Here is a 56612-nt window from a genome sequence, read left to right as displayed (position 1 = left end):
CGGCCGAAAACCGATCACACTTTTCGGCATCATGCTCTAGAAGACGGGACACATTCATGATCACAGTTTTCGGGTCCATCAACATGGATCTCATCGCCACGACCGAGCGCCTGCCGAAGCCCGGTGAGACGGTGGCCGGCAACGGCTTTGCGACGGCCGCCGGCGGCAAGGGCGCCAACCAGGCGCTGGCAGCGCGGCGCGCCGGCCGCTACGTGCATATGGCCGGCGCCGTCGGCAAGGATGCTTTCGCTGCGGAGGCGCTGGCCCTGCTCGATGATGCAGGCACCGACCTTTCCCTCATCAACCATGTCGACGGTCCGACAGGCACGGCGCTGATCCTTGTCGGCGGCGACGGCGAGAACATGATTGCCGTCGTTCCCGGCGCCAATGGCCAGGTCACGCCTGCCGATGCCGAGACGGCGATCGGCCGCATGAACGAAGGCGATATCCTGATGCTGCAGCTCGAAGTGCCAGCTGCTGCCGTCGAACGTGCGCTGTCGGCCGCCCGCGCCAAGGGCGTCACCAGCATCCTCAACCTCGCGCCGCTGATCCCCGATGCGCCGCGTCTCGGCCGACTTGCCGATATCGTCATTGCCAACGAAACCGAGTTCGAGCGGCTTGCCGGACAGGAGGGCATGGACGCCCAAGCACGCGAGGCAGCCCTTGCGCGCCTGCATGCGGAGACGGGCCAGACGCTGATCGTGACGCTCGGTGCCGACGGGGTCATCGCCATCCGCGACGGGGCGATTTCACGAGCGCAGGGTCTCAAGATCGAACCTGTCGATACGGTCGGCGCCGGAGACACATTCTGCGGCTATTTCGCTGCCAGCCTCGACGAAGGCCTCGATTTTGTCTCGGCGCTGCGTCGTGCGGCGGTTGCCGGTTCGCTCGCATGCCTCAAGGCCGGGGCGCAACCTTCGATCCCCTTGAGCGAGGAAGTCGCAGACAGGATATAGGGGCGTCTCTTTGCGAAACCGCCGGCGAAACGCCCTGTAATTCAGGGCGTTCCGGCGGTTTTCCTTGTCTCGACCGATCGAGTTTCATTCAAATTTAAGAGATTTCCGGCGATGTTCCTCGTGGCCGCCGGTTCCCTGCGCTTTTGGAATCCAGCTGTCGACTGCATAATTCCTTAAATCGGAATCGATTTAAGGATGAAATTATGCAGCCATTCAAAGTGCTACAGCGTCCTTTGCGCGTCTCGAAAAGACGCACGGCGCTGTAGGCGGCTGCCCCATGATGGGGCGAGCCTTCGCTCCTGCGCCGGAGAATGCCCGTTCGGCGCATCCTTGCCCGAGGACCCCATGTTCATTTTTCGCATGAAATCGCTTGCCGCGAAACTCATCGTCATCACCGGCATCGCCATCGCGCTTGTTCTCATCGTTTCGAATTTTTTCCTCATCGGCCAGACCCGGGATCGCGTCCAGACGCTGACGATGGATCAGGCCAACCTCGAAGCGAAATCGATCGCCAATGAAATCGCCGCCAATGTCGGCGAACTCGCCAGCGCCGCTCGCACCATGTCGGGCGTCATCGGCCGCGGCCATGAAGGCAAGTCGCTCGACCGCAAGGGCATGATCAACGTACTGAAAGCCAATCTCGAGCAGAACACCTTCGCCTTCGGCAGCTGGTTCTGCGAACAACTCGGCGCGCTTGACGGCAAGACCACTGAGGTCGCCAACAACAATGACGAAGGCACCAACAAGAACGGCGCCTTCACGCCATACTGGTCGAAGACCAAGGACGGCGGCATCCAATATTCGACCTTCGACAATGATTATACCGCCGCATGGTGGAAGCTCGCCGCCGACAGCGGCAAGGGCGCGATCACGACGCCCTATATGGCCGAGGGAACGGACGTGCCGACGCTGCTGACCTCGATTGCCTATCCGGTCATGTCTGGCGGCAAGATGATCGGCGTCGGCGGTGTCGATATTTCGCTGAAGTCGCTGACCGACAAGCTGCAGGCGCTGCATCCTTTCGGTTCGGGCCGCGTCACGCTGCTGTCGCAGGCCGGCAACTGGATCGTCGCGCCGATCCCCGACCTGATGACCAAGGAATACGACGGCGAGGGCACCGACATCGTCAAGACGGCGCTGTCGAGCAAGCAGCCCGGTCTCGTCAGGAACCTCACCTATGACGGCCTCGATCCCTTCGATCGTGTCGTCTATCCGTTCGCGGTCCCCGGCGTCAACGCCACCTGGGTCGTGCTCGTCGACGTGCCGCACACGGCAATCAACGCGCCGGTGCGAGACCAGACCTACGTGATGATCATCAACGGGCTGATCGTGCTTGGCGCCGTCATGCTGGCGCTCTATTTCGCGGTCCGCTCTTTCGTGCAGCGGCCGCTCGGCGGCCTTGTCGCCAGCGTCAAGGCACTGAGCGACGGCCAATATGGCGAACCAATCGCCGCCCAAGACCGCAGCGACGAAGTCGGTTCGGTCGCCAAGGCGCTGGAAGGCTTCCGCTTCACGCTCGCCGACAGCCGCCGCCTCGAAAACGAGGCCGCCGACCAGCGGCAGGCCGCCGAGACCGAGCGCAGCCGCTCGGAATCGGAACGCCAGGAATCGGTGTCGCTGCAGCGCCATATCGTCTCGATCGTTGGCGCCGGCCTTTCCGCGCTGTCGCAGGGCAATCTCAGTCACCGCATCACCGACGAATTCCCCGGCGAATACGGCAAGCTGAAACAGGATTTCAACGCCGCCCTTGCGAGCCTCGAAGAGACGATCAACAGGATGAACCTCAGCGTCGCCAACATCGGCTCCGGCACCGGCGAAATCAGTAACAGCGCTTCCGACCTCGCCAAGCGCACCGAGCAGCAGGCAGCAAGTCTGGAGGAGACGGCGGCGGCGCTCAACGAGCTCACCGCGCAGGTCGATTCCAGCGCCGAGAATGCGCGTACGGCAGCCGACAACGTCAACCTCGCCTGCCAGGATGCGGAAAAGTCCGGCGAAGTGGTGCAGAAGGCGATTGCCTCGATGCGAGGGATCGAACAATCTTCGACGGAGGTTTCGCGGATCATCGGCGTCATCGACGAGATCGCCTTCCAGACCAATCTGCTCGCCCTGAATGCGGGTGTCGAGGCGGCGCGTGCCGGGGAAGCCGGCAAGGGTTTTGCCGTCGTCGCCCAGGAGGTGCGTGAACTCGCGCAGCGTTCGGCCAATGCCGCCAAGGAAATCAAGACGCTGATCAACACCTCGGCCGTCCAGGTCAAGGAAGGCGTCGATCTCGTCGGGCGCGCCGGCGGCACGCTGCACAAGATCGCCGAACAGGTGATGGGCATCAACGACCTCATCCGGCAGATCTCGGCATCGGCCAGCGAACAGGCTGTCGGCTTGAAGGAAATCAACCAGGCCATGAACCAGATGGACCAGGTAACGCAGCAGAACGCGGCGATGGTGGAGGAAGCGACTGCTGCGAGCGTCGCACTCAACGACGAGGCACAGACGCTGAAGCAGCTCGCCACCCGCTTCAATGTCTCAGGTTCGAGGAACGCCGCAGCGCTTGCCTCGGTCGCACAAAAGATGCGGGCGCCGGCAGCCGCGGCCCCTTCGCCTCGCTCCCCGGCGGTCCGTCGCTCCGTTGTTCCGTCGCGCGGGTCCGCGGCCGTGGCGCAAGACAGCTGGGAAGAGTTCTGACCGTCCAACCCCTCATAATGTAAAAAGCGCCTGAGAGATCAGGCGCTTTTTACATTCGAGAATAGATGCGTTATCGCGCGGCGTGCGTCAGGCAGCGTTCGACGCCTGCTCTTCGTTGAGGAAGGCATAGATCGCCTGGGAGGAATCGGTGGCGCGCAGCTTGGCGACCAGATCGTGATCGCGCAGCACGCGGGCGATCCGCGACAGAGCCTTGAGATGATCGGCACCCGCGCCCTCCGGCGCAAGCAGCAGGAACACGAGATCGACCGGCTGGTCATCCAGCGCCTCGAAATCGACCGGCTGCTCCAGTCGGGCGAAGATACCGACGATCGAATGGATGTTTCCCAGCTTGCCGTGGGGAATGGCGATGCCGTTGCCGACGCCGGTCGAGCCCAGGCGTTCGCGCTGCAGGATAACGTCGAAGATCTCCCGTTCGGAAAGCCCGGTGATCCTGGCGGCTCTTGCAGCCAATTCCTGAAGCAACTGTTTCTTGGAATTTACTCTGAGGGCGGGAATGATCGCATCCTGATGGAGCAAATCTGCCAATGCCATTTCTTTTTCCTTCTGTCGCCGGAATCAAATGCAAGGAGCGGCGGCAACACCGCCGCTCACCACGCCGATCTCAGCCTTTGATACTGGCTGAATCGATCCAGCCAATATTTCCGTCGTGCCGACGGTAAACGATGTTCAGATGTTCCTTGCCGGGGCTGCGGAACAGGAGAAGCGGCTCGTCGGTCATGTCGAGCGCCATCACGGCGGTGGCGACCGACATGGTCTTCAGCTGCTTCGTACTTTCAGCGACGATCGCCGGAGCGAAATCGTCGGCGATTTCATCATCGTGATCAGGAACGGAATCCATAACCGTGTAGGAGACCTCTGCAAAACCATTCAGATGGTTTCCGGCGTGATGGTCCTTCAGTTTGCGCTTGTAACGCCGCAGCCGTTTTTCGATCCGCTGGGAGGCGGCGTCGAAAGCCAACTGCGGGTCGGTCGCCTCGCCGGCCGCATGCAGTACCACCCCGCTGTCGAGATGCAGCTTGCAGTCCGCCGAGTAACGAGAACTCGCCTTTTCCACGGTCACCTGGCCGGAATATCCCCCGTCGAAGTATTTCGTGATGGCCATACCAATTTGGTCCTCGATCTTTTGACGGAAGGATTCACCAATTTCCATATGTTTCCCGGATACACGCACACTCATGGAGTTTCCCTTCTTATGGTCGTTTGCGGGTATCAGTTTACGCCAAGCCTCAGGTTCATCCAAGCACTTCGCACAATCTCAAGCAAGATCGGCTTAGGCCCGCGGGTCCTTGGTACCCTTCTGATGCTGGGGATAACTCCAGATGCCGTTCGCGGCATCGATTGCGGCGGGCTTCTAGCCAGAGGCTACCAAAAAGTCAATAGGGCGGAGAATCACCATCGCCGACGCCCGGGTAACGTGTAGTCGATACCTTGCTTGGCAAAGTTATGCCGCCGATTGCCACCCCATCCACTTTATGCGCCTCGCGCTTGCGTTGCGCTCGTCCTCGCGGGGATCGTCATGGCTGCGACACCTGATATGACGCAGACGAGTCCGATCCAGGCCGTCTGGCTCAGCCTTTCGCCGAGGAAAACGATGCCGATTGCAACACCGATCGGCACTCTGAGATAGGCTTGCGAGGTGGTTCCGACCGAACCCAGCGTCTGGACGAGACGGAAATAGATCGTGAAGGCAAGGGCCGTCGAAAAGGCGGAGAGGGCAAGCAGCGCCAGCATCGATGCCGCCGACGGGTCGAGTTCCCATGGCCGATCGGCGACGAGGCTCACAGGCAGGAGAATGACCGCGCCTGAAATCAACGAGCCGGCCGCCGGCACCGCGGGATCGAGCCCCTTGAAGTTCTTGCTGAAAATCGCGGCACCTGCATAACAGATGGTCGCCAGGATGATGGCAAGCTGCGCCATCAGGCTATCGCCGAGACCGTCGAGCGCTTCGACGCCGATGACGAGGCAGATGCCGACAAGCCCGGCGATGACGCCGAAAAGCCTTCGCAGCGTCACCTGCTCATGGCGGGTGATCAGCACGGCCAGCAGGAAGGTGAAGATCGGCGTTGCCGAATTCAGGATCACCGCCAATCCAGCGTCGACGGACTGTTCCGCCCAGGCGATCAGCGTGAAGGGGACGACGCTGTTCAGACAGGCCTGAACGAAAAACCGCCGCCAGGTGGCACGATCGCGCGGCAGACGGACACGCCGGTGGCGCAGGACGGCCAGCAGAATACCGCCGGCAATCAGCGTGCGGGCGGCGATCAGCGTTATCGGCGGGATCGTCTCGACGCCGATCTTGATGAAGCTATAGGAGGAACCCCAGAGGCTCGCCAGCACCAGCAGCAGGAAAAGCTCCCTGGCAAGGTTCGGATTTTGCGGCGTCATGGTCGGCATTTCGATTTCGTTGAAGACAATTCAAAGGGTTGCAGCGCCGTTGCGCGTCTGAAAAGACGCTGGGGCGCCGGAGAGGAATAGCGGGATTTGCGGGCCGGATGCTTCGATCGAGGTCGAAGCATTGCTGCGTCAGAAGCCTGCGACCTTGGCGAGCGCCCGCTTCTCGCGGCGGCGCTGGACCGAAGAGGCGATGTTCATTGCCTCCCTGTATTTCGCAACGGTGCGGCGGGCGAGATCGACGCCGCCCTTCTTCAGCATGTCGACGATATCGTCGTCGGAAAGCACCGCCTCCGGGCTCTCCTGCAGGATCAGCGCGCGGATCTTGTGACGCACGGCCTCGGCCGAATGGCTGTCGCCGCCGGCGACGGCGCTGATCGAGACGGTGAAGAAATATTTGAGTTCGAAGAGGCCGCGCGGCGTCAGCATATATTTGTTCGACGTGACGCGGCTGACGGTGGATTCATGCATCTTGATCGCTTCGGCGACCGTTTTCAGGTTGAGCGGGCGCAGGTGATCGACGCCGTGCAGCAGGAAGGCGTCCTGCTGGCGGACGATTTCGCTTGCCACCTTCATGATGGTTTTTGCCCGCTGGTCGAGGCTGCGGGTCAGCCAGTTGGCGCTCTGCAGGCAATCGGAGAGGAAGGCGTGGTCCTCGCCGTTCTTCGTCACACGGGAAAAATAGGACTGGTTGACCAGCACGCGCGGCAGCGTATCCGGATTGAGCTCGACCAGCCAGCCGCCGTCCGAGGCGGATCTGACGACTACATCCGGCGTGATCGCTTCGAAAACACCCGCTTCGAAGCCGCTGCCGGGCTTGGGATTGAGCTGACGGATCTCGCCGAGCATGTCGAGAAGATCCTCCTCGTCGACGCCGCAAAGCCGCTTCAGCGTGGCAAAATCACGCCGGGCGAGCAGTTCGAGGTTTTCGACCAGAGCCTGCATGGCCGGGTCGTATCGGTCCTTCTGCCTGAGCTGGATCGCCAGGCATTCGGCGAGGCTGCGGGCGAAAACACCTGGCGGATCAAGGCTCTGGAGGGTGGCGAGCACGCGCTCGGCCTGTGCGAGGCTCGTGCCCAGCCTCTCGCCCGCCTCGACGATATCGGCCTGCAGATAACCGCAGTCGTCGAGCTGATCGACGAAATTCTGCGCGATCAGACGGTCGGCCATGTCAGGCAGGACGAAGGGGATCTGCTGGGCGAGATGATCGCGCAGCGACACCTGGCCGGCGACGAAATCGTCGAGATCGTAGTCGGCGCCCTCGCCGCTGCCCGACATCGACTTCCACTGGCTGACGAGCTCCGGCGCATCGAGGCGCTGCGGGGCACCGTCATCAGGAAAGACATTGGTGTAATTGGCGTCGAGTTCGTCGTTCAGCCGGCTCGTGCTGGCGCTGCCGCCATTGTCATACCAGTCGCTGGAAAGCGCCTCGGTCCGGTTGTCGTAACCGTCATCCGACCCGGCATCCTCCGGCTGATGAGCGTACTCTCCATCTTCGGATTCGCCGCGTTCGCCGGCCCCCTCGCCGTCATTCGACGGAAATTCGAGCAGCGGGTTCTTCTCGACTTCCTGGGCGATGAACTGGGTGAGTTCAAAATGCGTCATCTGCAGCAACTGGATGGATTGCATCAGTTGCGGTGTCATCACCAGGGATTGGGTCTGGCGCAGGAAAAGATTGGCGGACAGTGCCATGACGGACGCGAAACTCCCCTCAATTCCTCCGAGAATCCGCGTCCGATCAAGGCTTCAGGCCACGGAAATCCAAGTTGGCCCAAAAATTGCTTTTTTATTGGATTTGGTCAAGCGGAACTATGCCGACAAGGTGAATTTCTGCGGGCGGCCCGGTATCAGAGGCTGAAATTGTCACCGAGGTAGAGCCGGCGCACTTCCGGATTGTTGACGATGTCGTTCGCCCGGCCATGGGTCAGCACCTCACCGGCATGGATGATGTAGGCGCGGTCGATGAGACCCAGCGTCTCGCGCACATTGTGGTCGGTGATGAGAACGCCGATGCCGCGCGCCGTCAGGTGGTGAACGAGATTCTGGATGTCGGCGACCGAGATCGGGTCGACGCCGGCGAAGGGCTCGTCGAGCAGCATGAAAGTCGGGTCGGTCGCAAGCGCACGCGCGATTTCGAGGCGGCGGCGCTCACCGCCGGAAAGGGCGACGGCGGCACTCTTGCGCAGCTTCTGGATATGGAATTCCTCCAGCAGCTCGTTCAGCTTCTGCTCGCGCTCGGCCTTGTCCTTCACATGCACTTCGAGGACGGCGCGGATATTCTGTTCCACCGTCAGCCCGCGGAAGATCGAGGCTTCCTGCGGCAGGTAGCCGACGCCAAGGCGCGACCGGCGGTACATAGGCATGGTCGTGACGTCGTTGCCGTCGATCTCGATCGTGCCTTCATCCACCGGCACAAGGCCGGTGATCATATAAAAACAGGTGGTCTTGCCGGCGCCGTTCGGGCCGAGCAGGCCAACGGCCTCGCCACGGCGCACCACCAGCGAAACGCCGTTGACGACGCGCCGCGTCGCATAGGTCTTCGTCAGACCGCGTGCGATCAGCGTTCCCTGATAGCGGCTCTTGTCGGCGGCACCCGCAGCTTGTGGCCCGGGCTTGCCGAACATGGTGGATAGCGATGATAATTTCACGTGGGAGGCCGGCTTCTCAGTTCTGCTTCTGCTGCGGTGTATTCGGCTTCGATTTCGGATCGAGCTGAATCTGGACACGCTCGCCGCAGCTTTCAAGCTCCGCCTGGCCAGTCTGCATGTGAACCGTCAGTTTGCAGCCGGTGAAGACGTTCGGCCCGTCCGACAGAATAACCTTGTTCCCCTCATCTGCCGTGAGGATGAATGTCTGCGAGGCCATGTCGAAATTGCCGTCATCGGCGGTCGCCGTCTGCGTGCCAGAGGTCAAGAAGACCTTGTCCGTCACCGTGATCTTGTCGATATCAGCACTTCCCGATGCAAGCGAGGCCGACTGCTCCGGCTGGGCGGCGGGTTGCGCGCCATCAGCAGCCGGCTTTGCTGCCTTGTCCTTGTAATAGACGGTCATCTTGCCGGACTGCATCGTCGTCGTGCCCTGGACGACCTTGACCTTGCCGGTGAAAAGCGCGGTGTGTTCCTGGTCATGGATCTCAAGCTTGTCGCTTTCGATCTGGATCGGCTGGTCGTTGGAAAGCTTCATGCCCGACATCGTGGTCGACTGCGCACCCGCGCCCGAGGCCGTCAGAATAAGGGCAAATGCGCCGGCAACGAATGCCATGCCTGTCTTGCAAGTGGAAATGCGACAATCTTTTGTCATGGATGACCCGGCTGGTTAAGTGCCCTGTTTATGGATGGTGGATGGATCGACATTCATTCGAACATTCCCCTCGAATGTGATCACCCGCCCCTTATCGGATATCTGAAGCGTCTTCGCAACAATGGAGGCATTGTCCTTGGTGATGGTGACGGGGTCGTCGCTCCGCATGTTGCCGCCCTTGATGTCGAGCTGCGCGGACTGGAAATTCGCATTGAGGCCGCTGCTCAGCACCAGGGTGAAGGGGGCCGTCATATGCAGGTTGTCGGTGGTGCGGTTGTAATCAGCGGTCGAGGCGACGACGCGGGCGATCAGGCCGTCATTCATCGGCACGGCGGCCTTGATCGTCTCGAGCGTGATGAGATTGGGATTGCGGATATCCTGCAGGGCCCTTTCGGCCAGCATCGAATAGTTGATGCCGTCGGAATTGCGTCCTGATATCGCCGGCTTTTCCATCACGACCTTGCCGTTCTCGATCTTGGCGCCTTCCATCTTGACATTCTCGGGCAGATAGATGCTGACCAACGCCACCGCCGTGAGGCTCGCCGCGATGGTGAGGGCCGCCACCGGCAGCAATATCTTCAGCCGCCGCACGCGGGCGGAATGGAACAACGCGTCGCCATAGGCGCTCCTGCCGGACCCTGAATAGGCGGCATGTCCGTTGTTCTTCAGGGTATCGAGCATAGGCCTCGTCCATGTGCGGTGATCGCCGCGCCTCAATAACAAAGCGGGCCGCCAATCACAGTTCGTTTCGCATTATTACATTGGCTTGCCAATATGGAATTTTTTCTGCAACAAGCAACACAACGGAAAAACATTCAAAAGTGGCATTCGTACGGGCCGCTGCTACCTTATTCCACCGGATTGATCGGCGGCATGCCGAAGCCGGTGCCAGCGCTGGAGGTTTCCATGGACAGTTCGATCATCGCGGATCGCCGGCGGCTGCGCCGCAAGCTCGGCTTCTGGCGCCTCTTCGCGGTGGCCCTCATCGTGGCACTTGGTTTCGCCTTCTACCACTTTGCCCTCGGCGATGCCGGGACGCAGCGCCCGCATATCGCCCATGTGACGATATCCGGGCTGATCGTCGATGACGACGAGCTTCTGGAGCGGCTGAAGAAGGTCGAGACCAGCGATCAGGTGAAGGCGGCGGTGATTTCGATCTCCTCGCCCGGCGGTACGACCTATGGCGGCGAAAAAATCTTCAAGGCGATCCGTGCGATATCGGCCAAGAAGCCTGTCGTCTCCGACGTGCGCACGCTTGCCGCCTCCGCCGGATACATGATCGCCACCGCCGGCGATACGATCATTGCCGGCGACAGCTCGATCACCGGCTCGATCGGCGTCATCTTCCAGTATCCGCAGATCCAGCCGCTGCTCGACAAGATCGGCGTCTCGCTGCAGGAGATCAAGTCTTCGCCGCTGAAGGCCGAGCCCTCGCCCTTCCACGAGGCGAGCGAAGAGGCCAAGGCGATGATCCGCAGCATGGTGGTCGACAGCTATAACTGGTTCGTCGACCTGGTTGCCGACCGGCGCAAGCTGCCGCGCGACGAGGTGCTGAAACTGGCCGACGGAACGATCTATACCGGCCGCCAGGCGCTGAAGGTGAAACTCGTCGATGCAATTGGCGGCGAGGCTGAGATTCGCGCCTATCTGAAGTCGCGCGGCGTCGACAGCGAACTGCCGATGGTGGACTGGGACAAGAAGAGCAATACGCCCTTTCTGCTCGCTGGGGCTGTTTCGCGGTTGATTACGATCTTCGGTTATGATGATGTCATGAAAACCCAGGATATCAATGGAATCCTGCCCCCAAAGTTGCTTCTTGACGGGCTGCTTTCAGTTTGGCAGGTTGGCCACGATTGATAAGAAATCAATAATTTAAGGGGGCGAATGTGATCAAGTCCGAATTGGTGCAGATTGTTGCGGCACGCAACCCGCATCTCTATCATCGCGACGTCGAGAATATCGTCAACGCGGTTCTCGACGAGATCACGGATGCACTGGCTGCGGGCAACCGTGTCGAATTGCGCGGCTTTGGCGCCTTTTCGGTCAAGAACCGCCCTTCCCGCTCCGGCCGCAACCCGCGGACCGGCGATACCGTCTTCGTCGAGGAGAAGTGGGTTCCCTTCTTCAAGACCGGCAAGGAACTGCGCGAGCGGCTCAATCCCGGCCAGGCCGACGAAGAGGATTGAGCAGTTGCTCAAGCATGTCGCGCAAAAGTGTGCAGCGGATTTGCGATAACGACATGCATCGACATAAAGACCTAAAGCGTGCGGAGCAAATCTGAAAGATTGCGACGCGCTTTAGCCGCCTGCGGCAAAACCGCACTTGAACTCGAGGGCCGTTTTCCTATTCTGGCGACGCATCGTATTTTACGCCTCTCACAAAGATGCGCGGCGCAGTAAGGACGAAACGCGCCCTGCAAAAAGACCGGCGCAATCTGCCGCGTGGAGACCTCAAATGGCCAAGAAGATCGTCAACCTGTTGATTCTGCTGCCGCTCGGCGTCATCCTCATCGTCTTTTGCGTCGCCAACCGGCAGAGCGTCACGCTCGCCTTCAATCCGTTCCGGCCCGAAGACCAAGTGCTTGCAGTTTCCGCGCCCTTCTTCGTCTTCCTGTTCATCGCGCTGATCACAGGCATGCTGATCGGTGCGGCCGCCACCTGGTTCAGCCAGGGCAAACACCGCAAACGCGCCCGCACCGAGGCCAAGGAAGCCATTCGCTGGCAAGGCGAGGCCGACCGCCACAAAAACCGTGCCGAGGAAATCGCCGGGCAGCTGCCGGCGCGGTAAAGCCGGATTGGCATGTCGACGGCCAGTTTTGGCGGCGTCTCAAACCGGAAAAAAACTCAATTCCTCATAGTCACCCTCCGGCGAGGCGCCGTTGCCGGTCACCTGGAACCCGTGGGAAAGGTAGAACGCCTTTGCCCGCCGGTTCTTCACCAGGCATTTCAGCCTGTACCGGTGTTGCGGCCATTCCGGCAGGGCGTGCAGCAGCGCCGTGCCAGCGCCCTGCCCCTGGAATTCAGGGCTGATATAGAGCATGTGGATGAAATCGTCCTCCGGCCAGAGCGACAGGAAGCCGGCGACGCTGCCGCTTTCATGCGCGCAGACAAAGACCGTCTCGCCGTTCGTATGGGCGGCGAAATCCTCGCGGTAGAACTTGCCGGGGTCGACCCAGACGAATGTTTCGCGGCGCACGGAAAGATAAATCTCCGCGAGCATTTCCTGATCTTCCGCCCGCGGCGGCCTGATGGTCCACGTCATGACGTCGATTTAAACAAACCCTCAGCCCGCGCCAAGCCTAACCGGCCGCCATCTTCGCGACGACAGCGGCATTGAAATCCGAAAAGAACCCTTCGGCGAGCTTCTTCGAGGTCGAATCGAGCAGGCGGGCACCGAGCTGGGCGAGCCTGCCACCGAGTTCGGCCTTCGACCGGTACTGCAGTATGGTCTCGGCACCCCTTTCCTCGAGCACGACATCGGCGCTGCCCCTGGCGAAGCCGGCAAGACCGCCTTTGCCTTCGGCCGACAACGTGTAGCTCTTCGGCGCATCCACATTGGAAAGCGTCAGCAGCCCATGAAAGGTGGCAGACAGCAGGCTGAACTTGACCTTGATCGTCGCCTCGAACGCGCTCGGCGACAGCCGCTCGATGCTCTGACAACCTGGGATGCAACCGCGCATGATCTCGGGATCGTTGAGCGCTGCCCAGACGACGTCCCGCGGCGCGGCGATGCGTTCTTCGCCGGTGAAATCCATTCGATAGCCCCATCTCCGATCGGTTCATCTTATCCCAGCGGGAAAGCGCTTTGCCAAGGCGGGACGGAATGTTATCTGCCGGGCTCCGACCTGGCACATATTTGACACACATAGGGGATGGGCCGATGAACGACGAACTGAAGCCGTGGAGTGTGACGGCAAGCCGCATCACCTATGAAGATCGCTGGATCCGGGTCCGGAGCGACGATTGCGTCACTGCCGATGGAACCGTCATCGCGCCATTCCATGTGCTCGATTATCCTGACTGGATCAACGTCATTCCGCTGATGCCTGACGGGCGCGTGCTGCTGACGCGGGAATACCGGCACGGCCGCGGCGAGATCGTGGCCGGTCTCGTCGCCGGCGGCGTCGAACCCGGCGATAGCAAGACCGGCGATGCGGCAATGGCGGCGGCACGGCGCGAGCTGCGGGAAGAGACCGGCTATGAAGCCTCCACCTTCGTCAAGCTGCTCACCTCCTATCCGAATGCCGCCAACCACAGCAATGTGGTGACGAGCTGGCTGGCGCTCGGCCTGAGCAAGGTCGGCGAACCGGCATTCGACCCCGGCGAGAAGGTCGACCTGCTGTTTGCGGATCTCGCTGCCATCCTGAGCGACCTGCAGTCCGGCGCCGTCATCATGCAATCGATGCATGTCGCAGCCCTCTATGCGGCGGAAAGCTGGCTTCGCACACAGACCTCCGAGGGCTTGAAATAGGCGCCGCGCCAGGTGACCCTGTCGTTTGCCCGGGCCAGGTCGGCTGCGCAGTTGATCCGGCACGGTTTTCTGCGCTACTGCATAATTCAAGTGCTGCAGCGTCCTTTGCGCGTCTCAAAAGACGCACGGCGCTGTGGGACGCAAAGCCGATAAGCCACCCGACAGAGATGCGGAAGAGCACGTTGAAACAAAGAGAAGGCCGGCCGGGCCAGAAGAAAACATCAGGTCCTTCCGGTGAAGGCCGCAGGGACGATCGGGCAGGCCGGCCGCCAAAGCCGGTCGCGCGGCCCGCGGCAACCCGTGAGGCGGCGCGCGAGGCTGCCTTGCCTGCCGCCGTCGTGCGTCCGCTGATGACACGCAGCGGCGAGCGTCCGACGGAGCGCGTGCCCGTCATCCTCGAATCGCTCGGGGCCGGCGACTTCCACCTGATCGACAGCGGCAACGGCGAAAAGCTCGAGCAATACGGCCCCTACCGCATCATCCGCCCCGAGGCCCAAGCGCTGTGGCGGCCTTCGCTGGCGCCCCAAGTCTGGGAAAAGGTCGATGCCGTCTTCACCGGCGACACCGACGAGGAAGGCACGGGCCGCTGGCGCTTCCCGAAAGAGGCGCTCGGCGAGACCTGGCCGCTCAATCTGCTCGGCGTCGATTTCCTCGGTCGCTTCACCTCCTTCCGTCATGTCGGCGTCTTTCCCGAGCAGATCGTCCACTGGAGCTGGATGAAGGAGCAGGCCGAAAAGGCCGGCCGGCCGCTGAAGGTGCTGAATCTCTTCGGTTATACCGGCGTCGCCTCGCTTGTCGCCGCCGCAGCCGGCGCCGAGGTCACCCATGTCGACGCCTCGAAGAAGGCGATCGGCTGGGCAAGGGAAAACCAGGCGCTCGGGCGCATGGAGAAACTGCCGATCCGCTGGATCTGCGAGGATGCGATGAAATTCATCCTGCGCGAAGAACGCCGCGGCAGCCAGTACGATATCATTCTCACCGACCCGCCGAAATTCGGCCGCGGCCCCAATGGCGAAGTCTGGCACCTCTTCGAGCATCTGCCATTGATGCTCGATGTCTGCCGCGAGATCCTGTCGCCAAAGGCAGTGGGCCTGGTGCTGACGGCCTATTCGATCCGCGCCAGCTTCTATTCGATCCACGAGTTGATGCGCGAGACGATGCGCGGCGCCGGCGGCGTGGTCGAATCCGGCGAGCTGGTGATTCGCGAAGCCGGCACCGACGGCAGGACGCAAGGCCGCGCGCTTTCCACCTCCCTCTTTTCCCGCTGGGTGCCGAAATGAGCAAGGACTTCCACGATCAGGGGCCGCGCAGGGTCGGACAGGTGAAGGAAGTCACCTCGCTTGCCAATCCGATCATCAAGGACATCAAGGCGCTGACGAACAAGAAGTCGCGCGAGGAAAGCGGCACTTTCCTCGCCGAAGGGCTGAAGCTCGTCATCGATGCGATCGAACTCGGCTGGGCGATCCGCACGCTGGTCTATGCCAAGGCCGCCAAAGGCAAGCCGCTGGTTGAGCAGATGGCGGCAAGGACCGTCGCCTCGGGTGGGCTGGTGCTCGAAGTCAGCGAAAAAGTGATCGCCTCGATCACCCGCCGCGACAATCCGCAAATGGTCGTCGGCATCTTCGAGCAGCGCTGGACACCGCTCAAGGGTATCCGGCCAAGGGAGGGCGAGACATGGGTGGCGCTCGACCGGGTGCGTGACCCCGGCAATCTCGGCACCATCATCCGCACGGCCGATGCGGCCGGCGCTTCCGGCATCATTCTTCTAGGAGAAACGACCGACCCCTTTTCGCTCGAAACCGTGCGGGCCACCATGGGCTCGGTCTTTGCCGTTCCGGTCGCGCGGGCGACACCGGAGGAATTCATCGCCTGGCGGAAATCGGCCGGCGTTTCCGTCGTCGCGACGCATCTTGCCGGCGCGGTCGATTACCGGACGATCGACTACCGGAAAAAGCCGGTCGTGCTGTTGATGGGCAACGAACAATCCGGCCTGCCCGAGCAGTTGGCCAGGGAGGCCGACGCGCTTGCCCGCATTCCGCAGCAGGGCCGCGCCGATTCGCTGAACCTCGCCGTCGCTACCGCCGTCATGCTTTTCGAGGCGCGCCGCCATCTCCTCTCACTTGCCGAGGGCAAATGACCGAACAGACGCATGCACACCCCGCGCTGTTTTCGCGGCCGGCACCGATCCTCTTCTTCATCGTCGTCGCCGTTCTCATCGACCAGGTCGTCAAGATCACCGTTGATCATTACCTGCCGCTGCAGGAGGCGGTGCCGGTTATTCCCATGCTGGCGCTCTACCGCACCTACAATCTCGGCGTCGCCTTTTCGATGCTGTCTGGCATGGACGGCTGGTTCATCGTCGGCATGCGGCTCGTCATCGTCGCCTTCGTCATCTGGCTGTGGCACCGCACGGCGAAGGACCGCTGGATCGCTCATCTCGGTTATGCGCTGATCATCGCAGGCGCGATCGGCAACCTCGTCGACCGCTTCGCCTATGGACATGTGATCGATTACATTCTTTTCTACACCGAGAGCTGGTCCTTCGCGGTTTTCAATCTCGCCGACAGTTTCATCACCATCGGCGCCGGTTGCGTCATTCTCGACGAGCTGCTGCTGCCAAAAAAGGCCGGCCGCTAAAATCTTATCGAAATCCTGAAGGCATTCGGAACGGGCCTCATGTTATCCAGATAGCATGCAGAACCTGGGACAGTTGCAGGAAAGATTGTCCGCCGCCTTCGGTGGACCCGCCGCCAAGCCGCATGAGAAGCGGATGGAGGCCCCTTCCTCACGACCCGGCGCATCGACACCTCAGGGAGCCGATGATCGTCAGAGGGGAACCGCACCGACAAGGCGGCTGCTGTTCTACTGGCTGGGCGGCGCCGGCCTTCTTGCCGCAACGATCCTGATGCTGCTTGCCCATGCCGGCGATCCGTTGCTTCTTTCGGGCGGCCTTGTCGTTCTTGGCCTTGCCGTCATTGCCGGTTATGCCCTGCTGATGGTTCGGCCGCGCAAGGCCGGGCAGGGCCCCGGCAAATCCCTGCAGGATTGGAACGCTGGCGCAAAGCTGTTTGCCGACGTGCACGACGTGCTCGGCGACATCACGGTCAGCCGGACCATGGACCGGTGCATCATCTCCGCCAACGATACTTTTCGCCGCCTGAGCGGGCGGCTGCGTCCGGAAGGAAAAACCTGCGAGGAGATCGGGCTTGCCTTCCGCCCCGGCCCGATACCGCACTGCTACGATGTCGAGATCTCGACACCGGAGGGCCAGCGCATCTTCCTCTGGCGCGACGTCGTCACCCGCGACCCGGCAAATGGCCGCCTGCTGTTGCAGAGCGTTGCCCGCGACGTGACCGACGAGCGGCTCATCGCGCAGGGTCGCGAAGAGGCCCGGCAAAAAGCCGAATATAACAGCGCCGCCAAATCGAGGTTGCTTGCCACTGTCAGCCACGAGGTGCGCACGCCGCTTTCCGGCATCCTCGGCATGACGCATCTGATCGCCGAGACGCGGCTGACGCAGGAACAGCAGAACTATCTCGCGAACATCCGCCAGTCCGGCCATGCGCTGACGCAACTCGTCGAGGACCTGCTCGACTTCTCCACCATCGAGGTCGGCCGTTTCGCGCTGCACCCGCGCTCGGAATCGTTGCGCAAGCTTCTGGAAAGCGTCGTCGAGATGCTCGCCCACCGGGCGCATGAAAAGGGTATCGAGATCGGCGCCACAGTGTCGTCCGACGTGCCCGAAAATATGAGCTTCGACCCGGCGCGGCTGCGTCAGGTCCTCTTCAACGTCATCGGCAATGCGGTGAAATTCACCCAGGTCGGCGGCGTCTTCATCCGCGTATCGCTCGACCCCGGCGATATTTTGATCACCGTCACCGATAGCGGTCCCGGCATGACGACGGAGGAGCAGGCGCGCGTCTTCGGCGAGTTCGAGCAGGGCGGGAGCGTAGCCGACAAGAGCAGCGGGACCGGGCTCGGCCTTGCCATCTCCGCCCGCATCATGCGCGAATTCAACGGCGCGCTGACGGTTGCCAGCGAAAAGGGCAAAGGCAGCGAATTCACCATCCGCTTCCCTGTCGATATCGGCAATGAGCGCCCCGACCGGCGAAACACGCTGCTTGCCGGCAACAGTGTCGTGCTGCTGGCCCCAGCCGGTGCGGCGCGCACAGCCATTGCCGAGACGATCACCACGCTCGGCGGCCTCTGCCATCTCGTCGGCGACGGCGAGACGGCGCGGGCAACGCTGCTCGGCTTGGCAAAGGGCGGACGGCGGCCAACCGATATCATCATCGACCACCGGATGTCGGCGGAATTTTCCGCCCATCTTGCCGATCGCGCCGAAATCGCCGCGCTTGGCCTGCGCAAGGTGCTGCTCGTCAATCCGGAAGAGCGTAGCGCCCATCCGCTCGACCTTTTCGACGCCTGGCTCATCCGCCCCCTGCGCGAGCAGTCGCTGATCGACGTGCTGCGCGGGCGCATGCGCGGCATGGAGAAACGCGACGCGCTGAACGACAACCAGCCCGGCTTCGGCCTTTCGGTGGCGGAGACATTTGTTGCCGCCAGCGGGCTCAGCATCCTGCTCGGCGAGGACGACCCGATCAATGCCATGCTGGTGCGCGTCGTCCTGGAAAAGGGCGGGCATAAGGTGCGCCATGTCGAAGATTTCGAGGCGCTGCTCGACTACGCGCTCTGCGAGGCGAATGCCCGGCCCGATATCATCATCAGCGACCTCTCGATGCCTGGTGGTAACGGCATCGAAATGCTGGGACGCCTGCGCGGCCATGAACGGCGGCTCGATCTTGCCTCGGTGCCGGTGATCGTGCTGACCGCCGACAAGAGCGACGAATCGCGCCGCCAGGTCTTGCTCAACGGCGCCAACCGCGTCATGGTAAAGCCGGTCGATCCGGTGCGGCTGCTGACCGAAGTTCAAGCGGTTGCCGCCCTTTCCGCCCGCCGGGCAGAGGCGCGGTGAGCGCCTCAAAAACCGGCACGCTTCTTGCGCCTGGAAATTCAAAATGTCACTTTCCTGTCGCAGAGAAGTGTTTTATGGCGTCGATAAGCCGGCAACGGGAGAATCGTCATGTCCGCCATCGACATCCTGAATCGTGACACCACCGCGGAGCCCGCACGGCCCTCGACGGCTGTACAGAAGGACGGCGATATCCTCGGCCGCATCGGCAATCTGGAGACCCGCCTTGCCCGCACGGCACGCGAGATCGATGCCGCCCAGGCCGTGCGCTACCGCGTCTTCGTTGACGAAATGAAGGCGCAGCTGCCGCTGGATGCCATGCGCCGCCAGCGCGACGTCGATGCCTATGACGCCGTCTGCGATCATCTTCTCGTTCTCGACCGCTCGATCGAGGGCGACCCGGAAGACCAGATCGTCGGCACCTACAGGCTGTTGCGTCAAGATGTCGCCATCGCCAATGGCGGTTTTTACTCGGCTTCCGAATTCGAAATCGACGGCCTCATCGCCAAACATCCGGACAAGCGCTTCATGGAGCTCGGCCGCTCCTGCGTGCTGCCGGAATACCGCACCAAGCGCACTGTCGAGCTGCTGTGGCAGGGGAACTGGGCCTATGCGCTGAAGCATGGCGTCAGCGCCATGTTCGGCTGCGCCTCTTTCCCCGGCGTCTATCTCGAAAGCCACGCGCTGGCGCTGTCCTTCCTCCATCACAATGTGCTGGCGAAGAACGAATGGGCCGTCGGCGCCCTGCCGCATCTGGCCCGCAACATGGACCTGATGCCGGTCGAGGCCATCAACCCGAAGCGGGCGCTGATGGCCCTGCCGCCGCTGATCAAGGGCTATCTGCGCCTCGGTGCGATGGTGGGCTCCAGCGCGGTCGTCGATCATGCCTTCAACACGACCGACGTGCTGATCGTGCTGCCGATCACCAGCATTTCGGACCGTTACCTGAATTATTACGGCGCCGACGCCGGTCGCTTCGCGAGCTAAAAGAAGGTCCTGAGCATCAAAGGGGCTTCGTGTCGTTTATTGACGATCATGAAGGGTGCTATGGACGGGGTTCTTTTCGCGGAGTTTCTTTTGTCTGGTAGTCGCGACGTTCGCTGCCATCTGGCAATAAGCGAGTAATGGCTCCAATCACCAATAGTGCGGCGGATCCCCAAAACAGTTTTGGGTCATACGCAGATGCGCCAACCGCATTGGCTACGCCTGCCACCATGCCGCATGGGCCGCCCATCGTATAGATGCACTCCATAGGCAAAGGCCCGGTCGCTCCCAAAAACTGGGCCACATGCGAGTAAAACGTATGCCACCACAGAACAGAAACAGCTAACCCAACGCCGCCGGCAACGATAAGAAGATTCATAAGACCTTTAGACACTGCCGCCCTCTCTGCTGGGAGCACCCACACCCCTTGGAAGATATAGCGTGATGCCGCTCTACTGCATAGCATAAGCGGGATAGTTTGAGGTCAGCATCCTTGCGTAGCGCAAACGCGAGAAAATCGATAACCTTGGCATCAAGCGAGGAAAGGCTGTCCAGCACACTTATGAAGGGCCGCTCGGCTGAGGTCGTCAAGCCAGGTCGAGCGCCTGCACAAAAGCCAGCCCATAAGTTCCATCGATGCCGGAAAACCCTGCCCGGCTGACGCGCTGAGCTGGGAAAATGCCGTCTCATAATGTGGGCCGGATGAGTTTACGAACCCCCGTAGGCGGCGATCGCCGCCATATTGACGATGTCGCTGTCCTTGGCGCCCATCGAGGTGATCTGCACCGGTTTGTCGAGGCCGACGAGGATCGGGCCGATGACCGTGGAGCCCCCGAGCTCCTGCAGCATCTTGGTCGAGATCGAGGCCGAGTGGAAAGCCGGCATGACGAGGACGTTGGCCGGCCCGGAGAGGCGGCAGAAGGGATATTGCTCCATCACCTTGCGGTTCAGGGCGACGTCGGCCGCCATCTCGCCGTCATATTCGAAATCGACGCGGCGCTTGTCGAGGATCTTCACCGCCTCGCGCACCCGCTCGGAGCGTTCGCCTGAGGGATGGCCGAAGGTGGAATAGGCAAGCATCGCGACACGCGGCGGATAGCCCATCCGCCGCGCCAGACCTGCGGCCTCTTCGGCGATATCGGCAAGCTCTACGGCCGTCGGCATGTCGTGCACCGCGGTATCGGCAACGAAGACCGTGCGGCCGCGGCAAAGCGCCAGCGACACGCCGATGACGCGGTGGCCTGGCTTCTCGTCAATGCAGCGGCGCACATCTTCGAGCGCCGTCGAATAGTTTCGGGTGATGCCCGTCACCATGCCGTCGGCATCGCCGAGCGCCACCATGGTGGCGGCGAAGTGGTTGCGGTCGTTATGGATCAGCCGCTGGGCGTCGCGGTGGAGATAACCCTGCCGCTGCAGCCTGGCATAGAGATAGTCGATATAGGCCTCGACCCGGGTCGATAGCCGGGCATTGACGATTTCGAGGCCCGGCCGGTTGAGATCTATGCCGGCGCGTTCCGCCGTCGCCCGGATCAGATCCTCGCGGCCGAGCAGGATGGCGGTGCCGAGCTGCTGGTTGGCGTAGGACATGGCGGCGCGCAGGACCTGTTCTTCCTCGGCCTCGGCAAAGACGATGCGCTTCGGACGACGGCGGACGCGCTCGTAAAGGCTGGCAAGTGTCGAGGCGATCGGATCGCGGCGCGCCGAAAGCTCGCGGGCATAACCCTCCATGTCGGTGATGACCTTGCGGGCGACGCCGCTTTCGATCGCGGCTTGCGCGACCGCGACCGGGATCGCCGAGATCAGGCGCGGATCGAAGGGAACGGGGATGATGTATTGCGAGCCGAAACGCGGCCGGTTGCCCTGATAGGCGGCAACCACGTCATCCGGCACATCCTCGCGGGCTAGGTTTGCCAGCGCGTTGACCGCGGCGATCTTCATCGCATCGTTGATTGTCGAGGCGCGGACATCGAGAGCGCCGCGGAAGATATAGGGAAAGCCGAGGACGTTGTTGACCTGGTTCGGATAGTCCGAACGGCCGGTCGCCATGATGGCGTCGTCGCGGATGCGAGCCACCTCTTCCGGCGTGATCTCGGGATCGGGATTGGCCATGGCGAAGATGATCGGCCGCTCCGCCATCGAGCGGATCATCTTGGCCGAAAACGCACCCTTCTGCGACAGGCCGAGAATGACATCCGCGCCTTTCATCGCCTCTTCGAGCGTGCGCGCGTCGGTCTTTGCCGCATGCGCCGATTTCCACTGGTTCATGCCCTCGGTGCGGCCCTGGTAGATGACGCCCTTGGTATCGCAGAGGATGACGTTCTCAGGCGCAAAACCCATTGCCTTGATGAGTTCGACGCAGGCGATCGCCGCAGCACCGGCACCGTTGCAGACGAGCTTCGTCGTCTTCAGGTCGCGGCCGGTCAGCTCCAGCGCGTTGATCAGGCCGGCAGCGGCGATGATCGCCGTTCCATGCTGGTCGTCATGGAAGACGGGAATGTCCATCAGCTCGCGCAGCCGGCTTTCGATGACGAAACAATCCGGCGCCTTGATATCCTCGAGGTTGATGCCGCCGAAGGAAGGACCGAGGAAGCGCACGCAGTTGATGAACTCGTCGACATTTTCCGTATCGATCTCTAGGTCGATGGAATCGACGTCGGCGAAACGCTTGAAGAGCACCGCCTTGCCTTCCATGACGGGCTTCGAAGCCAGCGCGCCGAGATTGCCGAGACCGAGGATTGCCGTGCCGTTTGATATGACGGCGACCATGTTTCCGCGCGCGGTATAGTCGTAAGCCGTCTGCGGATCGGCGGCGATCGCCTTGACGGGCACGGCAACACCCGGCGAATAGGCAAGCGAAAGGTCGCGCTGCGTCGCCATCGGCTTGGTCGCGTTGATCTCCAGCTTGCCGGGCCGGCCCATTGCGTGAAAATCGAGCGCCTCCTGGTCGGTAACAGACGTTACCAGCCGGTCCTTCTTATCGATATCGGGCATAAATCCTCCAACGTCCTGTGGGCGACGCTTTGCTCTTCCTCAAATGCTGTTGTCATCTATAGCGGCGCGCGGATAGGGTTGGCACCTGTTTTTTTGGGAAAAACTCCACCTCCGTGAACGCACGAATAGACACAGGGAATGAAGCCTTTTCGGCTGCCGAGCTCGCCACGGCGGAAAGCCGTGCCTCGGCGACGCCGATGATGGAGCAATTTATCGAGATCAAGGCGAACAATCCGGGTTCCCTGCTCTTCTATCGGATGGGCGACTTCTACGAGCTGTTCTTCGAGGATGCGCTGGAAGCCTCACGCGCGCTCGGTATCACGCTGACCAAGCGCGGCCAGCATATGGGCCAGGATATCCCGATGTGCGGCGTTCCGGTGCATGCGGCCGACGATTATCTGCAGAAGCTGATTTCGCTCGGCTTCCGCGTCGCCGTCTGCGAGCAGATCGAGGATCCCGCGGAAGCGAAGAAACGCGGCGCGAAATCCGTCGTCAGGCGCGACGTCGTCCGCCTCGTCACTCCCGGAACGATCACCGAGGAAAAGCTGCTTTCGCCCTCGGAATCCAACTATCTGATGGCGCTGACCCGCATTCGCGCCAGCGGCGAGGCCTTGCTGGCGCTTGCCTGGATCGATATTTCCACCGGCGTGTTCCGGCTTGCCGAGACCGAAGCCTCGCGCCTGCTTGCCGATATCCTGCGCATCGATCCGCGCGAACTTATCCTGCCCGACACCATCTTCCACGATCCCGAACTCAAGCCGGTCTTCGACGTGCTCGGCCGCACAGCCGTGCCGCAACCTTCCGTGCTCTTCGACAGCGCCAGCGCCGAAGGCCGGATCGCGCGGTATTTCGGCGTCGCGACGCTCGACGGCTTCGGCACCTTCTCGCGCGCCGAGCTGGCGGCGGCGGCCGCCGCAATCGCCTATGTCGAGAAGACGCAGATCGCCGAGCGGCCGCCGCTTGGAAAGCCGGAACGGGAAAGTGCTGCCTCGACGCTGTTCATCGATGCCGCCACCCGCGCCAATCTCGAGCTTGCCCGCACGCTGTCCGGCGATCGCAACGGTTCGCTCTTGAAGGCGATCGACCGCACCGTCACCGGCGGCGGCGCCAGGCTTCTCGCCGAACGGCTGATGTCGCCGCTGACCGACCCCGCCCGCATCAATGCGCGGCTCGATTCGATCGGCTTCCTGATCGACGAACCCTTGCTCTGCGGCAATCTGCGCGACACGCTGAAACATGTTCCCGACATGCCGCGTGCGCTGTCTCGCCTGGCGCTCGACCGCGGCGGCCCGCGCGATCTCTCGGCGATCCGCCAGGGGCTCGACGCGGCGGGCGGAGTTGCGGCGATGCTCGGCAAGGCGATGCTGCCCGAAGAGCTCGGCCAGGCTCTGTCCGAGCTGCAGGCCCTTCCCGCGGCCCTGGAAAAGCTGCTTGCCGAGACCCTCGCCGATGAATTGCCGCTGTTGAAACGCGATGGCGGTTTTCTTCGCGACGGCGCCAGTGCCGAGCTCGACGAGGTCCGGGCACTGCGCGACCAGTCGCGTCGCGTCATTGCCGGCCTGCAATTGCAATATGCCGAGGAGACCGGCATCCGGTCGCTGAAGATCAAGCACAACAACGTCCTCGGTTATTTCATCGAAGTCACCGCCGGCAATGCCTCGCCGATGACGGAGACGGCGGAGGCGAAGGCCCGCTTCATCCACCGCCAGACGATGGCGAACGCGATGCGCTTCACCACGACCGAACTTGCCGATCTCGAAAGCCGCATCGCCAATGCCGCCGACCGGGCGCTGACGATCGAGCTCGAAGCCTTCGACAGGATGACGGCGGCCGTCGTTGCGGAAGCCGAGGCGATCAAATCGGGCGCCCGGGCGCTTGCCGTCATCGACGTCGCCGCAGGCTTGTCGCTTCTCGCCGAGGAGCAGGCCTATTGCCGCCCGCAGGTCGACGGCTCGAAGATGTTTGCCATCGAGGGCGGGCGCCATCCGGTCGTCGAGCAGGCGCTGCGGCGGCAGGCGGGCGGCCCCTTCGTCGCCAACCATTGCGATCTCTCGCCCAAGACCGGCGACCGGGATGGGGCGATCTGGCTGCTGACCGGCCCTAATATGGGCGGCAAGTCGACCTTCCTGCGCCAGAACGCGCTGATATCAATCCTGGCGCAGATGGGCTCCTTCGTGCCGGCGACATCGGCCCATATCGGCATCGTCGACCGGCTTTTCTCGCGCGTCGGCGCCTCCGACGATCTGGCGCGCGGGCGCTCGACCTTCATGGTCGAGATGGTGGAAACGGCGGCGATCCTCAACCAGGCGAGTGACCGTTCCCTCGTCATCCTCGACGAGATCGGCCGCGGCACCGCCACGTTCGACGGTCTGTCGATCGCCTGGGCCGCCGTTGAGCACCTGCATGAGGCCAACCGCTGCCGCGGGCTGTTCGCCACGCATTTCCATGAGCTGACCGTGCTTTCGGAAAAGCTTGGCCGGCTATCGAACGCGACGATGCGCGTCAAGGAATGGGACGGCGACGTCATCTTTCTGCACGAGGTCGGGCCGGGTGCGGCGGACCGCTCCTACGGCATCCAGGTCGCGCGCCTTGCCGGGCTTCCGGCCTCCGTCGTGGCGCGGGCCCGCGACGTGCTGACCCGTCTGGAAGATGCCGACCGCAAGAACCCGGCGAGCCAGCTGATCGACGACCTGCCGCTTTTCCAGGTGGCGGTGCGCCGCGAGGAAACGGCCCGTGGGGCCTCCAAGGTCGAGGAGGCGTTGAAGACGATGAGCCTTGACGACATGACGCCGCGCGAGGCAATGGATGCGCTTTACGATCTCAAGAAGAAGCTGAAATAGGAGCGGGCCATGTTCATGGAAAAACTGGTTCGCGAAACCGAGCGCCTCTCGCTCATCTGCTCCATGCTCGACACGATGCGGCGCGCCGATAAGGACCGCAACGCGCGCGGCTGGACGTCGCCGATCGGCATGCTGAAAATCACCCGCTGCTGCGCTGTAATCTCGGAGCTCGGAACGTCGATCGCCAAGGCCGGCTATCGCGAATGCGACAGGCAGGCGCTTGAGGAGATCATGCGCGAGACACGGCAGGTGCTGCATCTGCTGAATGCGCGGGCCGCCGGCTGAGGAAAACCGGCGCCTTGCGTCAAAGCGCCCTCGCCTCTTGACGCGAACCAACACCATTTCGCCAAATTTAAAGGTTCTTGCACTATCAAAGCCCGTGTCAATCGCCGGGCAAAGGGGCTATAGCGCATGCAGACGAAACAAGCGGCAGGCCGCGAACCGGCAGTCCGGCATGAACAGGAAACCGCCCCGGCGACAGCGATGCGCGACCTCGATTTCTCCAACATCCTCGACATCGAGCTCTTGCAGAAGCAGTGTGACGCCGTTGCCGAGGCCAACCGCAACCGACCCGACATCCTGCGCGCCGATCTTCTGGCGGTGCTGAAGAAGGCGAGCACGGAGGGCCGGCAGAAGGCGCGCGAGGCACTCATGGCCGACGGCGGCGGGCTGAATTGCGCCTACCGGATTTCCTGGCTGCAGGACCAGATCATCACCGTCCTCTACAATTTCGCCACCGCCCATATCTTTCCGCATCAGAAAAACAAGTTCGCGGTGACCGCCGTCGGTGGCTACGGCCGCGACACGCTGGCGCCCGGCTCGGATATCGACCTGCTCTTTCTCTTCCTGCCGAGGCCGGCGGAAGAGACGCACAAGGCGGTCGAATTCATGCTCTACGTGCTCTGGGACATGGGCTTCAAGGTCGGCCATGCCACCCGCACGGTGGAGGAGTGCATCGCGCTTTCCAAGTCCGACATGACGATCCGCACCGCCATCCTGGAGATGCGCTGCATCTGCGGCCTGCAGCGGCTGGGAACCGAGCTCGAGACCCGCTTCGACAAGGAAATCGTCACCGGCACCGGTCCCGAATTCATCGCCGCCAAGCTTGCCGAGCGCGACGAACGCCACCGCAAGGCGGGCGACACGCGTTATCTCGTCGAACCGAACGTCAAGGAAGGCAAAGGCGGGCTTCGCGACCTGCACACGCTGTTCTGGATCTCGAAATATTATTATCACGTGCGCGACCAGGCGGAGCTGGTCAAACTCGGCGTGCTGTCCAAGCACGAATACCGTCTGCTTGAGAAAGCCGACGATTTTCTCTGGGCGGTGCGCTGCCATATGCACTTTCTGACCGGCAAGGCCGAGGAGCGCCTGTCCTTCGACATCCAGCGCGAGATCGCCGAAGCCTTCGGCTATCATACGCGCCCGGGCCTTTCGGCCGTCGAGCGCTTCATGAAACACTATTTCCTTGTCGCCAAGGATGTCGGCGATCTCACGCGCATCCTTTGCGCTGCGCTTGAAGACCAGCAGGCGAAGGCGATCCCGGGCCTTACCGGCGTCATCAGCCGCTTCACCCATCGCAATCGCAAGATCGCCGGCAGCGTCGAATTCGTCGAAGACCGCGGCCGTATCGCGCTCGCCGACCCCGAGGTCTTCAAGCGCGATCCGGTCAACATCATCCGGCTCTTCCATGTCGCCGACATCAACGGGCTGGAATTCCATCCGGACGCGCTGAAACGCGTCACCCGTTCACTCGCCTTGATCGACACCAGCCTGCGGGAAAATGATGAGGCGAACCGGCTGTTCATGTCGATCCTGACGTCGAAGCGTGATCCGGCGCTCATCCTGCGACGGATGAACGAGGCCGGCGTGCTCGGCCGTTTTATCCCGGAATTCGGCAAAATCGTCGCGATGATGCAGTTCAACATGTATCATCACTATACGGTCGACGAACATCTGATCCGCACCGTCGACATACTCTCCGAGATCGACAAGGGACGCGCCGAGGATCTGCATCCGCTCGCCAACAAGCTGATGCCCGGCATAGAGGATCGCGAGGCGTTGTATGTCGCCGTTCTCCTCCACGACATCGCCAAGGGCCGGCAGGAGGATCATTCGATCGCCGGCGCCCGTGTCGCCCGCAAGCTCTGCGCCCGCTTCGGCCTATCGCAGAAGCAGACCGAGATCGTCGTCTGGCTGATCGAGGAACATCTGACCATGTCGATGGTGGCACAGACCCGCGACCTCACCGACCGCAAGACGATCACCGATTTCGCCGACCGCGTGCAATCGCTGGACCGGCTGAAGATGCTCCTGATCCTGACGATCTGCGATATCCGCGCCGTCGGTCCGGGTGTGTGGAACGGCTGGAAGGGCCAGCTGCTGCGCACGCTCTATTATGAAACCGAGCTGCTGCTCGCCGGCGGCTTTTCAGAGGTCTCCCGCAAGGAGCGGGCCAATGCCGCCGCCGAGGCGCTGCATTCAGCGCTGGCCGACTGGAGCCAGAAGGACCGCAATACCTATACCAAGCTGCACTACCAGCCCTATCTGCTCTCGGTGCCGCTGGAAGACCAGATCCGCCACGCCCATTTCATCCGTCAGGCCGATAAGGCGGGCCAGGCGCTCGCGACCACGGTGCGCACCGACAGTTTCCACGCGATCACCGAGATCACCGTGCTGTCGCCCGACCATCCGCGGCTGCTCGCCGTCATTGCCGGCGCTTGTGCCGCGGCCGGCGCCAACATCGTCGACGCCCAGATCTTCACCACATCGGACGGGCGGGCGCTCGACACCATCCATGTCAGCCGCGAATTTACCGACGATGCCGACGAGTTGCGCCGGGCTGCGACGATCGGACGGATGATCGAGGACGTGCTGTCCGGCCGCAAGCGGCTGCCCGAGGTCATCGCCACGCGCGCGCGCAACCGCAAGAAAAGCAAGGCTTTCGTCATTCCGCCGTCGGTCAACATCACCAACAGCCTGTCGAACAAGTTCACCGTCATCGAAGTCGAATGCCTCGACCGGCCGGGACTGCTGTCGGAGATCACCGCCGTGCTGTCCGATCTGTCGCTCGACATCCAGTCGGCCCGCATCACGACCTTCGGCGAGAAGGTGATCGACACCTTCTACGTCACCGATCTGGTCGGCCAGAAAATATCCGGCGACAGCAAGCGCGCCAACATCACCGCCCGGATGAAGGCCGTCATGGCCGAGGAGGAGGACGAGTTGCGCGAGCGCATGCCCTCCGGCATCATCGCGCCCGCCGCCACAGCCCGGACATCGCCCTCCACCGACAAGAAAGCCGGTTCCCCCGTATGAGCCAACACGCATGAGCCCAAACGCATGAGCCTCGTCAAGAAATTCGCGACCGTCGGCGGCGCCACCCTCGGGAGCCGCATCTTCGGCTTCGCCCGCGAAACGCTGATGGCCGCCGCGCTCGGCACCGGGCCGATGGCTGACGTCTTCTACGCCGCCTTCCGCTTTCCGAACCTGTTCCGCCGGCTGTTTGCCGAGGGTGCCTTCAACGCCGCCTTCGTGCCGCTCTTTGCCAAAGAGATCGAGGCGAACGGCACGGACGGCGCCAAACGCTTTTCGGAAGAAGTCTTCGGCGTCTTGTTTTCGGTGTTGCTCCTCATCACCATCGTGATGGAGCTTGCCATGCCGCTGTTGGTGCGCTTCGTCATCGCGCCGGGCTTTGCCGACGACCCCGACAAGCTCTCGATCACTATCCGCATGGCGGCGGTGATGTTTCCCTATCTGATGTGCATGTCGCTGACGGCAATGATGAGCGGCATGCTGAATTCGCTGCATCATTTCTTTGCCGCCGCCATCGCACCCGTCTTCCTCAACGTGGTGATGATCGGGGCGCTGTTTTATGCGCTTTATACCGGCGCCGATCCGCTGGCGACGGCCTGGTATCTCTCCTGGGGCGTTCTTGCCGCCGGCGTTCTGCAGCTCGCCGTCGTCTATGTCGGTGTGCTTGCGGCCGGCATGAGCATCGGCCTCCGTTTCCCGAAGATGACGCCGAATGTCAAGCGGCTGCTGATCCTGGCGGTGCCGGCTGCGGTGACGGGCGGTATCACCCAGATCAACCAGCTGATCGGCCAGGCGATTGCGTCGTCCCGCGACGGCGCGATCGCAGCGCTGCAATATGCCGACCGCATCTATCAGCTGCCGCTCGGCGTCGTCGGCGTCGCCGTCGGCGTGGTACTTCTGCCGGAACTGGCCCGGGCGCTGAAGGGTGGCAACCTGCGCGAGGCCGGAAACCTGCAGAACCGCTCGATCGAATTCGTGCTGTTTCTGACGATCCCCGCTGCCTTCGCGCTCTGGATCCTGTCCGACGAGATCATCCGCGTGCTCTATGAGCGCGGCGCCTTCCATCAGGAAAACACCGCCGTCGTCGGCTCGATCCTGGCGATTTACGGCATCGGCCTGCCGGCCTTCGTGCTGATCAAGGCGTTGCAGCCCGGCTTCTATGCCCGCGAGGACACCAAGACGCCGATGCGCTTTTCGGCCATCGCGGTTGCCACCAACTGCGCCACCGCGCTGACCCTCTTCCCCTATATGGGCGCGCCCGGCATCGCGGTTGCCGAAGCCACCGCCGGCTGGATCAGCACCGTGCTGCTGTTCATCACGCTTTTGCGCCGTGGCCACCTGACATGGGAATGGGCGCTGGCAAAGCGTACCGCCCTGCTGATCGTCGCTGCGGCCGTGATGGGCGCTGCGATCGTCTTCCTCAAGCAGCACTGGGCGCCGTGGCTTGCTTCCGGCGCGCCGCTTATCACCAAGATCGGCACCCTCGGGCTGCTGATTGCGATCGCCATGCTGATCTATTTCGCCGCCGCTTTCCTGGTCGGCGGGGCAAATCTCGGCATGATCCGACGCAATCTGAACCGCAAGCCGGCGAAGACGGAAGGGTGAGCTTATTCGCCTCGATTTCGAAGTTGCGTCAGGATGGAAGCGCAGACGAAATCGAGGCTGTTTTCGACTTCATCGTTCCAAAAGCGAAGGATACGGAAGCCTTCGGCCTTGAAATGATCGTCGCGAACTGTGTCGGCTGCGTTCTCCGCATGCTGCGAGCCGTCGACTTCGACAATGATCTTAGCTTCGAAGCAAACAAAGTCGAGAATGTAGCCCCCCAGAGGCACCTGTCGTCTGAACTTGAAACCTTCGAGTTTCCGATCTCGAATGACCTGCCACAACATATTTTCCGCACGCGTCGAATCCTTCCGCATCGCCTTGGCACGGCTTCGATTGATCGGCGGCGGTATGTGGCGCATCGCGTCCCTCCCTGCATCGCGCTCGACGATAGGGTATGCCCCCCTCACCTGCAATTTCTAACACTTAGCTGAAGCTAAGATGTTGAAATTGCTTCCTCTCCCACAAGGGGAGAGGGGAAACGCGGCGCTCGCCTGGAAATACCTCTCCCCCTGTGGGAGAGGATACAAAATCAAGATCTTAGCCGAAGGCTAAGTCTTAGATTTTGTTGGTGAGGGGGAGTTTCGGTGCGTGTCGACGATCCCCATTGCCTTGGCCCGCGCTGCGAGCCTTGCCTGTTCAATTGGCCGATATCATGATGGCTGCAATGGATAGGATAAACCGGAACGGGAAGAGGCGGCCGGATGGATCCTCTAGCAATCCACCCATCGTCGCTGCGGTCCGACGTCGACATGGATGATGCCGTTGCAATAGCTGCCGATGCCGCCTATGCCCGGCGCGCTTCTTGCGACAGCAATGATCGTGCGCTCCGACAGGCCAGGCATCCTGAAATCGGCCGCCAGACATTTCCCGTGCAGGGACCCGTGGCGGCGGGGATGCGGCCTGTGGCCCGAGGTTATCACCGGGCGGCGGCCGGTCTTCGCAGCAATATACGACAGGACCGCTCGCAGGCGCTCGGGAAAGCAGCCGGCACGAACGCTGACGGTCTGGACCGTGTAGGCGAGACGTGCCTGATGTTTTGGAAGATGAACACCATGCCTTTTCATGTCTTGACCGACGGCACCGGTTGCTGATTGTAGGGCGAAAAGGCCTGCCATGGCGAGCAAAGTTGCGTTCTGCATGGTCCCTCCGATCGGCTATCGCAGCAACCCATCGGCGCCGGTGCCACGCGGCGGATTCTCAGTTCAAAAAAAGCTTTTTTGTGAAATTTTATACTCCATTATGAGTAAAACGGTTGATCAGTTCGGCTTAAAAACCGGGATATCGCCGCTCAAAACTGGAATAAACATCTCAAACGCGAGGCAACACATGATGATCCAGTCTCTTTTCCTCGTCACTCTCGTCGTCGACGACTACGACCGCGCCAAGGCCTTCTATTGCGACGGCCTCGGTTTCGACTGCCTTCAGGACGAGCCGCAGCCGGAGGGCAAGCGCTGGGTGGTGGTGAAGCCAAGGGGTGGGGATGGCGCCGCTTTTCTGCTGGCGCAGGCGGCAGACGAGACGCAGCGCGCAGCCATCGGCAATCAGACCGGCGGGCGTGTCGGCTTCTTTCTGAAGACCGACGATTTCGCCCGCGACCATGCCGCCATGCTGGCGGCCGGCATACGCTTTCTGGAAGAGCCGCGTCACGAGGTTTACGGCACGGTGGCCGTCTTTGCGGATCCCTACGGCAACACTTTCGATCTGATCCAGCACACTGCCGCCTGAACCCCTTGATTGCGACCGGTTGCCCGTGCATAAGCCGCGGCGTTAGCAATATGGGCGAAAAGCCCTGCTGCATTCTGCAGCAATTTAAACCATGACAGCGTGGGCCCTCCACCAGCCTATTGAGGACGACATGAACGAATTCAAGAAACTCGTATTCTCCGGCGTACAGCCGACCGGCAATCTGCATCTCGGCAATTATCTCGGCGCGATCCGGCGGTTCGTGGCGCTGCAGGAAGGCAACGACTGCATCTATTGCGTCGTCGACATGCATGCGCTCACCGCCCAGCTCGTGCACGAGGACATGCCGAGCCAGACGCGCTCGATCGCGGCTGCCTTCATCGCCGCCGGCATCGATCCGGAAAAGCATATCGTCTTCAATCAGTCGGCCGTGCCGCAGCATGCCGAACTCGCCTGGATCTTCAACTGCGTCGCCCGCATGGGCTGGATGAACCGGATGACGCAGTTCAAGGACAAGGCCGGCAAGGACCGTGAACAGGCCTCGCTCGGCCTTTACGCCTATCCAAGCCTGATGGCTGCCGACATTCTCGTCTATCGCGCCACCCATGTGCCTGTTGGTGAGGACCAGAAGCAGCATCTGGAGCTTGCCCGCGACATCGCGATGAAGTTCAACCTCGACTATGCCGAGCACATCAGCAGGACCGGATACGGCGTCGATATCACCGTCGGCAACGAGCCGGTGCATGCCTATTTCCCGATGGTCGAGCCGCTGATCGGCGGACCGGCGCCGCGTGTCATGTCGCTGCGCGACGGCACCAAGAAAATGTCGAAGTCGGACCCTTCCGACCTCTCGCGCATCAACCTGATGGACGACGAGGACGCGATCTCGAAGAAGATCCGCAAAGCCAAGACCGATCCGGACGGCTTGCCGAGCGAGATCGACGGGCTGCAGGGCCGTCCGGAAGCCGACAATCTGGTGGCGATCTATGCCGCACTCGCCGACAAGTCGAAGGCGGACGTGCTTGCCGAATTCGGCGGCCAGCAATTCTCCGTCTTCAAGCCGGCGCTGGTCGACCTGGCGATCAACGTACTCGCGCCGATTACCGGCGAGATGCGCCGGCTGATGGACGATACCAGCCATATCGACGCGATCCTGCGCAAGGGTGGCGAGCGCGCAAGGGCGCGCGCCGAGGTGACGATGCGCCAGGTGCGCGACGTCATCGGCTTCCTCTATTGAGAGTGATCCCCTTCTCCCTGTCGCGGGGGGAAGCGGAAAAACTGGACTTGCAAATTTTCCGCTTCGGGTGTCAGAGTCCGCGCCATGGTATCGAAGCGACTCTCACGGCTCGAAGGTCACCGCCGCAAATTCATGGCGGTAATCGACGGCACACCGGAATGCCAACGCGCCGTTCATTATGCCGGCCGGCGCGCGAAGAATTCCAATGGCGGGCTGGTGCTGCTCTATGTGATCCCCGATGGGGATTTCCAGCAATGGCTCGGCGTCGAAGAGATCATGCGGGCCGAAGCGCGCGAAGAAGCCGAGGCGGTGGTTGCCAAGATCGCCCAGATCGTGCGCGAGACGATCGGCATCGAGCCTGAGGTCGTCATCCGCGAGGGCGGTGCTGCCGAACAGATCAACGCCGTGATCGAGGAAGACCGCGATGTGGCGATCCTGGTTCTGGCTGCCGGTTCGGCAAAGGAAGGTCCTGGGCCGCTGGTCTCCTCGGTCGCCGGCCGCGCGGCGGCGTTTCCGATCCCGGTCACCGTGCTGCCGGATACGCTGACCAACGAGGAAATCGACGCCCTCTGCTAACGAAACATGCGAGCGGTTTCGGACGACATCATGCTCTAACTCTTTAAGTTAGAACAGGATTCTAGTTTCAGGCCGACCGGGCCTGAAATCGTCCCGTCCCAGCATTTCTTGAGTACAAGTCTCTTGATTAGAGCCGTCAATCGGCTTATCTTCTTTTGAAGAATTCTAAAGACGGCCGAGGCCCTGGGCAGGCCGCATGGAGAACCAGATGTTCATTCAGACCGAAGCCACGCCGAATCCCGCCACGCAGAAGTTCCTGCCGGGCAAGGTGGTGATGGAAAACGGCACGGCCGAGTTCCGCAGCACTGAGGAGGCTCAAGCCTCGCCGCTCGCCGCCCGCCTGTTCGAAATATCAGGCGTCACCGGCGTCTATTTCGGCTATGATTTCATTTCCGTCTCCAAGGACAATGCCGACTGGCAGCATCTTAAGCCGGCTATCTTAGGCTCGATCATGGAGCACTTCATGTCCGGCAAGCCGGTCATGGGCGATGCCTCCATCCTTTCCGAAGACGCCGATGCCGGCGACGAATTCTTCGACGAAAGTGATGAATCGATCGTGCTGACCATCAAGGAGCTTCTGGAGACCCGCGTGCGCCCGGCCGTTGCCCAGGACGGCGGCGACATCACCTTCCGCGGCTTCAAGGACGGCAAGGTCTATCTCAACATGAAGGGTTCCTGCGCCGGCTGCCCGTCTTCGACGGCAACGCTGAAGCACGGCGTGCAGAACCTGCTGCGCCATTTCGTTCCGGAAGTGCAGGAAGTGATTGCCGCTTAAAAATCTTGAATTCGTCCGGCCGTTCATCTCAGGTTCGGCCGAACGGATTTATCGATAGGCGACACTGGTTTATTCGGAAATTGATGGCATGATCATTCTGGCGCTCGACACGGCGGGTGTGGACTGCGCTGCCGCCGTCTATGACAGCGGCAGGGATACGGTGCTGGGGGAGGCATCGGACATGATCGGCAAGGGGCATGCTGAACATCTGATTGGTATCGTCGATCGCGCGCTGAAGCAGGCGGGACTGGCGCTTTCTCATATCGACCGCCTTGCCGTCACCATCGGTCCGGGCTCCTTTACCGGCATCCGCGTCGGCGTTGCCGCAGCCCGCGGTTTTGCGCTCTCCCTCAATGTTCCCGCCGTCGGCGTCACCACGCTCGAAGTCATGGCATCAGCCCAGCGCGACAAGACGCCTCATCGCGCCGTGCTGGCGGCGATGGATGCCAAGCGGGACGAAATCTACCTCCAGTCCTTCGCAGCCGACGGTTCGTCCCTCGACGCTCCAAGGGCGGTCAGCATTGCTGAAGCGCAGGCTTTTGCCGCCGGCTTCGACGGCGAGATCACCGGTTCGGCGACGCCCCTCCTCAAGGCCGACGCCCTCGGCGATCACACCAACAGGTTCCCGATCTCTGTGGTGGCGCGCCTGGGCGCTGCCGCCTCCCCCGATGCCGGAAAGCCGAAACCCCTCTATCTGCGCGGACCCGATGCCAAGCCGCAGGCCGGGTATGCGATTTCGCGACGAGTATGACGATGCTGGAATCCTATCTGACGCTGAAACCGGAATTCGAGATCATCGCCATGGAGCGTGAGGATTGCCGCGATGTCGCCCTCCTGCACGGCGAGCGGTTTGCCCGCCCCTGGGGCGACGGCGAATTTCACGGCCTGCTGATGCAGGACACCGTGTTCGGCTTCGTTGCGCGCCAGACCAATGCCATCCTGAAAAAGCCGCTTCCGGGGTTCATCCTCGCCCGCCATGTTGCCGGCGAGGCGGAGATCCTGACGATTGCCGTGCAGGCGAAGGTCGCTCGCGCCGGACTGGGCTGGCGGCTGATGCAGGCGGCGATGCGGGAAGCACGCGCGCGCGGCGGCGAGAGCATGTTTCTCGAGGTCGACAACGGCAATACGGCAGCGCTCGGCCTCTACCGCAAGCTCGGCTTCGAAAAGGTCGGCGAACGTCAGGGTTATTATAAACAAGAAAACGGCGCCCTCTCCACGGCGCTTGTCATGAAGCGCGTTCTTCGGTAGTTCCCTGGCAGCGAGATGACCTGCAGGCCGACGCAAATGCCGTGCGGCGTTGTCGAAACACGAATATCTCTATAGGCGGGCGATGACCGATGTAGCCAAGACCCTCGAGGAGCTTTGCACCGAACGCGGCATGCGCATGACCGAGCAGCGCCGCGTGATCGCGCGTATCCTGGAAGAGTCGGAAGACCATCCCGACGTCGAAGAACTCTACCGCCGCTCGGTGAAGGTCGATGCGAAGATCTCGATCTCGACCGTCTATCGCACCGTGAAACTGTTCGAGGATGCCGGCATTATCGCCCGCCACGACTTCCGCGACGGGCGCTCGCGCTACGAAACGGTGCCGGAAGAGCATCACGACCACCTCATCGACCTGAAGACCGGCACGGTCATCGAATTCCGCTCGCCGGAGATCGAGGCGCTGCAGGAGCGCATCGCCCGCGAGCACGGCTTCCGGCTGGTCGACCACCGGCTGGAGCTCTACGGCGTTCCGCTGAAAAAAGAAGATCTCTGAAGCGATGGCAGCCCGGGAGACCAGCATTTGATCGCCTGGCTGCGCATCGCCTTCGCCGCGGTCGTCATCCTTGCCGTCAGCCTCATGCTCATGCCGCTGCAGATCCTGGCGCTGCGGTTCGACTGGCGGCTGCGCCGCCGGCTTCCGCGCGTCTGGCACCGTGTCGTCTGCTATTGTCTCGGCATTCGCGTCCGCGTGAGCGGCAAGCTGGAAGACCGCCGGCCGCTGATGCTCTGTTCCAACCATTCCTCCTGGCTTGACATCATGGTGCTGTCGGCCGTTGCCGACGTCGTCTTCATCGCCAAGATCGAGGTGCGCGACTGGCCAATCTTCGGCACGCTCGCCAAGCTGCAGAAGAGCGTCTTCGTGGTGCGCGAGGAACGGCGCAAGACCGGTCATCAGGCAAACGAGATCGCCGGGCGCATGGCCGACGGTGAGATCGTCGTGCTCTTTCCCGAGGGCACGACCTCGGACGGCAACCGGCTGCTGGAGGTCAAGTCCTCGCTGTTCGGCGCCGCCGCGATGGCCGTGCCTTATTCGCCGACGGGGACGGTCGTGGTGCAGCCGGTCGCGGTTGCCTATACCAGGGTCCACGGCATCGCCATGGGGCGTTATCATCGGCCGCTCGCCGCCTGGCCGGGTGATATCGAGCTGCTGCCGCATCTCATCGACATCGTTCGCTGCGGCGCCATCGACGCCGAGGTTTCCTTCGGCGAGGCGGTGGATTACCGCGCCGATACCAGCCGCAAGGAGGTGAGCGCGACGATCGCCTTGCGCATCCGCAACCTCCTGAACAGCCGCCTGCGCGGGCGGGAAATCTCCTGAAGCAAGATTTCGATTTTCTCCGGCGGCAAAAACCACTAAATAGCGCGCCATGACACAGGACAGCGCCCTTCTCCAGGCCCCGGAATCGACACCCCGCGATGGCAGCAACAACCGCAAGGTCTTCATCAAGACCTATGGTTGCCAGATGAACGTCTACGATTCCATGCGCATGAGCGATGCGCTCGCCCGCGACGGTTATGAGCCGACGGAAGATATGGAAGAGGCGGACCTCGTTCTGCTCAACACCTGCCATATCCGTGAAAAAGCGGCCGAAAAAGTCTATTCGGCGCTCGGACGGCTGCGCGAGATGAAAAAGAAGAAGGCGGCTGATGGACGGGAGATGATGATCGGCGTTGCCGGCTGTGTCGCCCAGGCCGAAGGCGAGGAAATCCTGCGCCGCGCACCCGCCGTCGACGTCGTCATCGGCCCGCAGACCTACCACCGCCTGCCGGAGGCGCTACGCCTGGCCAAACAAGGCCAGCGCGTCGTCGATACGGAATATGCGATCGAGGACAAGTTCGAGCATCTGCCGATCGCCGAGAGCCGAAAGATCCGTGCCCGCGGCGTCACCGCCTTCCTGACGGTGCAGGAGGGCTGCGACAAGTTCTGCACCTTCTGCGTCGTGCCCTATACACGCGGCTCGGAAGTGTCGCGGCCGGTTTCCCAGATCGTCGAGGAAGCCGAAAAGCTCGTCGACAGCGGGGTGCGCGAGATCACCCTGCTCGGCCAGAACGTCAATGCCTGGCACGGCGCCGGGAGCCACGGCGAGGCATGGAGCCTCGGCGACCTGCTCTATCGCCTGGCCGAGATCCCCGGCCTTGCGCGGCTGCGCTATACCACAAGCCACCCGCGCGACATGGACGACCGGCTGATCAACGCTCATCGCGACCTCCGGGCGCTGATGCCTTATCTGCATCTGCCGGTACAGTCGGGCTCGGACCGCATCCTGAAAGCAATGAACCGGCGTCATACGGCGGCCGAATATCTGGCGCTGATCGAGCGCATCCGCACGGTGCGGCCTGACATCGCCCTGTCGGGCGATTTCATCACTGGCTTTCCGGGGGAGACAGATAAGGATTTTGAGGATACACTGAGGCTTGTGGAGGAGGTCCGTTATGCACAGGCCTTCTCGTTCAAATACTCGACACGGCCGGGCACACCCGGCGCGGAACTGAAGGACCAGGTGCCGGAAAAAATCAAGGCAGAACGGCTGGAACGCCTGCAAATGCTTCTCCTGAAGCAGCAGCAGGAATTTGCCGAATCCTGCATCGGCAAGGAGATCGACCTGTTGCTCGAAAAGCCCGGTCGCATGCCGGAACAACTAATCGGACGTTCTCCCTGGCTTCAATCAGTGAATGTTGATGCAAAAGCATCGCAAATCGGTGACATTATTAAAGTGCGAATCACCGGAACCGGAACAAACAGCCTGTTTGCCGAACGCGCAGAGGCTGCGGTTTAACCTAAGGAGCCCGACCGCTTGAACGGACAAGAATTGGTTTCTTCTTCACCGCGCCAACCCCGCACGCCGAGCGACACCAATCACTTCGTCCTGACGTTCGAGAACAACCGGTTCGCCAGCGAGTTGTTCGGGCAATTCGACCAGAACCTCAAGCTGCTCGAGCAACGGCTCAATATCGATGCGCGGGCACGCGGCAATTCCGTCGTCATCACAGGCGATGTCGTGACCACCAATCAGGCGCGGCGCACGCTCGACTATCTCTATGAAAAGCTTCAGAAAGGCGGCAGCGTGGAACGATCCGACGTCGAGGGAGCAATCCGCATGGCGGTCGCCGCCGACGACCAGCTCAGCCTTCCCACAATGGAACGCAAGGCCAAGCTGACGATGGCGCAGGTTTCGACACGCAAGAAGACGATCATCGCCCGCACGCCCACGCAGGACGCCTATATCAGGGCGCTGGAACGCGCCGAGCTCGTCTTCGGCGTTGGCCCGGCCGGCACCGGCAAGACCTATCTTGCCGTCGCGCATGCCGCCCAGTTGCTGGAGCGCGGTGCGGTCGAAAAGATCATCCTGTCGCGTCCGGCGGTCGAGGCCGGCGAGCGCCTCGGCTTCCTGCCCGGTGACATGAAGGAAAAGGTCGATCCCTATCTTCGCCCGCTCTATGACGCACTCTACGACATGATCCCCGCCGACAAGGTCGACCGGGCGATCACTGCCGGCGTCATCGAAATCGCGCCGCTCGCCTTCATGCGCGGCCGCACGCTCGCCAACGCCGCCATCATCCTCGACGAAGCGCAAAACACGACATCTATGCAGATGAAGATGTTCCTGACGCGTCTCGGCGAGAATGCGCGCATGATCGTTACCGGCGACCCGAGCCAGATCGACCTGCCACGCGGCGTCAAATCCGGCCTCGTCGAGGCCTTGCAGCTTCTGAACGGCGTCGAGGGCATCTCGATCGTGCGCTTCAAGGATACCGACGTCGTCCGCCATCCGCTGGTCGGGCGCATCGTCAGGGCCTATGATTCCACCTATGCCGTCGAAACCGAAGACGTCAGCCGGCAGGACTAATGGCCGAACTCGATATCCAGATCAGCGTCGAGGACATCGGCTGGCCCGGCGAAGAAACGCTGCAGTCGTTTTGCGAACGCGTGCTCAGTGCCGCGGCAATCTATCTCCGCGACAGCGAGAAGCAGCCCTTCCCGACGATGCCGCCCGAGGTTTCGCTTGTCTTTACCGACGATGCCTCGATCCAGGACATCAACGCCGAATGGCGCGGCAAGGACAAGGCGACCAACGTGCTCTCCTTTCCCGCCTTTCCGGTTCGGCCCGGCAAGATGCCCGGTCCGATGCTCGGCGACATCATCATCGCCCGGGAGACGGTGGAGCGGGAAGCGACCGAGCTCGAAAAGAGCTTCGACGACCACCTGACCCATCTTCTGGTGCACGGTTTCTTGCATCTTCTCGGCTACGATCATATGAATAGTACCGAAGCCGAAATTATGGAGGGGCTGGAGACTCGCATTTTGGCGCAGCTCGGCCTATCTGATCCTTACGAGGGTCAAGACCTTAAAATGGAACCATGAGCGACTTTACGACGAAGCCGGCGGCAGACGCCAAGGACTCCGAGCCATCCTCCTCTTCGGACGAGGCAGGCAGTAGTAGTCGGCCATCCGGCCGATCCCAATCCTTCTGGTCGCGCGCCGCGCGCATCCTTCGCCCGCAGCAGGGCTCGCGACTGCGCGAGGATCTCGCCGACGCGCTGATGACCGATGCGGCCGGCGACGACGCCTTTTCGCCCGACGAACGGGCGATGCTCAACAACATCCTGCGCTTTCGCGAAGTGCGCGTCGCCGACGTGATGGTGCCGCGCGCCGATATCGAGGCGGTCGACCAGAACATCACCATCGGCGAGTTGATGATCCTCTTCGAGGAATCCGGCCGCTCGCGCATGCCTGTCTATGCCGATACGCTCGACGATCCGCGCGGCATGGTGCATATCCGCGATCTGCTCTCCTATATCGCCAAGCAGGCGCGCAACAAACGCCGCGGCCCGACGAAACCGGCCGCTGTCGTGCCGGCGATCGAGGTTGCGCCCGAAAACATCCAGAAGACCACGCGTTCGGCCAAGCAGAATTTCGATCTCGCCCGCGTCGACCTGCAAAAGACGCTGGCCGAGGCCGGCATCATCCGCAAGATCCTGTTCGTGCCGCCGTCGATGCTGGCGTCCGACCTGTTGCGCCGGATGCAGGTGAACCGCACGCAGATGGCGCTCGTCATCGACGAATATGGCGGCACCGACGGGCTTGCCTCGCATGAAGACATCGTCGAGATGGTGGTCGGCGACATCGACGACGAACATGACGATGACGAAGTGATGTTCAAGCGCGTCGCCGAAGACGTCTTCATCGCCGACGCCCGCGTCGAACTGGAAGAGATCGCCGCAGCGATCGGGCCGGACTTCGACATCAGCGAGCAGGTCGACGAGGTCGATACGCTGGGCGGCCTGATCTTCTCGGCGCTCGGCCGCATTCCGGTGCGCGGCGAAGTCGTCCAGGCACTGCCGGGCTTCGAATTCCACATCCTCGACGCCGATCCGCGCCGCATCAAACGGCTGCGCATTACCCGCAAGCGCCACGCGGTTCGCCGCCGCGCCAAGACGGATGGCGACATCGCTCCCGGCTCCGAGGCCGGCGAAGACCGGCCGGCGGAATCGACCGCCAACTAACAGGACCTAACGGGACAAAGAGCCGCTTTTTTGAAAGACTGCGGATGGGTTGATTCGCGGTTTGATGGGAGTGCGCATGGAGCGGCTTGCGGACAGGGCTATCCTCGTCTGGGGTTTCAAACGGTCGCTGCTGGCCATCGCCGCCGGGGCATTCGCGGTTCTGGCGCTGCCGCCCTTCGGCTTTTTTGCGGCAATGTTCGTTTCCTTCACGCTGCTCGTCTGGCTGATCGACGGGGCGGCGGCTTCGCCTGAGAGCGGCCTGATCGGCAGGCTGTGGCCGGCGTTCACCACCGGCTGGCTGTTCGGCTTCGGCTATTTCGTCGCCGGCCTCTGGTGGCTCGGCCATGCGCTGCTGGTCGATCAGGAAGAATTCGCGTGGGCGCTGCCGTTGGCAATCCTCGGCCTGCCGGCCTGTCTTGCGATCTTCTACGGGCTGGCGGCCGCCCTTGCCCGCATCGTCTGGTCTGATGGCATGGGGCGGATCGCCGCGCTTGCGGCTGGCTTCGGGCTGATGGAGTGGCTTCGAAGCGTGATCCTCACCGGCTTTCCCTGGAACGCCATCGGCTACGGCATGATGCCGGTTCCGCTGATGATGCAGTCGGCGCATGTGATCGGGGCGACGGGGGTGACTGCCCTTGCCGTCTTCGTCTTTTCTGCGCCTGCCCTTGCCGGGACGCGGCAAGGCGCGCGGCCGGGAATCGCGCTCGCCGTCCTGCTCTTTGCCGCCCATCTCGGTTATGGCGCTTATGCTCTCTATCTCGCGCCCCGGCCGGACACATTGCCGGAGGACAAGCGGCCGGTGGTGCGGTTGGTGCAGCCGGCGATCGACCAGGCGGCGAAGATGGACAACGACGCCGACCGCGCCGCGATCTTCGAGACGCATCTGAAGCTTTCGGCTGAAGCACCGAAAAATGGCGGACGCAAACCCGATATCATCGTCTGGCCGGAAACCTCGATCCCCTTCATCCTGACCGACAACCAGGATGCGCTGACGCGGATCGCCGATACGCTCGATGACAACCAGGTGCTGATCGCCGGCGCCGTCCGCGCCGAGGAGATGGGACCGGGCACTCCGACGCGCTATTATAATTCCATCTACGTGATCGATGGCCGCGGCCAGATCATCGGCGCCTCCGACAAGGTGCATCTGGTGCCTTTCGGCGAATACCTGCCCTTCGAGGACGTGCTCACCGAATTCGGCATCCAGAACGTCGTCGAAATACCGGGAGGATTTTCGGCCGCGGCAAGCCGGCACCTGCTGACGCTGCCCGGCGGCCTCAATCTCTATCCGCTGATCTGCTACGAGATCATTTTCCCCGACGAAATGACCGGCGACATCAAAGACGCCAACGCGATCCTCAATATCACCAATGACGCCTGGTTCGGCGCGACGCCCGGCCCCTACCAGCATTTCCAGCAGGCGCGGGTACGGGCTGTTGAAACCGGTCTGCCGCTGATTCGTGATGCCAATAGCGGCATTTCAGCGCTGGTGAACGCCCATGGGGAAATTATTGCGGGCCTCGATCTTGGGGAAACCGGCTTCATCGATGCAACGCTCGATAGCATCGGCGCGGGACTCGGAACGACATACCCCCAGCAAACATACTTCTGGTTGACCGAGGCGTTGCTGATTCTGATTGCGCTAATTTCTCGCAGGGGTTTTATTTCCGGGTTGAATTGACCAAAAACCCCTAAAATTGCATAGTGATGACAATCGGCGTTCTTAACGTATGTTCGAAGGTGGGTTCCTCACCTCTTGCAACGTGGCGTTTTGGGATGGATCTGGGGCATGCCGGTTAGAAACAGGTTGAAATTCTTAGCTAGGGCACGACCATGATTGAAAACAAAAAGAAGCCGAATCCGATCGACATCCATGTTGGCAGCCGTATTCGCCTCCGTCGTACGATGCTGGGCATGAGCCAGGAAAAGCTTGGCGAAAGCCTTGGCATCACCTTCCAGCAGATCCAGAAATACGAAAAGGGCACCAACCGCGTCGGCGCAAGCCGTCTGCAGAACATCTCGAACATCCTCAATGTTCCGGTGTCGTTTTTCTTCGAGGACGCGCCCGGCGAACATTCTGCCGGCGGCGGCGGCATGGAAGCCTCCAGCTCGAATTACGTCGTCGATTTCCTCTCTTCCTCGGAAGGACTGCAGCTCAACCGCGCCTTCGTCAAGATTTCCGATCCCAAGGTTCGCCGCAAGGTCGTGGAGCTGGTGAAAGCCTTGGCGGCTGAAGCCGACGCCGACTGAACCAAGACCGGTGCAGAATTCGAAAGGCGGTCGAAAGGCCGCCTTTTTTGCGTTTTTGGGGCAAAATTTGTCACTTTGCCACAGATATAAAGATATATTTATGTCCTTCTGCGCTTGTCATCGGCCCTCGAACTGAGTACCTACTAGCTGGCTTTTATTCTTTGAGGGGAATCCCGAAATGCGCGCGAATTATCTCTTTACCAGCGAATCTGTTGCCGAAGGTCATCCGGACAAAGTCTGTGACCGCATCTCCGACGAGATCGTCGATCTGGTCTACCGCGAAGCGGCCAAGACCGGCGTCAATCCGTGGGGCGTGCGCATTGCCTGCGAGACGCTGGCGACGACCAACCGCGTCGTCATCGCCGGCGAAGTTCGCCTGCCGCCGAGCCTGATGAAGAAGGACAAGGACGGCAAGGACGTCATCAACCCGTCGAAGTTCAAGGCCGCCGCCCGCCGCGCCATCAAGGATATCGGCTACGAGCAGGACGGCTTCCACTGGAAGAAGGCAAAGATCGACGTGCTCTTGCACTCGCAGTCGGCCGATATCGCGCAGGGCGTCGACAGCGCCGCCGACCAGCAGGGCGACGAGGGTGCCGGCGACCAGGGCATCATGTTCGGTTATGCCTGCCGCGAAACGCCGGACCTGATGCCGGCGCCGATCTATTATTCCCACAAGATCCTGCAGCTGCTCGCAGTTGCCCGCAAGAAGGGCGACGGAGAAGTTGCCAAGCTCGGCCCCGACGCCAAGAGCCAGGTGACCGTGCGTTACGTCGACGGCAAGCCGTCGGAAGCAACCTCGATCGTGCTTTCGACCCAGCATCTCGACGAGAGCTGGGATTCGAACAAGGTCCGCGCCGTCGTTGAGCCCTATATCCGCGAAGCGCTCGGCGAGCTGAAGATCGCCGACGATTGCAACTGGTACATCAACCCGACCGGCAAGTTCGTCATCGGCGGACCGGACGGCGATGCGGGCCTCACCGGCCGCAAGATCATCGTCGACACCTACGGCGGCGCCGCTCCGCATGGCGGCGGTGCATTCTCCGGCAAGGACACGACGAAGGTCGACCGTTCGGCCGCCTATGCTGCCCGCTATCTTGCCAAGAACGTCGTTGCCGCCGGCCTTGCCGACCGCTGCACGATCCAACTCTCCTACGCCATCGGTGTTGCTCAGCCGCTGTCGATCTATGTCGACCTGCACGGTACCGGCAATGGCATCAGCGAGGATCAGGTCGAAGCCGCAATCCGCCAGAACATGGACCTGTCGCCGTCGGGCATCCGCCGCCATCTCGACCTCAACAAGCCGATCTATGCCAAGACCTCGGCTTACGGCCATTTCGGCCGCAAGGCCGGACGCGACGGCTCGTTCTCCTGGGAGCGCACGGACCTCGTGAAGGCGCTCAAGGAAGCCGTCAAGACCAAGGCTGCTGCATGACGGATATGGAGCGCCGGGGCCGGGCGACCGAAGCTTTCTTCGGTCGCCGTAAGGGAAAGGCCCTGCGCGAACAGCAAGCGGAGACGCTGAACAGTCTGCTTCCGGCGTTCCTTATCGATCTGACGGCGGCTCCCCCGGAGCCGCTGACGTCATCGCTCTTCCCGATCCCGGTCGAGAGATTGCGGCTGGAAATCGGTTTCGGCGGCGGCGAGCACCTGATCCACCGCGCGCTGGAGATGCCTTCGACCGGCTTCATCGGCGTCGAACCCTTCGTCAATTCCATGCAGAAGCTGTTGTCGCGCATCGGCGAGACCAGCGCCTCCAATATCCGCGTCTATAATGACGACGCGACGCAACTGCTCGACTGGCTGCCGGACGGCTCACTCGATCAGATCGACCTGCTCTATCCGGACCCCTGGCCGAAGCGGAAACACTGGAAGCGGCGTTTCGTCTCGAAAACCAATCTCGGCCGCTTTCATCGCGTGCTGAAGCCTGGTGGCCTGTTCTGCTTCGCCTCCGACATCGACACCTATGTGAACTGGACGCTGATCAAATGCCGCGACCATGGCGGTTTCGAATGGATGGCCGACAATGCAGCCGATTGGCTGACCCCCTATGAGGGCTGGCCGAGCACACGCTACGAGGCCAAGGCGCGGCGCGAGGGCCGGTCTTCGGCCTATCTGACATTCAGGAAGATCTGAGGCTGCCCGCAAGTCGGCGAACGCGCCGCGATGTTCTTCGGCGCGAACAATCGCGTGGGACGCCGGTCTGATGCCGACAGCGACAAAAAAACCGAACTGGAGGAGCTGCGCCCTGCCTTGCGACGCGGAGAGACCCGCCGTTGGACCGGTTGCCATTAACGCTCGCGCGACTATTTTCTGTGCTGGTCACCCTCCTCTCAAATAGAAGAGAGACAATGACCGGGAGCAAGTCATGTGCCGAAATATAAAACCCCTGTTCAATTTCGATCCGCCGGCGACTGACGAGGAGATCCACGATGCGGCGCTCCAGTTTGTACGGAAGGTGAGCGGAACGACCAAACCGTCGAAGCGCAATGAGGTCGCATTCGAGCGCGCGGTCGGTTCGATCGCGGCATGCGCCCGCGAGCTGCTCGATTCGATGGAAACGTCCCAACCTCCTCGTGATCGCGAGGAGATAGCGGCAAAGGCGCGCGCGAGAACGGCGGTCCGGTTCGGGTGAGAGAGCCTGGCACGGATAGGAGATCTCAATCACGCCTCAACTGGTCTACTGACGGGTCTCGGCCCGGAGCGGACAACCCTTGGGCTTGTCAGGATTCAAATCAGGAAAATCTGCTCAGCGGCACAAGAATGCCAAGCGTAGCTTGCCCATAATTTCTTGGCCAGAGTGCTTAGTTCCCGATGAGAGGTCGGCATCTTCAATGAGTTCGATTCATTCAGTTGCTACCGGATCCTGGAATTTTCAACGTCATCGCAGGTACGGCGCCGGAAGACGGCTACGCGCATATGTCGCGACATCCGTCCCGATCGCAGCGAAATCGAATAGAGCGACCGTGCACCGCAAGCAGTGAAACGGAGCAGACGGTCTTGACGGTCAGTGCAGGCTGACCGTCTTCAATTCGTCCTCGGCAGCCTTGAAGAAGGTGCTGGAGCGATTATCCGTCAGCAGGATGGGCGTGCCGTCGGCGCCGAAGAGCGCCCAGAGATCGACGGTCGGATCGATATCCGGCGCCTCGGGAAAGCACTTGGCGACCTCATCGGTCCGCATTTTTCTGATATAGGCGACCTCGCCGTTGCCGATGTGGGCAAGCTCGGATTTGGTCAAGTGAGACGTGGCTTCTTTCATCAACATTCCTGTTCCTCCGGGAGAAGGGACCAACGGTTCGACAAACCGTTGTGCTACTGTGAGACCGAAATGTTAATTTTCTTGACCATGCGCGCAGGTTCCGGGCGAATTAGATCGACGGAGAGCAGCCCGTTCTTCAGGGCCGCACCCAGCACCTGCATGCCGTCGGCAAGAACGAAGGTACGCTGGAACTGGCGGGCGGCGATACCGCGATAGAGATAGTCCCGCTCGCCCTGTTCGACCTGGCGGCCGCGGATCAGAAGCTGGTTCTCCTCAATGGAGACATCAAGTTCCTCCTCGCTGAAGCCAGCCACGGCAAGGGTGATGCGCAGACGCTCCGGCGCGCCGCTGTCGGCGCCGATGCGTTCGATATTATAAGGCGGATATCCGTCGCTCGTCTTGGAAATGCGCTCCAGCGTCTTTTCCATGGCATCGAAGCCCAGAAGCAGCGGGCTGGCGAAAGGGGTAATGCGGCTCATCTCTTTTCAAGTCCTTGGCGCAAGCGACCATCCCGGACCTTCAGTGCAGCATCCGGATGCCGCTAATATGGGGACAAGAGCCTGGCGCTGCAAGGCATGGGGCACGACGTGTCGGCGCCACCTTCTCAATTTTAAGCTGACGTCAGGCTCTTTCCTTGACAAAGCGGCTGCTGCCTCGCATCAAAACATGCCCGCGCGGATTGTGCTGATTTGTGACGGGACGTGAAGAAATCGGTGCATGCCCGGTAACACGCAGTGCGAGGATGGAACGATCGGAATGGCAAGCGCAAGAAAGATCATCATCGACACGGATCCTGGCCAGGACGACGCGGCCGCCATCATGCTGGCCTTCGGCAGTCCCGACGAGCTGGAGGTTCTGGGGATCACGACGGTCGCCGGCAACGTGCCGCTTCCGCTCACCAGCCGCAATGCGCGCATCGTCTGCGATCTCTGCGGCCGGACGGAGACCAAGGTCTTCGCCGGCGCCGACGCGCCGATCGCCCGCAAGCTGGTGACGGCCGAACATGTGCACGGCAAGACCGGCCTCGACGGTCCGGAACTCAGCGAGCCGACGATGGCGCTGCAGCCTGGCCATGCCGTCGACTTCATCATCGAGACGTTGCGCCGCGAGCCGGAAGGCACGGTGACGCTGTGCACGCTCGGGCCGCTCACCAATATCGGCATGGCCTTTCAGAAGGCACCAGACATCGTCCCCCGCATCCGCGAACTGGTGATGATGGGCGGGGGCTTCTTCGAGGGCGGCAACATCACGCCGGCGGCCGAATTCAACATCTATGTCGATCCGGAGGCGGCCGATATCGTCTTCCGCTCAGGCGTTCCGATCGTGATGATGCCGCTTGATGTGACGCATCAATTGCTGACCCGCAAGGACCGGGTGAAACGTATGGCCGAGATCGGCACGGCGCCGGCAAAGGCCATGGTCGAGATGCTGGAATTCTTCGAACGCTTCGACATCGAGAAATACGGTTCCGACGGCGGGCCGCTGCACGACCCGACCGTTGTCGCCTACCTGCTGGAGCCGGAACTTTTCCAGGGCCGCGACTGCAATGTCGAGATCGAGGTCCAGTCCGAACTCACCGTCGGCATGACGGTCGTCGACTGGTGGCATGTGACCGAGCGCAAGCGCAACGCCAAGGTCATGCGCCATGTCGATGCGGATGGCTTTTTCGATCTGCTGATCGAACGCTTCGCCCGCATCTAACGCTTCGGCTTTTCCTTCTGCACGAGGCAGAAGGAAGGGATATCAGGCGTCTTTCTCGTCGAAGACGGAGTTGGTTTCGGCTTCGGTCGGCTTCGGGCCGCCCTTGGCGACGCCGACCATGGCCGGGCGCAGCACGCGCTCGCCGATGGAGAAGCCTGCCTGCACGACCTGCACGACCGTATTGTTCGGCACGTCGGGGTTCGGCACCTCGAACATTGCCTGATGGAAATTCGGATCGAACTTCTGGCCAACCGGCTCAAGCTTGCGAACGCCGTGGCGCTCGAGAGCCGACAGCATGGCGCGCTCGGTCATCTCGACACCCTCGATCAGCGTGCTCAGGCCGGCATCGGCGGCAGCCTTGGTCTCCGGAGGGATGGCATCGAGCGCGCGGCGCAGATTGTCCGAGACGGCGAGCATGTCACGAGCAAAGCCGGCGACGGAATAGGACTTGGCATCCTTTACCTCGCGCTCGGTGCGCCGGCGCAGATTGTCCATCTCGGCAGCAAGGCGCAAATAGCGGTCGCGCAGCTCGCCGTTTTCGGCTTTCAGAAGCTCGATTGGGTCCGGCTGGGCGGGCTCTTGCTGCGCAGTTTCGTTCTCGACGTAGGCGGCAGCGTCGGCTGCGGCATCGGCCGCAGTTGCGTCAGGTCCGTTTTTCGTCGTGTCATCGGTCATGACGGTCTCCGGTTGGTGTCTTCAGATGCGCCCGATATCGAGGTTTGACCGAAAAAAATCAAGTCTGCGTGACAAAGAAGCGAAAATTCCGCGTGCTTGGCGGTTGCTGCGTCAAAGCTGATTGCGCGAAAGGCGGGAAACGAGCTGGGCTGTATAGTCCACCATCGGCACGATGCGGGAATAATTGAGCCGCGTCGGGCCGATGACGCCGACGGCACCAACGATGCGATCGTCGTCGTCACGATAGGGCGCGACGATGAGCGATGAGCCGGACAGCGAGAAGAGCTTGTTTTCCGAACCGATGAAAATGCGCACACCCGGGCCGCTTTCGGCGAGATTGAGGATCTCGATCAGGCTGTCCTTCTTCTCGAGATCATCAAACAGCAGCCGCAGCCGGTCGAGATCGTCGGCGCCGGCGAGGCCTTCGAGCAGGTTGGCGCGGCCGCGGATGATCAGCTGCGTCGGCTTCCCCTCATCCGGGCTCCCAGCCCAGACAGCAATGCCGCGCTCGACCAGATCGCGCGACAGGGCATCGAGCTCGTGACGGACGTCGTCCTTCAGGCGGCTCAATTGTTTGCGGAGCTCCGGCAGGGTCTGGCCGGACATATGGGCATTGAGAAAATTCGCCGCCTCCGTCAGCTGCGAGGACGTGACGCCCGCCGGCAGCTCGATAATGCGGTTTTCCACCTGATCATGATCGCCGACGAGCACGGCCAGCGCCTTTGTCGGTTCGAGCCGGATGAACTCGACATGTTTCAGCACCGGATCGCTTTTCGAGGTGATGACGAGGCCCGCGCCGCGCGAAATGCCCGACAACATGCGGCTTGCCTCGTTCATCATCGATTCAACGGGATTGCCGCCGCTTTCGGCCCGCAGCTGACGGTCGATGTTGGCGCGCTCCTCGGCGGAGAGGTCGCCGACCTGCATGAAGGCATCGACGAAGAAGCGCAGGCCGATCTGGGTCGGCAGCCGGCCGGCGCTGACATGCGGCGAATAGATCAGGCCGAGCTCTTCGAGATCGCTCATGACGTTGCGCACCGAGGCCGGCGACAGCGACATCGGCAGGATACGGGACAGGTTGCGCGAACCGAGCGGCTCGCCGCTTTCCAGGTAACCTTCGACGATGCGACGAAAAATTTCCCTGGAGCGCTCGTCCAGCGCAGCTACGGCATCCGAAACCGACGTCGACCTGATGCCCATGAAGCTTTCAAACCCATGCTGATGATACTTCCCGAAAAGTAAGTCAAACTCACACCCGTGGCAAAAGGGAATTTGCAAATGAGCGCCGCCAATCGTAGAAGCGGTCAAATAAACCCCAGGAGATAAGAATGCGGCCTTCAGGCAGAAAAATCGACCAGATGCGCAAGGTCTCGTTCGAGCGCAGTTTTTCCAAGCACGCGGAAGGCTCCTGCTTGGTGAAGTTCGGCGATACGCATGTACTCTGCACGGCGAGCCTCGAAGAAAAGACGCCGCCATGGCTGCGTAATACCGGCAAGGGCTGGGTCACGGCCGAATACGGCATGCTGCCGCGGGCGACCGGCGAACGCATGAAGCGCGAAGCCGCCGCCGGCAAGCAGGGAGGCCGCACTCAGGAAATCCAGCGGCTGATCGGCCGGTCGCTGCGCGCCGTCGTCGACCTGCAGGCGCTCGGCGAACGGCAGATCACGCTCGATTGCGACGTCATCCAGGCCGATGGCGGCACGCGGACCGCCTCGATCACCGGCGGCTGGATCGCGCTTTACGACTGCCTGAAATGGATGGAAAGCCGCAACATGATCAAGGTCGACCGGGTCCTGAAGGATCATGTCGCCGCCATCTCCTGCGGCATCTTCGCCAGCCAGCCGGTGATCGATCTCGATTACCTGGAAGACTCCTCGGCAGAGACCGATGCGAACTTCGTCATGACGGGCACCGGCGGGATCGTCGAGATCCAGGGCACCGCCGAAGGCACGCCGTTCAGCGAAAGCGAATTCACCTCGCTGATGCAGTTGGCCAGAAACGGCATCGGCGAACTCGTGGCACTGCAGAAGCAGGCCGTCGAAGGATGAACCCCATGCTGGAAGGCATGTTGGAAACGGCGCTCTATGCGCGGGATCTCGACCAGGCCGAGACGTTTTACGAAGACGTTCTCGGACTTGAAAAGATCGCCCGCGCCGCCAACCGGCATGTCTTCTTCCGCTGTGGGCCCGGCGTTCTGTTGATCTTCAATCCCGAGGAAACGGTGAAGCCGCCGGCGCCCGAAGCACTGCAGGTGCCGCCGCACGGCACGAACGGCCAAGGCCACGCCTGTTTCCGGGTGTCCGGCCGCAATATCGATGCCATGGCCGAACGGCTGTCGGCGGCCGGCGTTGCGATCGAATCCGAGGTGCGCTGGCCGAACGGCGGCCGCTCGATCTATTTCCGCGATCCGGCCGGCAACAGCCTGGAATGCGCGGAGGCTAAAATCTGGGGCATCGAACAGGATATCTGAATGCGCAAGCTTGAAACGAAGACCATCGTCGTCGCCAGCCACAATGCCGGCAAGATCCGCGAGATCCAGGAATTGATCGGGCCGCTCGGCTTCACCGCCAAATCGGCGGCCGAGCTGAACTTCGTCGAACCGGATGAGACGGGCGCGAGCTTCGAAGAGAATGCGACGATCAAGGCAGTCGCTTCGGCCAATGCCGCCGGCATGCCGGCGCTTTCGGACGATTCCGGGCTGGTGGTCGACGCACTTGGCGGCGATCCTGGCGTCTACACCGCCAATTGGGCGGAGACATCCAACGGCACGCGCGATTTCGACATGGCGATGGCGAAGGTGGAAAAGGCGCTGCAGGATGCGGGCGCGACAAAGCCGGAACAGCGCAGGGCGCGTTTCATCAGCGTGCTCTGCCTTGCCTGGCCGGATGGGCATACGGAGCTGTTTCGCGGCGAGGTGGAAGGCAGCGTCGTCTGGCCGCCACGCGGCACCCAGGGCTTCGGCTACGATCCGGTCTTCCAGCCTGAGGGCTACGACATCACCTTTGGCGAAATGAGCGGCGAGGAAAAACACGGCTGGAACGTCGGCAAGCCGCAAGCGCTGTCGCACCGGGCCCGTGCCTTCAAACTCTTTGTCGAAACCTGCCTGGAGGCATAGAGTCGGTCCGTGGGCAATTTCGACACACCAAGCGCCTCGCGCGATGCGGCTCTGCTCCCCGATACCGGCGAGCCGGGCTTCGGCGTCTATGTGCATTGGCCCTTCTGCGCGGCGAAATGTCCCTATTGCGACTTCAACAGCCATGTGCGCCACCAGCCGGTGGATCAGGAGCGTTATACGGCCGCCTTCCTGACGGAGATGGCGGCGGTCCGGACGATCAGCGGACCGAAGACGGTGACGAGCATCTTCCTCGGCGGCGGCACGCCCTCGCTGATGCAGCCGGAAACGGTTTCCGCCATTCTCGACGGCATTGCACGGCACTGGCATGTGCCTGCCGGCATCGAGATCACCATGGAGGCCAACCCTTCGAGCGTCGAGGCCGAACGGTTCCGCGGCTACCGGGCGGCCGGCGTCAATCGCGTCTCACTCGGTGTGCAAGCGCTGAACGACCGGGATCTGAAATTCCTCGGCCGGCTGCATGATGTCGCCGACGCGCTGAAGGCGATCCGGCTGGCCCGCGACATCTTTCCGCGCATGTCCTTCGACCTGATTTATGCCCGGCCGGAGCAGACGGTCGAGGAATGGGAAACGGAACTGAAAGAGGCGATCTCCTATGCGGTCGACCATCTTTCGCTCTATCAGTTGACCATCGAGGAGGGCACGCCCTTCTACGGCCTGCACAAGGCCGGCAAGCTGGTCGTGCCGGACGGCGAGCAATCGGCATTGCTCTACGAGGCGACGCAGGAGATCACCGCGCGCGAGGGCATGCCGGCCTATGAGGTTTCCAATCATGCCCGGCCGGGAGCTGAAAGCCGACATAACCTGACCTACTGGCGCTACGGCGATTATGCCGGCATCGGCCCGGGCGCTCACGGCCGGCTGACGCGTGGCCCCGAGAAGCTCGCGACCGCCACCGAGCGCAAGCCGGAAGCCTGGCTCGACATGGTCGAGCGTGATGGGCACGGCATTCTCGATGAGGAGCGGCTCGGCTTCGAGGAACAGTCCGACGAGCTGCTGCTGATGGGGCTGCGGCTCAGGGAAGGCGTCGATCTCGCTCGCTGGCAGCAGCTTTCCGGCCGCGACCTCGACCCGAAGCGCGAGGAATTCCTGCTCGAGCACAAATTTATCGAGCGGATCGGCAATTCACGCCTGCGCTGCACACCATCCGGCATGCTGATCCTCGATTCGGTCGTCGCCGATCTCGCCTGCTGACACCGATACGACGGATTGGTTTTCGGTGCGGCGGCATTGATATTGCCGCCGCACCGGAGACTATTTCTTAGCCGTGGCTGGTCGCGCCCGCCTTGAAGAGGCTGCCGGTCGGCGTCTTCAGGAACATCTCCAACGGAATATGCTCCTGGTGCAGGAAGCCGGTCGTCGGCAGCAGGCCGTCGCGGACCATCTCGATGACGGCGACGACGGAGGCTGACGTCGTCCAGGCGATTGCCGTGCGGCGCGCGCCGGCAATCTCGATCGGGTAATAGGCGCGCACGAATTCCTTGCGGCGCAGGCTGCCATTCTCGGTGCCCTCGGCGGCGACATGGACATAGACGACATCGTCTTCAACCGGCGGCTTGGCATTGGTCAGGATCTCGCCGGCGAGCTTGCGCTTGTCGCGCATCAACAGCTCGTGGAAGAAGAAATTCATCAGCTCCATATGGCCGGGATAACGCATGGTCTTGTAATCGAGATTGTCGATCTTGCCGAGCATGGTGTCGCACATGGTGCCAAGGCCGCCGGACGTCGTGAAGGCTTCGAGCTTGACGCCGCCGACATAGACGGTCTCGTGCCATTCCATCGGCGAGACGAGCTTGCGCACGCCGCCCTCGATGACCTCGCAGTCGTTCAGATATTCGTTGACGACGCCTTCGGGCGACCAATTGAAGGCGTAACCGAGCAGTCCGGTCGGATGCTGCGGCAAGGCGCCGACGCGCATGCGGATCGACCGGCAGCGATCGAAGCCGTCGGCCAGGCTTGCGCCGACGATGCCGACGAAACCCGGCGCCAGGCCGCATTGCGGCGCCATCAGGCCGCGTGATGTCTTCGACAGCTCGATGATGAAATTGGTTGTGGGAACGTCTTCGGTCAGATCGAAATAATGGATGCCGGCAAGATGGGCGGCGCGCGCCAGCTCGATGTTCAAATGATAGGGCAGGCAGGAGAGCACGGCCTCGACATTCGAGAGCAATTCGCCGATCACCTGGGGATCGGAGATATCGCCGGTGCGGCACTTGAAAGGGACGTCGCTCAGCGGCAATTGCGCATCGACGCCGATGACCTCGAAGCCGCCTTCATGCAAAAGCGTCGCCGCCAGCCGTCCGACCTTGCCCAGGCCGAGAACGGCGATCTTTTCAAAACTCATTCATTCCTCCCACGCGCCGTTTTGGCGCTTCAGTCTTTGATATGCACGTGATGCGCGGGAGGTATAAAATAAAAAACTTATAAAGGAAAACGGCCGGAATCGCTTCCGGCCGTCGATTTTTTGGAAAACCCGCCGATTATTCGTTGATCAGCCGCTTCAGAAGCTCGACTTCGTGCGAAAGCTTGGTGTCTCCAGAAATCAGCTCTTCGATCTTGCGCACGGCGTGCAGCACGGTCGTATGATCGCGCCCGCCGAAACGGCGGCCGATCTCCGGGAAGGAGCGCGGCGTCAGCGTCTTCGACAGATACATGGCGATCTGGCGCGGCTTGACGATCACGCGGGTGCGACGGTTCGAGACCAGTTCCTGGCGCGAGACATTGTAGTGCCTTGCGACGATGCGCTGGATATCCTCTATGCGTACACGGCGGGGCTCGCCGGAGCCGACCAGATGGGCGAGCAGTTCGTCGACGCGTTCGATCGACAGGTTCGGCTCGAAGGAGCGGCGGAAGACCAGCTGGTTGAAGGCGCCTTCGAGTTCGCGGCCGCTGGCCGTGACGTTGCGGGCGACATGCTGGAGCAGTTCGGCTGGAATTTCGAGCGACGGATCTTCGAGCCGGGCGACAGCAAGGCGACGCTTGAGGATTTCGAGACGCATCTCGTAATCCGGCGCGTCGAATTCGATCGCGACACCGCCCTGCAGGCGCGAGCGGACGCGGGGGTCGAGCGACTCCAGCTCCCAGGGCGCGCGGTCGGCGGCAACGACGACCTGTTTGGCGCTGTCGAGCAGCATGTTCAGGAGATGGCAGAATTCATGCTGGATCATCTTGCCCTGCAGGAACTGCATGTCGTCGATGATCAAGAGATCGATGTTGCGCAGCGAATCCTTCAGCGTCAGCGCATCATTGTCGCGGATCGCGGTGGCGAAGCGCCACATGAAATATTCAGCCGTCAGATAGACGACGCGCAGAGCCCTGGGGTTCTGCACCGCCGCATTGGCGACCGCCTGCAGCAGGTGGGTCTTGCCGAGGCCGACGGCCGAATGGATGAAGAGCGGGTTGAAGCGCACGGCGCCCTGGCCAGCTTCTGCGATCGTCTTCGCAGCCGCAAGCGCGACGCGGTTCGAGCTGCCTTCGACGAAGGTGTCGAAGGTAAAGCGGCTATCGAGCGGCGAACCGAAGAGCGGCGAGCCGAAGCTTGCAGGCCTTGCGGCGGCAACGGCCGAAACCGCCTGCTGGACGGCCTGACCGGCCGGCTGAGCGCTTGCCGGGCGGCGCATTTGCGTCGGGGCGGCGGGTTCCGGCGCGACCGCCTCATCGAGCGCCTTCGTGCCGTGGCGCGTCGCCGTACGCACCAGGACTTCGATTTTCAGAATTTCCGGATCTTCGGCCTGGAACAGACCGGTGATGAGGTCGAGATAACGATTGTTGATCCACGACTTCAGGAAGGTCGTGGGGACCGAAAGGCGAACGACGCTCTTCGATACCGAATGCAGCTTCAGTCTGGCGAACCAACTGGCGTAGACATCCTGACCGACCTGAGCCTTCAAGCGCGCACTGACGCGCTCAAACAATACGTTCTGCTTCGTATCCGCCTTTACTTCCGCCGCTTCCAGGCGAATGGAGCCGAACGCCTGCGGTGCCGCATCCCCATTGTCGGGCCCGCTCGTCGTCATCGTATTCATCTGCAT

At 62.0% G+C, this 56612-nt stretch carries 56 protein-coding genes; 37 read left to right on the top strand and 19 right to left on the bottom strand.

Annotated features, from left to right (window positions below):
- The first annotated feature begins 56 nt into the window (after positions 1-56).
- Complete coding sequence (locus N2A41_RS00280; protein ID WP_017966763.1) at positions 57-956, top strand: ribokinase; 900 nt, start codon at positions 57-59, stop codon at positions 954-956.
- A gap of 345 nt (positions 957-1301) precedes the next feature.
- A complete protein-coding gene (locus tag N2A41_RS00275; RefSeq protein ID WP_260109940.1) occupies positions 1302-3635 on the top strand; it encodes a methyl-accepting chemotaxis protein in 2334 nt (777 codons plus the stop codon).
- 87 nt (positions 3636-3722) lie between these two features.
- Here the strand turns inward: N2A41_RS00275 and ptsN are convergent, their stop codons facing one another.
- The 7 genes from ptsN to lptC form a co-directional block, all read right to left on the bottom strand.
- Complete coding sequence (gene ptsN, locus N2A41_RS00270; protein WP_017966761.1) at positions 3723-4187, bottom strand: PTS IIA-like nitrogen regulatory protein PtsN; 465 nt, start codon at positions 4185-4187, stop codon at positions 3723-3725.
- Positions 4188-4257: 70 nt separating this feature from the next.
- Positions 4258-4833, bottom strand: a complete 576-nt coding sequence (gene hpf, locus N2A41_RS00265) for a ribosome hibernation-promoting factor, HPF/YfiA family (RefSeq protein WP_017958734.1) — start codon at positions 4831-4833, stop codon at positions 4258-4260.
- A 293-nt stretch (positions 4834-5126) separates the two neighbouring features.
- The gene (locus N2A41_RS00260; RefSeq protein ID WP_222386613.1) at positions 5127-6050 is read right to left on the bottom strand and encodes a DMT family transporter; all 924 of its coding nucleotides are present in this window, start codon (positions 6048-6050) and stop codon (positions 5127-5129) included.
- 129 nt (positions 6051-6179) lie between these two features.
- On the bottom strand, positions 6180-7739 hold the full coding sequence (gene rpoN, locus N2A41_RS00255) for an RNA polymerase factor sigma-54 (protein WP_260109939.1): 1560 nt from the start codon (positions 7737-7739) through the stop codon (positions 6180-6182).
- 155 nt (positions 7740-7894) lie between these two features.
- Complete coding sequence (gene lptB, locus N2A41_RS00250; RefSeq protein ID WP_020486179.1) at positions 7895-8671, bottom strand: LPS export ABC transporter ATP-binding protein; 777 nt, start codon at positions 8669-8671, stop codon at positions 7895-7897.
- 40 nt (positions 8672-8711) lie between these two features.
- Positions 8712-9347: an LptA/OstA family protein gene (locus tag N2A41_RS00245; protein WP_222387262.1), complete on the bottom strand. Its 636-nt coding sequence runs from the start codon at positions 9345-9347 to the stop codon at positions 8712-8714.
- Between the two features lie 15 nt (positions 9348-9362).
- Positions 9363-10028 carry an LPS export ABC transporter periplasmic protein LptC gene (gene lptC / locus N2A41_RS00240; protein ID WP_017966754.1) on the bottom strand — a complete coding sequence of 222 codons (666 nt, stop codon included), beginning with the start codon at positions 10026-10028 and terminating at the stop codon, positions 9363-9365.
- A gap of 225 nt (positions 10029-10253) precedes the next feature.
- On the opposite strand from lptC, the gene sppA reads away from it, so the two are divergent.
- The 3 genes from sppA to N2A41_RS00225 all read left to right on the top strand — a co-directional run bounded on the left by sppA (position 10254) and on the right by N2A41_RS00225 (position 12134).
- Positions 10254-11204, top strand: coding sequence for a signal peptide peptidase SppA (gene sppA / locus N2A41_RS00235; RefSeq protein WP_170257397.1), 951 nt, complete (start codon positions 10254-10256; stop codon positions 11202-11204).
- 29 nt (positions 11205-11233) lie between these two features.
- Positions 11234-11533 carry an integration host factor subunit beta gene (locus tag N2A41_RS00230; RefSeq protein ID WP_003544934.1) on the top strand — a complete coding sequence of 100 codons (300 nt, stop codon included), beginning with the start codon at positions 11234-11236 and terminating at the stop codon, positions 11531-11533.
- A 268-nt stretch (positions 11534-11801) separates the two neighbouring features.
- Positions 11802-12134, top strand: coding sequence for a LapA family protein (locus N2A41_RS00225; protein WP_017966752.1), 333 nt, complete (start codon positions 11802-11804; stop codon positions 12132-12134).
- A gap of 39 nt (positions 12135-12173) precedes the next feature.
- Here N2A41_RS00225 and N2A41_RS00220 read toward each other — a convergent pair whose 3' ends face one another.
- Positions 12174-12608, bottom strand: a complete 435-nt coding sequence (locus tag N2A41_RS00220; RefSeq protein ID WP_017966751.1) for a GNAT family N-acetyltransferase — start codon at positions 12606-12608, stop codon at positions 12174-12176.
- A 37-nt stretch (positions 12609-12645) separates the two neighbouring features.
- Complete coding sequence (locus tag N2A41_RS00215; protein ID WP_260057166.1) at positions 12646-13101, bottom strand: SRPBCC family protein; 456 nt, start codon at positions 13099-13101, stop codon at positions 12646-12648.
- A gap of 68 nt (positions 13102-13169) precedes the next feature.
- Here N2A41_RS00215 and N2A41_RS00210 point away from each other — a divergent pair, with 68 nt between their 5' ends.
- The 6 genes from N2A41_RS00210 to N2A41_RS00185 all read left to right on the top strand — a co-directional run bounded on the left by N2A41_RS00210 (position 13170) and on the right by N2A41_RS00185 (position 19776).
- Complete coding sequence (locus N2A41_RS00210) at positions 13170-13817, top strand: NUDIX hydrolase (protein WP_260109938.1); 648 nt, start codon at positions 13170-13172, stop codon at positions 13815-13817.
- Positions 13818-13999: 182 nt separating this feature from the next.
- The gene (locus tag N2A41_RS00205) at positions 14000-15097 is read left to right on the top strand and encodes a class I SAM-dependent methyltransferase (protein ID WP_260109937.1); all 1098 of its coding nucleotides are present in this window, start codon (positions 14000-14002) and stop codon (positions 15095-15097) included.
- Positions 15094-15954, top strand: coding sequence for a TrmH family RNA methyltransferase (locus N2A41_RS00200; RefSeq protein WP_017966748.1), 861 nt, complete (start codon positions 15094-15096; stop codon positions 15952-15954). The genes N2A41_RS00205 and N2A41_RS00200 overlap by 4 nt, the downstream gene beginning before the upstream one ends.
- On the top strand, positions 15951-16454 hold the full coding sequence (gene lspA / locus N2A41_RS00195; protein WP_017966747.1) for a signal peptidase II: 504 nt from the start codon (positions 15951-15953) through the stop codon (positions 16452-16454). Before N2A41_RS00200 ends, lspA begins: the two co-directional genes overlap by 4 nt.
- Before the next feature lie 55 nt (positions 16455-16509).
- Positions 16510-18792 (top strand): hybrid sensor histidine kinase/response regulator, encoded by a 2283-nt coding sequence (locus N2A41_RS00190; RefSeq protein ID WP_260109936.1) that lies wholly within the window; start codon positions 16510-16512, stop codon positions 18790-18792.
- A gap of 108 nt (positions 18793-18900) precedes the next feature.
- The gene (locus tag N2A41_RS00185) at positions 18901-19776 is read left to right on the top strand and encodes a GNAT family N-acetyltransferase (RefSeq protein WP_222387259.1); all 876 of its coding nucleotides are present in this window, start codon (positions 18901-18903) and stop codon (positions 19774-19776) included.
- A gap of 58 nt (positions 19777-19834) precedes the next feature.
- Here N2A41_RS00185 and N2A41_RS00180 read toward each other — a convergent pair whose 3' ends face one another.
- On the bottom strand, positions 19835-20152 hold the full coding sequence (locus tag N2A41_RS00180) for a hypothetical protein (RefSeq protein WP_260109935.1): 318 nt from the start codon (positions 20150-20152) through the stop codon (positions 19835-19837).
- A 329-nt stretch (positions 20153-20481) separates the two neighbouring features.
- A complete protein-coding gene (locus N2A41_RS00175; protein ID WP_162115403.1) occupies positions 20482-22764 on the bottom strand; it encodes an NADP-dependent malic enzyme in 2283 nt (760 codons plus the stop codon).
- A 113-nt stretch (positions 22765-22877) separates the two neighbouring features.
- Between N2A41_RS00175 and mutS the strand changes: the two genes are divergently transcribed.
- From mutS to murJ, 4 genes are all read left to right on the top strand, one after another.
- A complete protein-coding gene (mutS, locus tag N2A41_RS00170) occupies positions 22878-25604 on the top strand; it encodes a DNA mismatch repair protein MutS (protein WP_260109934.1) in 2727 nt (908 codons plus the stop codon).
- Between the two features lie 9 nt (positions 25605-25613).
- Complete coding sequence (locus tag N2A41_RS00165; protein ID WP_003544896.1) at positions 25614-25889, top strand: hypothetical protein; 276 nt, start codon at positions 25614-25616, stop codon at positions 25887-25889.
- Between the two features lie 126 nt (positions 25890-26015).
- Entirely contained in the window at positions 26016-28922 is a 2907-nt protein-coding gene (locus tag N2A41_RS00160) for a [protein-PII] uridylyltransferase (protein ID WP_170257388.1), read from the top strand.
- Between the two features lie 24 nt (positions 28923-28946).
- Positions 28947-30524, top strand: a complete 1578-nt coding sequence (gene murJ / locus N2A41_RS00155; RefSeq protein ID WP_222292472.1) for a murein biosynthesis integral membrane protein MurJ — start codon at positions 28947-28949, stop codon at positions 30522-30524.
- A 2-nt stretch (positions 30525-30526) separates the two neighbouring features.
- Here the strand turns inward: murJ and N2A41_RS00150 are convergent, their stop codons facing one another.
- Positions 30527-30883, bottom strand: a complete 357-nt coding sequence (locus N2A41_RS00150) for an endonuclease domain-containing protein (protein ID WP_260109933.1) — start codon at positions 30881-30883, stop codon at positions 30527-30529.
- A 351-nt stretch (positions 30884-31234) separates the two neighbouring features.
- Entirely contained in the window at positions 31235-31663 is a 429-nt protein-coding gene (locus N2A41_RS00145) for a YcbK family protein (protein ID WP_222280040.1), read from the bottom strand.
- Positions 31664-31850: 187 nt separating this feature from the next.
- On the opposite strand from N2A41_RS00145, the gene N2A41_RS00140 reads away from it, so the two are divergent.
- The 17 genes from N2A41_RS00140 (at position 31851) to N2A41_RS00060 (ending at position 46448) form a co-directional block, all read left to right on the top strand.
- On the top strand, positions 31851-32249 hold the full coding sequence (locus tag N2A41_RS00140; RefSeq protein WP_026154399.1) for a VOC family protein: 399 nt from the start codon (positions 31851-31853) through the stop codon (positions 32247-32249).
- Between the two features lie 130 nt (positions 32250-32379).
- On the top strand, positions 32380-33444 hold the full coding sequence (gene trpS / locus N2A41_RS00135) for a tryptophan--tRNA ligase (protein ID WP_017966736.1): 1065 nt from the start codon (positions 32380-32382) through the stop codon (positions 33442-33444).
- An 84-nt stretch (positions 33445-33528) separates the two neighbouring features.
- Positions 33529-34020, top strand: a complete 492-nt coding sequence (locus tag N2A41_RS00130; protein WP_003544884.1) for a universal stress protein — start codon at positions 33529-33531, stop codon at positions 34018-34020.
- Between the two features lie 208 nt (positions 34021-34228).
- The gene (locus tag N2A41_RS00125; protein ID WP_260109932.1) at positions 34229-34795 is read left to right on the top strand and encodes a NifU family protein; all 567 of its coding nucleotides are present in this window, start codon (positions 34229-34231) and stop codon (positions 34793-34795) included.
- A gap of 88 nt (positions 34796-34883) precedes the next feature.
- The gene (gene tsaB, locus N2A41_RS00120) at positions 34884-35546 is read left to right on the top strand and encodes a tRNA (adenosine(37)-N6)-threonylcarbamoyltransferase complex dimerization subunit type 1 TsaB (protein ID WP_260109931.1); all 663 of its coding nucleotides are present in this window, start codon (positions 34884-34886) and stop codon (positions 35544-35546) included.
- Complete coding sequence (locus N2A41_RS00115; RefSeq protein WP_170260407.1) at positions 35543-36043, top strand: GNAT family N-acetyltransferase; 501 nt, start codon at positions 35543-35545, stop codon at positions 36041-36043. Before tsaB ends, N2A41_RS00115 begins: the two co-directional genes overlap by 4 nt.
- An 82-nt stretch (positions 36044-36125) precedes the next feature.
- Positions 36126-36554, top strand: coding sequence for a Fur family transcriptional regulator (locus N2A41_RS00110; protein ID WP_017966732.1), 429 nt, complete (start codon positions 36126-36128; stop codon positions 36552-36554).
- A 27-nt stretch (positions 36555-36581) separates the two neighbouring features.
- Complete coding sequence (locus N2A41_RS00105) at positions 36582-37379, top strand: lysophospholipid acyltransferase family protein (protein WP_260109930.1); 798 nt, start codon at positions 36582-36584, stop codon at positions 37377-37379.
- Positions 37380-37428: 49 nt separating this feature from the next.
- Positions 37429-38838 carry a tRNA (N6-isopentenyl adenosine(37)-C2)-methylthiotransferase MiaB gene (gene miaB, locus N2A41_RS00100; RefSeq protein ID WP_260109929.1) on the top strand — a complete coding sequence of 470 codons (1410 nt, stop codon included), beginning with the start codon at positions 37429-37431 and terminating at the stop codon, positions 38836-38838.
- A gap of 18 nt (positions 38839-38856) precedes the next feature.
- Positions 38857-39909, top strand: a complete 1053-nt coding sequence (locus N2A41_RS00095; protein ID WP_222292462.1) for a PhoH family protein — start codon at positions 38857-38859, stop codon at positions 39907-39909.
- Positions 39909-40424 carry an rRNA maturation RNase YbeY gene (ybeY, locus tag N2A41_RS00090; protein WP_017966728.1) on the top strand — a complete coding sequence of 172 codons (516 nt, stop codon included), beginning with the start codon at positions 39909-39911 and terminating at the stop codon, positions 40422-40424. Before N2A41_RS00095 ends, ybeY begins: the two co-directional genes overlap by 1 nt.
- Entirely contained in the window at positions 40421-41566 is a 1146-nt protein-coding gene (locus N2A41_RS00085; protein WP_017966727.1) for a hemolysin family protein, read from the top strand. Before ybeY ends, N2A41_RS00085 begins: the two co-directional genes overlap by 4 nt.
- Before the next feature lie 76 nt (positions 41567-41642).
- Positions 41643-43247, top strand: coding sequence for an apolipoprotein N-acyltransferase (gene lnt, locus N2A41_RS00080; protein ID WP_170277317.1), 1605 nt, complete (start codon positions 41643-41645; stop codon positions 43245-43247).
- Between the two features lie 152 nt (positions 43248-43399).
- Positions 43400-43816 carry a helix-turn-helix domain-containing protein gene (locus tag N2A41_RS00075; protein ID WP_017966725.1) on the top strand — a complete coding sequence of 139 codons (417 nt, stop codon included), beginning with the start codon at positions 43400-43402 and terminating at the stop codon, positions 43814-43816.
- Positions 43817-43994: 178 nt separating this feature from the next.
- Positions 43995-45248, top strand: coding sequence for a methionine adenosyltransferase (gene metK / locus N2A41_RS00070; protein ID WP_017966724.1), 1254 nt, complete (start codon positions 43995-43997; stop codon positions 45246-45248).
- Positions 45245-45949, top strand: coding sequence for a tRNA (guanine(46)-N(7))-methyltransferase TrmB (trmB, locus tag N2A41_RS00065; protein WP_170257379.1), 705 nt, complete (start codon positions 45245-45247; stop codon positions 45947-45949). The genes metK and trmB overlap by 4 nt, the downstream gene beginning before the upstream one ends.
- Positions 45950-46181: 232 nt before the next feature.
- Positions 46182-46448: a DUF2277 domain-containing protein gene (locus tag N2A41_RS00060; RefSeq protein ID WP_260109927.1), complete on the top strand. Its 267-nt coding sequence runs from the start codon at positions 46182-46184 to the stop codon at positions 46446-46448.
- 372 nt (positions 46449-46820) lie between these two features.
- On the opposite strand, the gene N2A41_RS00055 is transcribed toward N2A41_RS00060, so the two are convergent.
- Together N2A41_RS00055 and N2A41_RS00050 are read right to left on the bottom strand one after the other, a co-directional pair.
- Complete coding sequence (locus N2A41_RS00055; protein ID WP_003556039.1) at positions 46821-47078, bottom strand: DUF1150 family protein; 258 nt, start codon at positions 47076-47078, stop codon at positions 46821-46823.
- A 47-nt stretch (positions 47079-47125) separates the two neighbouring features.
- Entirely contained in the window at positions 47126-47551 is a 426-nt protein-coding gene (locus N2A41_RS00050) for an Hsp20 family protein (RefSeq protein WP_017966720.1), read from the bottom strand.
- Between the two features lie 277 nt (positions 47552-47828).
- On the opposite strand from N2A41_RS00050, the gene N2A41_RS00045 reads away from it, so the two are divergent.
- Complete coding sequence (locus N2A41_RS00045) at positions 47829-48773, top strand: nucleoside hydrolase (protein WP_260109926.1); 945 nt, start codon at positions 47829-47831, stop codon at positions 48771-48773.
- Between the two features lie 42 nt (positions 48774-48815).
- On the opposite strand, the gene grpE is transcribed toward N2A41_RS00045, so the two are convergent.
- Both grpE and hrcA read right to left on the bottom strand, forming a co-directional pair.
- Positions 48816-49448, bottom strand: a complete 633-nt coding sequence (gene grpE, locus N2A41_RS00040; protein WP_017966718.1) for a nucleotide exchange factor GrpE — start codon at positions 49446-49448, stop codon at positions 48816-48818.
- Positions 49449-49559: 111 nt separating this feature from the next.
- Positions 49560-50648, bottom strand: a complete 1089-nt coding sequence (gene hrcA / locus N2A41_RS00035) for a heat-inducible transcriptional repressor HrcA (protein ID WP_017966717.1) — start codon at positions 50646-50648, stop codon at positions 49560-49562.
- A 128-nt stretch (positions 50649-50776) separates the two neighbouring features.
- On the opposite strand from hrcA, the gene rph reads away from it, so the two are divergent.
- From rph to hemW, 4 genes are read left to right on the top strand one after another with little or no spacing between them, the layout of a single operon-like run.
- Complete coding sequence (rph, locus tag N2A41_RS00030; protein ID WP_064245081.1) at positions 50777-51496, top strand: ribonuclease PH; 720 nt, start codon at positions 50777-50779, stop codon at positions 51494-51496.
- Positions 51493-51918: a VOC family protein gene (locus N2A41_RS00025; protein WP_170260401.1), complete on the top strand. Its 426-nt coding sequence runs from the start codon at positions 51493-51495 to the stop codon at positions 51916-51918. The genes rph and N2A41_RS00025 overlap by 4 nt, the downstream gene beginning before the upstream one ends.
- Positions 51919-52563, top strand: a complete 645-nt coding sequence (rdgB, locus tag N2A41_RS00020; protein WP_260109925.1) for an RdgB/HAM1 family non-canonical purine NTP pyrophosphatase — start codon at positions 51919-51921, stop codon at positions 52561-52563.
- Positions 52564-52572: 9 nt separating this feature from the next.
- Entirely contained in the window at positions 52573-53775 is a 1203-nt protein-coding gene (gene hemW, locus N2A41_RS00015) for a radical SAM family heme chaperone HemW (RefSeq protein WP_260109924.1), read from the top strand.
- A 67-nt stretch (positions 53776-53842) separates the two neighbouring features.
- Here hemW and N2A41_RS00010 read toward each other — a convergent pair whose 3' ends face one another.
- Complete coding sequence (locus N2A41_RS00010) at positions 53843-54925, bottom strand: saccharopine dehydrogenase family protein (protein WP_222332447.1); 1083 nt, start codon at positions 54923-54925, stop codon at positions 53843-53845.
- Between the two features lie 136 nt (positions 54926-55061).
- Positions 55062-56612, bottom strand: a complete 1551-nt coding sequence (gene dnaA, locus N2A41_RS00005; RefSeq protein WP_222387245.1) for a chromosomal replication initiator protein DnaA — start codon at positions 56610-56612, stop codon at positions 55062-55064.

The organism is Rhizobium sp. SRDI969, assembly GCF_025152725.1.
Lineage (GTDB): Bacteria > Pseudomonadota > Alphaproteobacteria > Rhizobiales > Rhizobiaceae > Rhizobium > Rhizobium leguminosarum_I.
This window is presented reverse-complemented; position numbering and strand designations above follow the sequence as displayed.

Excerpts from the sequence above, each read along its gene's own strand:
- N2A41_RS00050 (WP_017966720.1), bottom strand. The coding sequence starts at position 47,551 with ATGAGCCGCATTACCCCTTTCGCCAGCCCGCTGCTTCTGGGCTTCGAT.
- tsaB (WP_260109931.1), top strand. The coding sequence starts at position 34,884 with ATGATCATTCTGGCGCTCGACACGGCGGGTGTGGACTGCGCTGCCGCC.
- N2A41_RS00210 (WP_260109938.1), top strand. The coding sequence starts at position 13,170 with ATGTTATCTGCCGGGCTCCGACCTGGCACATATTTGACACACATAGGG.
- hrcA (WP_017966717.1), bottom strand. The coding sequence starts at position 50,648 with ATGGGCATCAGGTCGACGTCGGTTTCGGATGCCGTAGCTGCGCTGGAC.
- rph (WP_064245081.1), top strand. The coding sequence starts at position 50,777 with ATGCGGCCTTCAGGCAGAAAAATCGACCAGATGCGCAAGGTCTCGTTC.
- N2A41_RS00130 (WP_003544884.1), top strand. The coding sequence starts at position 33,529 with ATGGTATCGAAGCGACTCTCACGGCTCGAAGGTCACCGCCGCAAATTC.
- N2A41_RS00115 (WP_170260407.1), top strand. The coding sequence starts at position 35,543 with ATGACGATGCTGGAATCCTATCTGACGCTGAAACCGGAATTCGAGATC.
- lptB (WP_020486179.1), bottom strand. The coding sequence starts at position 8,671 with ATGTTCGGCAAGCCCGGGCCACAAGCTGCGGGTGCCGCCGACAAGAGC.
- N2A41_RS00075 (WP_017966725.1), top strand. The coding sequence starts at position 43,400 with ATGATTGAAAACAAAAAGAAGCCGAATCCGATCGACATCCATGTTGGC.
- rdgB (WP_260109925.1), top strand. The coding sequence starts at position 51,919 with ATGCGCAAGCTTGAAACGAAGACCATCGTCGTCGCCAGCCACAATGCC.
- grpE (WP_017966718.1), bottom strand. The coding sequence starts at position 49,448 with ATGACCGATGACACGACGAAAAACGGACCTGACGCAACTGCGGCCGAT.
- N2A41_RS00165 (WP_003544896.1), top strand. The coding sequence starts at position 25,614 with ATGTTCATGGAAAAACTGGTTCGCGAAACCGAGCGCCTCTCGCTCATC.
- N2A41_RS00045 (WP_260109926.1), top strand. The coding sequence starts at position 47,829 with ATGGCAAGCGCAAGAAAGATCATCATCGACACGGATCCTGGCCAGGAC.
- N2A41_RS00200 (WP_017966748.1), top strand. The coding sequence starts at position 15,094 with ATGAGCAAGGACTTCCACGATCAGGGGCCGCGCAGGGTCGGACAGGTG.
- N2A41_RS00275 (WP_260109940.1), top strand. The coding sequence starts at position 1,302 with ATGTTCATTTTTCGCATGAAATCGCTTGCCGCGAAACTCATCGTCATC.
- sppA (WP_170257397.1), top strand. The coding sequence starts at position 10,254 with ATGGACAGTTCGATCATCGCGGATCGCCGGCGGCTGCGCCGCAAGCTC.
- metK (WP_017966724.1), top strand. The coding sequence starts at position 43,995 with ATGCGCGCGAATTATCTCTTTACCAGCGAATCTGTTGCCGAAGGTCAT.
- N2A41_RS00085 (WP_017966727.1), top strand. The coding sequence starts at position 40,421 with ATGAGCGACTTTACGACGAAGCCGGCGGCAGACGCCAAGGACTCCGAG.
- N2A41_RS00260 (WP_222386613.1), bottom strand. The coding sequence starts at position 6,050 with ATGCCGACCATGACGCCGCAAAATCCGAACCTTGCCAGGGAGCTTTTC.
- lptC (WP_017966754.1), bottom strand. The coding sequence starts at position 10,028 with ATGCTCGATACCCTGAAGAACAACGGACATGCCGCCTATTCAGGGTCC.
- N2A41_RS00215 (WP_260057166.1), bottom strand. The coding sequence starts at position 13,101 with ATGGATTTCACCGGCGAAGAACGCATCGCCGCGCCGCGGGACGTCGTC.
- N2A41_RS00175 (WP_162115403.1), bottom strand. The coding sequence starts at position 22,764 with ATGCCCGATATCGATAAGAAGGACCGGCTGGTAACGTCTGTTACCGAC.
- N2A41_RS00225 (WP_017966752.1), top strand. The coding sequence starts at position 11,802 with ATGGCCAAGAAGATCGTCAACCTGTTGATTCTGCTGCCGCTCGGCGTC.
- N2A41_RS00010 (WP_222332447.1), bottom strand. The coding sequence starts at position 54,925 with ATGAGTTTTGAAAAGATCGCCGTTCTCGGCCTGGGCAAGGTCGGACGG.
- N2A41_RS00125 (WP_260109932.1), top strand. The coding sequence starts at position 34,229 with ATGTTCATTCAGACCGAAGCCACGCCGAATCCCGCCACGCAGAAGTTC.
- rpoN (WP_260109939.1), bottom strand. The coding sequence starts at position 7,739 with ATGGCACTGTCCGCCAATCTTTTCCTGCGCCAGACCCAATCCCTGGTG.
- trpS (WP_017966736.1), top strand. The coding sequence starts at position 32,380 with ATGAACGAATTCAAGAAACTCGTATTCTCCGGCGTACAGCCGACCGGC.
- murJ (WP_222292472.1), top strand. The coding sequence starts at position 28,947 with ATGAGCCTCGTCAAGAAATTCGCGACCGTCGGCGGCGCCACCCTCGGG.
- miaB (WP_260109929.1), top strand. The coding sequence starts at position 37,429 with ATGACACAGGACAGCGCCCTTCTCCAGGCCCCGGAATCGACACCCCGC.
- N2A41_RS00160 (WP_170257388.1), top strand. The coding sequence starts at position 26,016 with ATGCAGACGAAACAAGCGGCAGGCCGCGAACCGGCAGTCCGGCATGAA.
- N2A41_RS00055 (WP_003556039.1), bottom strand. The coding sequence starts at position 47,078 with ATGTTGATGAAAGAAGCCACGTCTCACTTGACCAAATCCGAGCTTGCC.
- hpf (WP_017958734.1), bottom strand. The coding sequence starts at position 4,833 with ATGAGTGTGCGTGTATCCGGGAAACATATGGAAATTGGTGAATCCTTC.
- trmB (WP_170257379.1), top strand. The coding sequence starts at position 45,245 with ATGACGGATATGGAGCGCCGGGGCCGGGCGACCGAAGCTTTCTTCGGT.
- N2A41_RS00180 (WP_260109935.1), bottom strand. The coding sequence starts at position 20,152 with ATGAATCTTCTTATCGTTGCCGGCGGCGTTGGGTTAGCTGTTTCTGTT.
- N2A41_RS00245 (WP_222387262.1), bottom strand. The coding sequence starts at position 9,347 with ATGACAAAAGATTGTCGCATTTCCACTTGCAAGACAGGCATGGCATTC.
- N2A41_RS00110 (WP_017966732.1), top strand. The coding sequence starts at position 36,126 with ATGACCGATGTAGCCAAGACCCTCGAGGAGCTTTGCACCGAACGCGGC.
- ybeY (WP_017966728.1), top strand. The coding sequence starts at position 39,909 with ATGGCCGAACTCGATATCCAGATCAGCGTCGAGGACATCGGCTGGCCC.
- lnt (WP_170277317.1), top strand. The coding sequence starts at position 41,643 with ATGGAGCGGCTTGCGGACAGGGCTATCCTCGTCTGGGGTTTCAAACGG.
- ptsN (WP_017966761.1), bottom strand. The coding sequence starts at position 4,187 with ATGGCATTGGCAGATTTGCTCCATCAGGATGCGATCATTCCCGCCCTC.
- N2A41_RS00190 (WP_260109936.1), top strand. The coding sequence starts at position 16,510 with ATGCAGAACCTGGGACAGTTGCAGGAAAGATTGTCCGCCGCCTTCGGT.
- N2A41_RS00280 (WP_017966763.1), top strand. The coding sequence starts at position 57 with ATGATCACAGTTTTCGGGTCCATCAACATGGATCTCATCGCCACGACC.
- N2A41_RS00025 (WP_170260401.1), top strand. The coding sequence starts at position 51,493 with ATGAACCCCATGCTGGAAGGCATGTTGGAAACGGCGCTCTATGCGCGG.
- N2A41_RS00185 (WP_222387259.1), top strand. The coding sequence starts at position 18,901 with ATGTCCGCCATCGACATCCTGAATCGTGACACCACCGCGGAGCCCGCA.
- dnaA (WP_222387245.1), bottom strand. The coding sequence starts at position 56,612 with ATGCAGATGAATACGATGACGACGAGCGGGCCCGACAATGGGGATGCG.
- N2A41_RS00150 (WP_260109933.1), bottom strand. The coding sequence starts at position 30,883 with ATGCGCCACATACCGCCGCCGATCAATCGAAGCCGTGCCAAGGCGATG.
- N2A41_RS00140 (WP_026154399.1), top strand. The coding sequence starts at position 31,851 with ATGATGATCCAGTCTCTTTTCCTCGTCACTCTCGTCGTCGACGACTAC.
- N2A41_RS00060 (WP_260109927.1), top strand. The coding sequence starts at position 46,182 with ATGTGCCGAAATATAAAACCCCTGTTCAATTTCGATCCGCCGGCGACT.
- lspA (WP_017966747.1), top strand. The coding sequence starts at position 15,951 with ATGACCGAACAGACGCATGCACACCCCGCGCTGTTTTCGCGGCCGGCA.
- N2A41_RS00220 (WP_017966751.1), bottom strand. The coding sequence starts at position 12,608 with ATGACGTGGACCATCAGGCCGCCGCGGGCGGAAGATCAGGAAATGCTC.
- N2A41_RS00145 (WP_222280040.1), bottom strand. The coding sequence starts at position 31,663 with ATGCAGAACGCAACTTTGCTCGCCATGGCAGGCCTTTTCGCCCTACAA.